Source organism: Bacteroides sp. FSHCM14E1 (genome assembly GCF_019633785.1).
GTDB classification, from domain to species: Bacteria; Bacteroidota; Bacteroidia; order Bacteroidales; family Bacteroidaceae; genus Bacteroides; species Bacteroides hominis.
This window is the reverse complement of sequence record NZ_JADKYL010000001.1, coordinates 288,357-346,027: the sequence shown is the minus strand read 5'-3', so window position 1 is coordinate 346,027 and position 57,671 is coordinate 288,357. Positions and strand designations below refer to the sequence as shown.

Sequence of the window (57,671 nt, the reverse complement as noted above, 5' to 3'; positions counted from 1 at the left end):
ATCACCGGTTTCGATATAAATATCGGACTCGATGTTACGATTTGCCAGAATTCCATTACGCTGCAAGGCTTTACGTACCATGGCATATTTCTGTCCGTGCCCTACCAGACGTATTCGTGATGTATATTCATTATCTACCCGGAACAAACCGGTCTCCAGATCGAATACAATACCTTTACGAGCGAAGAAACTACTCAATTTACCACTTAGGGAAAGATCCTCGGGAGTGCCGATAGTCACTCCATTCATCTTATCCATCAGCCATATTTTATCGGCAATCTGTAAAGCCAACTCTAAGTCGTGGGTAGAAAGAAAAATCGTTTTGTTGGTCTGCCGGCTCAGTTGGTGGAGCAATTGCATCATCTCCACTTTACTGGGAAAGTCGAGAAAGGCTGTCGGTTCATCCAGAAAAATCACCGGGGTTTCTTGTGCCAGTGCTTTGGCAATCATTGCTTTCTGGCGCTCACCATCACTCAGGGTATGTACCATGCGGTGCGCCAGATTCTCAATCTTTACCAGAGCAATAGAACGTTCAACCACCTCTTTGTCTTTTCCACGGAGTGTTCCCCAAAAACCGGTATACGGACTCCGGCCTAAACCTACAAGCTCGTGTACCGTCATATTGCGTATGTCACATTTCTCGGTGAGCACCACACTAATCACAGTCGACAACTCCTTGTCGGTATACGCATCGATTTCCTTACCCACAATTTCTATCTTGCCTCCCAGTTTAGGCTGAAAAGCCGAAAGCGTACGCAACAAAGTAGACTTCCCCACTCCATTGGCGCCCAGTAAGCAAGTCAATTCTCCACAGTTAATGCCGGCATTGATGCGGTCGGCCACCACTTTGACATCGGTCTTACCCAGATAGCCTATCGAAAGATTCTCTATATGAATGGTCTTCTGCTTCATATCTTTATTCACTTAATTCACTTAATTCACTTTTACGTTTACGGAACAACACAGATGCCACGACCGGCGCACCGACCAATGCTGTCACGGAGTTGACAGGAAGTGCCCCCTCGAACCCCGGCATACGGGCCACCAGATTACACACCAAAGCCAGTGACGCCCCCGCCAGCAAAGTAGCCGGCATCAGGATGCGGTGATCCGAAGTGTGAAAGATGGCACGGCAAAGGTGGGGAACCGCCAAACCGATAAACATGATCGGACCACAATAAGCCGTCACAATGGCGACAAGCACTCCCGAACAAGAGATTACCAACAGCCGGGCACGCTTTATGTTCAATCCCAGGTTACGGGCATATCCATCGCCAAGCAACATCAGGTTCATGGTTTTAATCAACAAGAAAGAGAGCGGAATCAGTACGACCATAATGCAGACAAACAAAGTCATCTGATCTCCGGAGACACGGGCAAAACTTCCCAGTCCCCAGATCACATAGGCACGGATATCTTCTTCCACACTAAAATATTTGAGTACACCGATGATAGCACTTGCCACATACCCAATCATCACACCGATTATCAACAGTGTGACGTTCCCTTTCACTTTTTGCGACACATATACAATAAGTGCCATAACCGACAAGGCTCCGATAACAGCCGCTAACGAAAGTGCCACTTCACCCATATATCCCAGTTTGCTAAGTGCCACACCTCCCAACGCACCGGACAGCAATACGACAAAAGCTACCCCCAGACTGGCACCGGAACTGATTCCAAGTACGGAAGGTCCCGCCAGCGGATTACGGAATACGGTTTGCATCTGCAAACCACTGATGGAAAGCCCGGCACCGGCCACTAAAGCTGTCAGGGCCTGTGGCACACGTGATTTCCAGATTATATTCTGCCAGATAATGGACTCATCTGTCCCTCCCCAAAGTATGTTCCATACCGAACCGATAGGGATGGAAACCGAACCCAAAAGAAGGTTCAACAGGAAAAAGATAAAAATAGATGCCGCTATAAGCAACATAAGAGGTACTGTCGGTCGTTTCATCAGGCAGATCAATTGAGGCGTTCGTAATAAACAGGAGTATAATCGGGCAACAAATCTGGATGAAAAGCTTTAATCAAATCCTCCAGTACAACTTCCGGCTGGGTAGGCATACTTTCATAAAACGGCTTCTCCCGCATATTGCAATAGATCACCCCTTTATCACGGAAAGCCCGGAAATCGGCATATCTCGGATCTTCGCTTTTCAGTGCATCATAAGAAAAGGCTCCGTCGAAACTATTGACGATGCGCCAATAATCGGCATTCTCTGCCTGGCTATACACCGTTTCAAAATCGAGCGTGACACCTCCCGAACGGGGATCGTCTTTCAAGAAATAGTCGGCTCCTGCGTCACGGAAAAGTTGTGCCAGAAAGCTCTTACCTCCTACAGCATACCAGTTGCCTCCCCGGATTTCTCCACTGAAAACTACCGGACGCTTTTCTACATGGGCAACCCGCTCTTTCAGTTCGTTATAATGCTTTTCAATAGCCGCAAACTTCCGGTTGGCCGTTTCTTCTTCACCTATAAAAAGTCCGATAAACTTAATCCACTCGGCCTGCCCCAACGGAGTCATCTCTTTGTAACCCAGATGCGGAACCAGCGGAATACCTACTTCACGCATGGCATCGTATCCGCCTCGTTTGAATGGTGAGATGAAAATGACATCGGGATTTACACTCATGATTACTTCGTTATCGAAATTCCCCTCAATACCTATCTTAGCTGTTTTCCCTTGCTTCAGACGTTCGTTCATCTCTTTGTTGAAAAGATGGCGGGTGCTCGTAATACCTACCACATGACTTAAAGCATCCAGTTTAATGAAATTTGATAACTGCAAGGAGGTCATACAGATAACACTTTTAACAGGCGTTTCTATGACCGTATAGTCAGCAGGAATATTTTCGGGTTTCACGCCTCTGGGTACAAGCGCATAATGAAAAGACTCGCCGCCTTCCTTCTGAGGATCACTGATATCGACCAAACGGCACGTAGGTGTATAAGTCACTCTGAATCCTTTGGCATAAACAGGTGTGATACGGATGGAAGAAGTATCGGCCGCCTCACAGGTTACAGTTGTTACGTTCTGGTTGTTCTTCGGACGGCAACCGGCAAAAGAAATACAGGCCAGCAGTGCGCATCCAATCAGGAATTGTTTCATCGGTATTCGTCTTTTAATTCAGATTATAGCGGTCAAAGATACTTAATAATTCTTGTTTCATAGGGATATTTTCCTCACTTTTGCAGAACATTAAGATGATAAACCGATAGCAAATGACAACATCACACCCCATACGTTTCGTATCTTTAGGACCGGGTGAACCGGACCTGATAACGCTGAAAGGATTCAAAGCCCTGCAAACGGCCGACTGTATCTTTTGTCCTGCCACCATGACCCGCGACGGGAAATCTTCGTCACGGGCACTTTCCATTCTGGATACTCTCGGATTCTCGGACACCATACAATGTTTCCGGCTTCCAATGGACAAAGATCGGACACAAGCTCTAAAAGCCTACGAAGCTGTATACGAAAGCAGCAAAACACTCCGTGCGGAAGGGAAAAACATTGTAATTGTGGCGGAAGGAGATGCAGGTCTCTACTCTTCCATCCATTATATTTACGACAAGCTGCGGGAAGACGGTATCCCTGTAGAACAGATTGCAGGTATTCCCGCTTTTATAGCTTCCGGAGCAATGGCAGGCATGCACATCGTCAGCCAGGAAGAACGGCTGATTATACTACCCGGACTTGTCACAACCAAAGAGCTGGAAGATTACCTGAAGCAACAAACCGTAGTGGTCATTATGAAGCTCTCGCAATGTGTAGAAGAAGTACACCAATGCATAAACAGCCATCCGGAATATCAGTATCACTATTTTGAGAATGTAGGAACAGAGAAGGAATACTACTCTTGCTCCAACGAAGAACTCCGTGAGAAGAGATTCCCCTATTTTTCAGTAATGATTATCAGGTTCTGACCGGACTTTATCCGGTGAAGGTCTTGAACTACCTATAGACGAGTTGTGTACCCCGGCATATACCGGTTGTACAACTCGTCATGGACCAGTTGTGTAACTCGCACGAATCTTTCATTTACCCTGCCTTCCTCTCATACAAAAACGCGTTTCGATCTTCCATCTTCCACCTTTTAGAGTGCATATCGTTGATTGTGAGATGTATAGATTGGTGGAAGATGCGGTTTTTATGCCATTTATCTTCCACCCCCATCTTCCATCTTCCACCCGCTGTTTTAGGGGATATTTCAGTAGTAACGGTTTGGAAAACAAATGGATATGTCCAATTTCTTATCCGTTTATCTCTCTAAAAGCATTTCATTTCCCTTACTCTCTTTAGTGCAAATGGTCGGATCCTTATCTCGGCCCGGGCATGCGGGCTCATCGGCCCGGGCATGCGGGCTCATCGGCCCGGGTATGCGGGCTCATCAGCCCGGGTATGCGGGCTCGTCAGCCCAGGTACGCGGGCTTGGATAAAGAGTTGTATGACAATGGTTAATCTACTACACTTCTCCGGTAATAGTCGGCCGGATTCTTTCTTAAAAAAGAAACAACGAAGCGCTGTTTCCACATCGCTGTGTGCGAATGGAAGGTTTTGTGGGGAGGGACAAGGGAGGAAGACGGTTGTTAGATGAAAGAGCCGTGTGTAACTCGTCTATTATTGGTCAGGACGATTGCATATTTGAGAGGGAATGATTACCTTTGCATGCCCCTAATACGATGATGATTATGAAAACAACCAAACTCCAACTTTCCCTTTTAGCCCTTTTCCTGGGATGTGTTTCTCTACAAGCACAATACAAATGGGCAAATCCATTAAACCAAGATATCCATGTGGTGCGTGGACAAGCATGGCAGAGCGAATTAAAAGATTCATATGCCCGACTGCCTCTACGGGCCCAGGATAAAGTGCGCAAGCCTTTATGGGATTTGGCGCAGCAAAGTGCAGGACTGTCTGTTGCGTTCCGTTCCAATGCACCGGAAATAAAGGTTCGTTATGTGGTGAAAGGCGGACTCTCTATGCCACACATGCCGGCAACCGGAGTTTCGGGTGTAGACTTATACGCTACGGACAACAACGGGCGGGAACGATGGTGTGCCGGACGATACTCCATGGGTGACACGATAACCTACAGTTTCAGCGGACTTTCATATGCAGCCAAATCCGGTAACGGATTCGAATATCAATTATTTTTGCCGTTATACAATAAAGTATCGTGGATGGAAATAGGAGTTCCTGCCGATGCCTCTTTCCGTTTTCTACCGGCCTCACAGGAAAAGCCACTGGTTATATACGGTACTTCTATTGCACAAGGAGCTTGCGCTTCCCGCCCGGGCATGGCATGGGGAAATATTTTAAACCGGAAATTGGGACATCCGGTCATCAATCTTGGTTTCTCCGGCAATGGAAAGCTGGAAGAAGCGCTCTTTGATCTGTTGTCTGAAATCGATGCGCAATTGTATATCATCGATTGCATGCCCAATCTGTCGGGAAAGAAAGAATCCGCCGTTGTATACGAGCGCACTCTGAAAGGAGTGAAAAAGCTGCGTGAAAAGAGCCGGACCCCTATCTTGCTGGTAGAACACGACGGTTATAGTAACGAATATAGTTCCGAAAGTGCGGAAGAATCTTATCGTGTAGCCAATGCAGAACTGCGCAAGGCATATGAAACGTTACAAAAAGAGCAGGTTCCGGCTGTATACTATCTGACCAAGGAAGAGATCGGTATCCCGATGGATGCCATGGTAGATGGTGTTCACTCCACCGACCTGGGTATGCAACAATACGCTGACAGCTACCAGAAGAAAATACGTGAAATTTTGCGTGAAGACAATCAAGGACCTGCTTCGTGCATCCCATGCAAGCAACAAAGAGATCCGTATGATTGGTACGGCCGTCACGAAGAAATCTTGAAACTGAACAAACAAAGTGCTCCTGAAATAGTGATGATCGGCAACTCGATAACACACTTCTGGGGAGGCGAACCCATCGCGCATAACCAGTTTGGCAAAGAATCCTGGGAGAAATTATTCAAAGGGAGAAGTGTACGCAACCTCGGATTCGGCTGGGACAAAACAGAGAATGTACTATGGCGCATCTATCACGGAGAACTGGACGGTTTCCAGGCTCGCAATATATTTCTGCTGATAGGTACCAATAATCTGTCATTCAACAGTGATGAAGAAATTATAGAAGGTATCTGCCGGATCGCAAAAGCCATTCATGAACGTCAGCCGCAGGCAAAACTCTGCATCATGGGCATCCTGCCAAGAAAAGGGATGGAAGCCCGCATTGCCGGAATCGATGCGGAATTACAAAAACAACTGGCAGGCAAAGACTGTACTTACATTGACCTTGCTCCGCAACTGACGCAAAAAGACGGATCGATAGACTCTTCTCTGTTCCGTGACGGACTGCATCCGAATGCAGAAGGATACAAGCGGATCGCAAAGGTGCTGAAAGAGTATCTATAAGCAGAGATCCGGTTGCTGATAAATACATATCAACCTTTCATCATTACAAGATATTCAGATGAAAGATCTGAGATATACCTGTTACCGAAATCTGTATGCCGATGCAAAATGTAAAAAAGGCTACGAGCTTATTTATAATCTGATTGCCTACAGGCCCGAGTTTCTGAATAATCCTCTGCCCCTGTGAGAGGAAAACATACAGTATTGCAGCCATACAGATGATGACAAGTGCAATAACAAAATAGTTGATTCCGGTCTGCAGTAGTTTCCCTTTGACACTGGCAGAGGCCATCAAAGTGAATATGACAGATATACTGCCGGGACCGATGCTGATGGGGAATGTGATGGGGTAAAATATCTTCTGTTCTATATTCTTCCATTTAAAGCTATCCAGATTCTGGTTAGACTCTCCCTTATCAGAAGAACCGGAATCGGCAAGCAATTCCATTGCCGTTTTACAAATCAGTATGCCGCCTCCAAGCTGAATCACAGGAATGGCCAGACCGAAAATCAACAAAAACAGATGCCCTATCACCAAAGTACCGACACCGATCATTATAAAGTTGAAAATCAGCTTCTGAATGGCAGTCTTTCGCTGTTTTGGGTCCAAGTCTGTAAAAAAGCCATTTACGACAAAACCGTTTCCCAAAGGGTTTACTACGGGAAACAAAGCCATAAAGGAGGATGAAAATATGATTAGCAGATTACTCAACGACATAGTTCTTGCTTTTTAAAACACTTTATTAAGAATGCAACACTCATCTACAAACACAGATTGCCTCTTATTGATGTTATAAATGCAAGAAACATCTTCTTATTGTGATATTTTAACAGGCCGTCATATACGTGCCAAAGCATATGCTAACGTACGTACCCCACTTAGAAATCCGGATGATGCGTCACCCGAAAATGACCTTCACTTCCGTCCCCTTCCCTTCCTCGGAAGCAATCTCTATTTTTCCTCCGTAAACAGAAAATATTTTCGCTGAAAGGCTGAGTCCAACCCCCTGCCCTGTATATTCTCTCGTATTACTTCCCCGGTAGAACGACTGGAAGATATGTTCTATCTCGTCCTTGGGAATTCCGATTCCGGAGTCCCCGACCGCTATTCCCCATCGTTCCCCCTCTTTGTAAAGCCGCACAATCACCTCTTCTTGCGAATACTTGCAGGCATTGTCTATAATGTTCTGCAAGGCTATCTTAAACAAATAGGGATTTGCATCGACCACAGCACTCTTTACGCCGTCCTCCGGATATTGCAACCGGAGGCGGGGAACAGCAGTACTCATCTCCTGTAATAAGTCTGCCAGATAAATCTTTTCGACGTTGTTTTTCCGGATATCCTCTTCCTGCCTCGACAAAAACATCAAATGCCTGATCAAGTTAGAGAGACGTTTGCTTTCCCCGGCAATTCGTTGAAGGGCTTCGACATATTCCTCCGTGCTACGCTCCTTTAACAAACTGATTTCACACTCACCCTGAATGGCGGTAATGGGATTATTCAATTCGTGGGAAGCATGGCTGACAAACGATTTTTCTGCTTTGAACGCAGTGTCGATACGGTCGAGCATACTGTTTAATGCTTTTATCAAATGATCCAGTTCATCTTTATTGCCGGTAGTCTTCAGTCGGCGGTTCAGGCTATTGCCCCGTATCCGCTGCAGCTGCAATAAAATATGTTGTAAGGGGATTAGTATTCTCGTAGAATAAAGTTGTCCCATGAAGAAGATCAATACTGAACTGCTGAGTATCAGGAAGGTAGATAATACCAGCAAATGTTCCTGTATTTTAACCCCATAGCCATTATGCGACATTACGATTACGATAAAGTTTCCCTCATTGTCAGGATAGTACAAAGCAGCTCCCAACATATCTTTATGGACAAAAGATACCGATGACATCTCCTTTGAATCAAGGAGCAGTTTTTGTTGCCCGGCAGAAAGATATTTATTCAACGTATCACGTACCACGACGTCACTGTCCATATTCAGCAAAATCTCTTTGGCCTCCGGCAACAGTTCATCATACTTCCGTTGAATGGCCAGATAGCTTTGTTCGTCCACCTCATCCCGTTCCCAATGTTTCTGGGCAGTCAGAAAAGCTTTTTCCCGAAGATACGACTGATACAATCCGTCGATATACCTCGAACTGAAGAGATAAAACACTCCAATGACGATCATGGTGGTCAACACTGTTATCAACGTATAAAAGAGGGCAATCTTACGTCCGATTTTCATAGTCAGGTGTTTTTTAGTCAGGCATACATGATATATCCGGAACCAACTACAGTATGAATCAGTTTCTTACTAAAGTCTTTATCAATCTTACCACGAAGGTAGTTTACGTATACATCCACTACATTGGTATTCGTATCAAAATTCTTATCCCATACATCTCTCAATAATGTCAGGCGCGAAAGTACCAATCCCTGATGGGTCATAAAATATTCCAGTAAACGGTATTCCTTGACGGTGAGGTCTATCTCCGCTTCTCCACGTCTGGCACGGCGGCTGTTACAGTTAAGCACCAAATCATCACATACCAACTGCCGGGCGGAATCTTCTCTTCCTCTACGCAGGATGGCCTTGATCCGGGCTTCCAGCTCCTGAAAGCTGAAAGGCTTCACCAAGTAGTCGTCAGCTCCCGCATCCAATCCTTTTACGATATCCTCCGTCGTACCCAGCGCAGTCAACATAATCACCGGAACCAGATAACCATACTGACGGCGATAGAGACGGCAAAGCTCCAAGCCATTCATTCCGGGCATAATAATATCTATGATCAGCAGATCGAATACTTCCTGCCGGATCAGTTCCCATCCGGAATTACCGTCATTGGCAACTGACACTGTATGTCCGAACTCCTTCAGTCCCCGTTCTATGAACGAAGCTATATTCACTTCATCTTCTACCAATAATATCTTTGCCATAACTTTTGAGTTTTAAAGTGACAAATATACGGTTTACACTCGTCTTTGCCGCAGCTTTCCATCTTTATCAAACAAAGTTTTACCATAAATGGCCTCTACAATCAGCGGAAAAATAAAAAGCGTAAAGAAAGTATCACACAATACGCCACCGATAATAACAATGGCAAGCGGACGCTGCGACTCGGAGCCGATACCATGGCTCATGGCTGCCGGCATCAGTCCGATAGCAGCCATAGCAGCCGTCATCACAACCGGCCGGACCCGAGAATGAACCGTACTCTTCACTGCTTCGGCCAAAGACATGTGCGAATGCACATTCGACTTAATACCCGAAATCATAATCACTCCGTTCTGAATGCAAATGCCGAACAAGGCTATAAAACCGATCCCGGCAGAAATTGAGAAGTTGAAGTGAGTGATCAACAGGGCAATGATACCGCCGGCCGCCGCAAATGGGACATTCAACAATACCAGTCCTGCATCCCGGGCATTGGAAAACAGGATGAAGAGGATAACGAATATAATGGCAATACTGACGGGAACAACCTGTGCAAGGCGTTTGCTGGCACGTTGCTGATTCTCAAAATCTCCGGTCCATTTCAGTGTATATCCGTCCGGAAGATGTACCGAAGCTTCCACTTTCTTTTGTGCTTCGGCAACGGCAGACCCCATGGCACGACCACGTACAGAGAACTTAACAGCACAAAAACGGGTATGGCTGTCACGGAATATAAGCAATGGTCCTGTAATGGTCCGGATATCTGCCAATTCCTTGATCGGGATCATCGCACCATCCATCGCTGGTACCAGAATCTTACCTATCTGCTCTTCGTTCTGGCGGAACTCTTCATTATAACGAACCATGATATTGAACTTACGCTCGTCTTCATAGAGCAATGAAGCAGATTTACCTCCGATGGCCATCTCAATAATAGATTGTACATTTTCTTTCGATACACCATAACGGGCAAGCTGTTTTTCGTTCAACTCGATGCGAAGTTCCGGCTGACCTATATTCCGGATCACTCCCAGATCTTCAATACCTGCTACGGTTCCCAACACTTTGTTTATCTGTACAGCCAGTTTCTCTGCCTCATATAAATCCTTCCCGAAAACCTTAACGGCAATAGAACCTTTTACACCCGAAGCGGCTTCCTCCACGTTGTCAGTAATCGGTTGTGAGAAATTGAAATCGGTACCGGGATAGAGAGCAAGGACAGATTGCATTTTTTCAATCAACTGTTCTTTACTGAGTCCGCTCTCCCACTCTTTCTCCGGATAAATATCAACATGAAATTCCACATTGTAAAAACCGGTAGCATCAGTCCCATCATTCGGGCGCCCGGTTTGCGAGAGCACCTGCTTTACTTCGGGAAAAACCAACAGCTCTCTACGCATTCTGTTGGCAAGTGAAACAGACTCATCCAGAGAAATGCTTTGCGGAAGGGTGGCACGAATATAGATGGCTCCTTCATTCAACTGCGGCAGAAACTCCATCCCCAGAAAAGAGTAAAGAAACAGCCCGGCTCCTCCGACCAAAGAAGCTAATCCGATGGACAGCTTACGATGAGCATGAAAAATGGCAAATAAAGCCGAACTTTTCTCTCTAATAAAACTCACCAGAAAATTACTTTTCTCACTCACATTTTTCCTTAACAGGATGGATGACATGACCGGAACCAGGGTCAAAGTAAAAATCAAGGCCCCCAGTAAAGCAAACCCCAATGTATAAGCCAAAGGAGAAAACATTTTCCCTTCCACCTTTTGAAACGAGAATATGGGGATTAACGCCGTAATAATAATCAGCTTGGAGAAAAAGACCGCTTTGGCCTTTTCTTTGGCAGTATTCCGGATCAGCCTCATCTTCGACATCCGGTTGAAAACGGGCATCCTCACTTCTCTCGCTTTCCGATCGAGAGCAACGAATATACCTTCTACCATCACTACGGCCCCGTCTATTATGATCCCAAAGTCAATGGCTCCCATAGAAAGCAGATTGGCGGACATCCCCATTACATGCAAGCAGATAAAAGCAAACAACAGGGATAAAGGGATAATGACAGCTACCACTACCGTTGTCCGCCAGTCCGCCATAAAGATGAATACAATGAAAGTTACCAATAGTATGCCTTCCACCAGATTGTGCGTTACAGTATGTACAGCAAGATCCACCAGATCCTCCCGATCATAAAAAGGTACAATCTTTACATCCGTCGGTAAGATGCTTTCGTTCAATTCATCTATTTTCATCTTCAGCCCGGATATCACTTCACCCGGGTTCTCTCCCTTGCGCATCACTACAATACCTTCCACGACATCATCCTCGTCCATTCGCCCTACCTGTCCCAGACGAGGTAAACAAGATTCACGGACATCAGCCAGATTCCTCACCAGAATGGGAGTACCATTGATATTTTTCACTACAATGTTCCGCAACTCCTCCAAATCGTTAATCAGCCCTATACCTCTTACGACATAAGCCTGGGAGCTTTTGGTTATTACATCTCCGCCCACATTAATATTACTCTTCGAAATGGCATCATAAAGTTCCAGCGAGGTGATGCCGTAATTGATTAACTGGTTTGGGTTGACACTTACTTCACAGGTTTTTACTTCACCACCGAAACTGACAATATCCGCCACACCCGATACGGCACGCAGATTGCGATCGATCACCCAATCCTGAATCGTTTTCAGTTCGCGTACACTCCGTTTGTCACTTCGCAGGGTATAGCGGTAAATCTCTCCTGTAGGTCCGTAGAGAGGCTGCACCTCAGGAGTTACTCCTTCCGGCAGATCGGCATCATTCAATAAATTATATACCTGTTGACGAGCAACAAAATCATCCACATGATCCTCAAACAGCACATTGATGACTGACAACCCAAACAAGGTTGTCGAACGGATATCTGTCTTCTTCTGTACCGAATTCATGGCTATCTCCACCGGAATCGTAATAAACTTCTCTACCTCTTCGGCACTGCGTCCCGGCCACTGGGTAATGATGGTCACTTTCGTATTCGTCACATCGGGAAATGCATCGATCGGAGTGTGTCTGAATGAAACCACACCGGCGATGATGGCAATCACCGTACAAAAAAAGACGAAAAACTTATTCTTCAACGAAAAAGCCACAATATTGTCTATAAACTTATGCATAGTTTTTTTCGCTTTTAGTCTGCATTCAAAGCATTGTAGACCAATAATACATTTTGATTCAACACTCTGTCACCTTCTGAAAGTCCGGAACGGACATAACATTCCTTACTCAGCTGTTTGTAAACATCAATCTCCTTAATCGATAAACGGTGGTCCGTAGCCACTGCCACAACATAGTTTTTCCCTCCTTCGAATATCAGGGCATGTGCATCGATCCGGGGCATTTGTTTCCCGGACGACTTACACTCCACACCGACATTGGTAAACATACCCGGCTTCAGCAAGTAATCTTCATTACACAATTTAATGCGCACATTCATCGTCTTACTTTCGGTATCCAGCATGTGATAGACTTTATCGATACTTCCGGAAAAGACCTTATCGGGATAAGCCAAGGTAGTGATATGTACGGGTGCTCCTTCAACTACTCTGCTAATATCACTTTCATAAACATCTGCCATCACCCATACATTTTCCAGGCCGGAAACAGTGAATATCTCCTCACTCTGATCGGAGCGGAGTTGCATGTCTTTACTCACCTTTTTGTCTACAATAAAACCGGAAACCGGAGATTTGATTTCGTAAAATGATCGACCGCTGAAATGGTTGATGGAAAAGATTTCTTTGATGCGGTTCTCTTCCGCCTCTGCATTAGCCAATTCCTGTCGCACCTGCAATACGTCTTTATCAGACGCCAAGCCTGAATCGAACATATCCTGAGTGGCATCCATATTTCTACGGGCAATGATAACCTGCTGGTTTGCTTCCTTCATTTGTTTCTCGTAGTCAGCCACTTCACCGCTACGGATCACCGCAAGTATATCTCCTTTTCGTACGTAATCCCCTACTTCGGCATGAAGCTCCGCCACAGTACCGCCAAACATAGGATAAATGTGCGCTACCTGCTCCTGATTGAAAGTCACACGCCCGTTTAGAACCAGTTCATCCGTCACATCATGCAGACGTACCGTATCGACAGAGACTATTTTCAGTAAACTATCTGTCAGACATAAGTTTGTATGCACCTCAGATTGCTTCATCTTTGATGAACAACCTCCCAACCCCAGAATCAATATACATGGAAAGTATTTTGTCCAATTCATAAATTATATGGATTTAATTATTAAAGACATGTTGCCCGACTACTGCATTCAGATTCTCAATGCCGAGAAATACGTTTTTCTTTATATCATAAAGCTGAATGCAGGTCTCTTTATAGCTATCGTAAAAATCGATAAACTCTAAAAGACTGATATTACGTTTGATAAAGTTTTCATTGGCTCCGGCTATCAGTTTCTCAAAGTTATGTTCCAATCTCCCATCCACTGACCGATAAAGCTTGAACGCTTTATCTAAGGCAGTATAGGCAGCATACAGTTCTGTCTCAGCTTTACTGCGAATATATTCCTGCTCCCGGCCTGCCTTCAGGAGATTGAAGCGTGCCATCTTGATATTCCCTTGGTTACGGTTAAAGATAGGAACAGACATACTAAACCCGATAGCGAAATAATTATTAATAAAATTACCTTGACGATCATAGTTACCTTTCACTGAAAATTCGGGAAAGGCCAACGATTTCTGTAATTTCAGATCGGCTTGCGAAGCAATGATATTACTACGTGCCATCTTTTGGTCAGGCCTCACGGATACCATCTCTTGTAAACCGGCATAAGACAATCCATTTATGGTCAAACGTTCAAGCGAACCTTCATCTACTATTGGCTCAGTGCGAAAATCAATGGGCAAGTTCAATAATAAATTCAACTCTCCCCGCCGTGATAGATAATGGCTCTCACATTCGCTCATATCCTTTTTCAAGGAGAACAGCATTGACTCGAGACGGGTCATCTCCATTAAAGAAACATTCCCCTTCACATGCTGTTCCTTAATGCCTGCCAACAAATGTTCAAGCGAACTGACCTCTTTATCATAAACCGATAATGACTTTGACAGATAGTAAACTTCGATAAAAGCTTCCCCAAGCTCCTGACGTAAAGTCCGCATTACCTCCTCAAACTGATAGCCGGCAATTTCCCGGTTTATTTTCTCCAACCGTATTTGCTTATTCCGTTGTCCGGCAAGACGGATCACCTGTTCTATCTCTACAACAGATTCACCGCTCTTACCAAAATCAAAATAAGTGCCATTAAGCCGGTTGTAAACATTTTGTTCGAATGAGATCACCGGGTTATCAAATAATCGAGCTTGAAGCAACCTGGCTTGTGCCATATCTATATTGTAGCGTTCGGCCAATAGGGATAAATTACATTTCAGGAAACGTTGCTCGGCCTCTTTCAGCGTCAAGCTCCCGGAGGGTTGCTGTGCTCCGGCAATTCCGAAAAATCCAAGAAAAAAGAGAATAAAAAACTTTCTGGTCATAGTCCTTGTTATTTTGATGACAAAAGTACAATTCACACTTCACGCAGACCGTTTGAAAGCAATTATAAGATACTCAGATGAGATTAGAAAGTTATTAGAAAGCGGAAAAAGCAGGACAAGGAAGAATTGCTAATACAATAGGAGAAATAGCTATCTGCCAATAACTCCGATCTTCCTATCTTTGCAACATCAAAGAAACAAACAAGTAGTAACCCTTTAAAAAATAGAAATATGAAAGTCATCGATTTAACCAAAGAAAGTTTTGTAGAAAAGGTTGCAGATTATCAAGGATATCCGAAAGAATGGAAGTTTAAAGGCAACAAGCCCTGCCTGGTAGATTTTCATGCTCCCTGGTGTGTATATTGCAAAGCACTGTCACCCATACTGGATCAACTGGCTGTAGAATATAATGGTAAAATAGATATTTATAAAGTGGATGTAGATCAGGAACCGGAATTGGAAGCGGCTTTTGCCATTCGTACAATCCCTAATCTGCTGCTTTGTCCTGTTGGAGGAGAACCGACCATGAAATTAGGAACCATGAATAAAACGCAACTAAAAGCGTTAATAGAAGAGGCACTATTATAATTTACCTGACTAAGCATTGGGTACGTCAGTCAACCACGGTAAAACGTAAGCTGACTGACGTACAAATCTTATGATTCTTTTTTTTCGGTAGCAAGTACCAGCCTTATATCTGCATATGAAACCTCATCACCCAAAGCAGCTTTAATTGCCGTAAGTCCTTTGTCACTTCCATTAGCTTGCACATAACGGGTAATTTTCATAATCTTTTCTTTCGGAACGAGCTGCTCTATCTTAACTGCTCCCAAGCGTACATAATGCTCCAGATGTCCGGCTACAGTCCCTGAAACCAACTCACGTTCCTTGGCTATCTCTTCGATATTTTTCCCCTGCCTGAAAAGACGATAGGTTATCTCTTTGGTGTCAAGTTTTGGCTCCTTCACGGGTTTAGTTTCTTTTAGAGGCTTTGGCTCTTTCGGTTCCTTAGTTTCTTTTTTGAGGGTCAATGTTATTGCAGGCATTGGTGGACGTTCTATTCCCTGTTCCTTTACATATCGGCTCACCATTTCAAGCAAAACATCGCCGTACTTTTCGGCACCACGCTTCCCAAAATATGGAATACGCACTAACGAAGCCGTATCACAGGGCAATAAATTCACAATGCCCAGTATTGCTTTCTGTTGTATAACAGTGTAAACAGGAAGATTAGCTTTCGAAGCTTCTGAATTTCTCCATGCAATCAACTGTTTATACAGTTCCGGATGTAGGATATCGGTAGGAACTTCTATTTTTTCAGCAGTTCGGGGTTTACGTTCTGATCTTCCGGACGAGGATGTACTTTCTCCTCCGGAAACGGATAAGGTCAGGACAGCCTTATGTTTTAGAAAAGCTGATACGGTAAAACCTTCTTTTTCGGTATAATAGAGTGTTCCCAGCTTCACATGGAGTGTCGTCTTCAATGTATCTAACGCTTCGGAAAATTTCTTTTTCAGTTCTTTATTATCCGTTTCTACCTTTGTAGAAACCATCAGTGGGTTTAACAAATCCTCCAGGTGTTTACGGAAATAATGGGCACCGGCCACAATTCGTTCATTCAGTTTCGGATTTGCGTCATAGTCCTCCACCTCCATCAACAGAGTCGAATATTGCAACTTGAAAGTATCGGCAACCTTCATTATCTGAGCTTTATACAGATCGATCGTTTCTTTATACCGTTCCAGCAACTTTGGATAGAGTCGGTATAAGTGTTCATCGAGCAGACGCAGAACACGTGCGAAATGTTGCTCAAGAGGATGAAAATCGAATTGTTCACATAGCAACTCGTAGAAATAATGTTGACGCAGCAGAGCCAGCTTATGCTTATCAGGGGTCAGTTCTCCGGCATTACGGGTGAATTCGTCAATCGTGTCGTCACTGATAATAGACTCTCTCCTTAAAGGAGAACTGAGTACCAGTCCCTGAAGAGATTTACAACGACTCAGCGCAACATAAACCTGCCCATGAGCAAAAGAAGCGTTTGCATCAATGATGGCACGTTCAAAAGTCAAACCCTGACTTTTATGGATCGTTATAGCCCATGCCAAACGAATAGGATACTGCCGGAAAGTACCTTCAACCTCTTCCGTTATCTCTTTCGTCTGCGGATTCAGACTGTATTTACTATTTGTCCATTCTTCCGTTTCAAGTAAAAAGTCCTGCGATTCTCCATTTCCTTTCACCCGGATGCCATCTTTACCAACAGCCGTAACCAAACCGATCATTCCATTATAATATCGATGTTCCCCGGAAGAGTCGTTTTTAATAAACATAATCTGAGCCCCTTCCTTGACAGTGAGCATTTCATCCGCCGGATAAGCCGATTCCGGGAAAGTACCTTCTACCCTCGCCTGAAAGCTGAAAGCTCTGCCGGAAAGAGAAAGCAGCTGTCTGTCATTATATTGCTGGGCCTGATAATTATGTGTCGTCAGCCGGATGTACCCTTCTTCTTCTCTCGGACGAAACTCCGGAAGATAACGTTTATTCAATTCTTCCAGCACAGATTCGTCGGCCTCTTTGTCTCTGATTTTATTTAATAATCCGACAAAAGCCGTATCGCTCTGTCGATAGACTTTCTTCAACTCTATAGTGATATATTCAGTCTCTTTCAGTGAATGACTGCCAAAGAAAAATGCCGTGTCATAATAAGAGGTCAACAAGTTCCAGTCTTCTTCCTTTACTACCGGAGCCAACTGCTGTAAATCGCCTATCATCAGAAGTTGAACACCTCCAAAAGGTTTCGAACGATCCCGATAACGACGCAACACTGCATCCACCGCATCAAGTTGATCGGCACGTACCATACTGATTTCATCGATCACCAACAGGTCCATGCTACGGATAATATTGATTTTTTCTTTCCCGAATTTATGGAAGCTTTGTTGGGCAGAATTGAATGTACTCTCCGGAATATATGGCGCAAAGTTTAATTGGAAAAAAGAGTGTATGGTGACACCTCCGGCATTAATGGCAGCAATCCCCGTAGGAGCGACCACTACCATGCGTTTGGGAGTTAATTCCTTTAACCGACGAAGGAAGGTTGTTTTTCCGGTTCCGGCTTTTCCTGTCAGAAACAGATGGGTACCGGTATTTTCAATGACTTGCCAGGCTAATTCTAATTCGTGATTTTCTTCCATGAAATAATACTTTGCTACAAAGTTATAGCAAAAGAAAGAAGAAACCAATATAATAATAAGTTATTTTGCCACAGAAGATACAAAGGCTACGGACGATGATTGGTTGTCAGTTTCTTCATTGATAACAACTCCGCAACCTTTGTGCCCCCTGTGGAAAGTTTAAGCCATACTACCGCCCACAATATCAAGCAACTCGTTTGTAATGGCTTGCTGGCGGGTCTTATTATACTGCTTTGTCAGTTCCTGAATCAGTTCATTGGCATTATCCGTTGCTATTTGCATAGCTAAAGTACGTGCGGCATGTTCGGATGCATTAGAATCGAGAGCAGCCGTAAAGATCTTTTGACTCAAAACCTGCGGAATCAGATCCGCTATCAACTGGGCTGCGGAAGGTTCTATGATATAGTCATTTACCATTCCGGTTTTCCCGTCTTCATTCTGAACGGCAGACAGATCAATCGGCAAGTATCTTTCACGCAACAGCTCCTGTATTCCCATCGATCTGAAATGATGATAAATCAACTCCACCCGGTCGATGTTCTTCTCCAGAAAAAGTTCCATCAACAATCTGGCCAACGCAGCAGCTTCATCGTACGAAGGCTTATCTGCCAGTCTCTGATAGCTCCCTTGAGAAAAAAATCCTAATTTTTTCACAGCTTCCTCTATTTTCTTGCCAACCGGATAGATCAGGATATTATCCTGCCCCAGCTCACGATATTCTCCAACCGTCTGCAAAAACATCTTTAGTACGTTCGCATTGAAAGCACCACATAAAGAGCTGTTGGAAGAGAAAGCTACAATAGCAATACGCTTGACAGGGCGTTCCGCACAGAATGGAGACTCTACCGGAAGGTCAGCACTTAGAAAGTTGGTCAATATCTTATTCAGTTTCCTCTGATAAGGCAGCATGTTTTCAATGGCTCCCTGTGCCTTGTGTAACTTGGCAGAAGCCACCATCTTCATTGCTGAAGTGATTTTTCGGGTACTCTGTACCGAATTTATTCTGGTTTTTACTTCTTTTAGTGAAGCCATAGTCTTTATGGTTTATAATTAACTAAACTGTTTCGCAACCATCGTTGCTGTTTCCTCAATCGCTTTCGTTACTTCATCATTGATTACTCCTGTCTTCAATACGTCCAGTACATCCGACTGATGATCGAGAGCGAGTGTATTGAGAAATGCCGCCTCAAAGTCTTCTACCTTATCCAGTGGAACATTTCTCAGCAATCCGTTGATACCACAATAGAGAATCGCAATCTGCTTCTCTACCGGCATCGGAGAATATTGAGGTTGAACCAATAAACGGGCATTCTTTTGTCCTTTGTCAATGGTCAGTGCGGTAACCGGATCCATGTCTCCGCTAAATTTGGAGAATGCTTCCAGTTCACGATATTGCGCCTGGTCTATTTTTAACGTACCGGCCACTTTTTTCATAGCCTTAATCTGAGCATTACCTCCCACACGGGAAACTGAGATACCGACATTGATAGCCGGACGGTTACCTTGATTGAATAAATCCGTATCAAGGAATATCTGACCGTCTGTAATGGAAATCACATTAGTCGGAATATAGGCAGAAACGTCTCCGGCCTGTGTTTCGATAATAGGCAATGCTGTCAGTGAACCTCCGCCTTTCACTTTTCCTTTCAGACTCTCGGGCAAGTCGTTCATTTCACGAGCCACCTCTTCCTGATTGATAATCTTGGCTGCACGTTCCAGCAAACGGGAATGCAAATAGAAGATATCACCCGGATAAGCTTCACGACCGGAAGGACGACGGAGAATCAAAGATACTTCACGATAAGATACCGCCTGTTTGGACAAGTCATCATAAACCACCAACGCATGACGACCGGTATCACGGAAATACTCACCGATAGCAGCCCCTGCAAACGGAGCGAAATATTGAAGTGCAGCAGGATCTCCGGCTGTGGCAGCTACTACAATAGTGTAATCCATCGCACCATATTGGCGTAAAGTATTCACAATAGAAGCCACTGTAGATCCTTTCTGTCCGATAGCTACATAAATGCAATATACCGGATCGCCCGCTTCGTAATTACTACGCTGGTTTATTATCGTATCAATAGCTATCGATGTTTTTCCCGTCTGCCGGTCACCGATAATCAACTCACGCTGTCCACGACCGATAGGAATCATTGCATCAACTGCTTTCAGACCTGTTTGCAACGGCTGATTTACCGGCTGACGATAGATTACCCCCGGAGCTTTACGCTCCAAAGGCATTTCATAGAGTTCACCGCCGATCAATCCTTTTCCGTCCAACGGTTCTCCCAACGGATCGATAACGCGTCCCAACATACTTTCTCCCACACGGATAGAAGCGATTCGTTTGGTACGTTTCACTGTGAAACCTTCCTTGATCTTATCCGTAGGTCCGAGCAAGACGGCACCCACATTATCTTCTTCCAGGTTCATAACAATGGCCTTGATACCATTATCAAACTCAAGCAGTTCGTTGGCCTCGGCATTGCGCAGACCGTAAATACGTACCACACCATCACTCACCTGCAGCACCGTACCGATTTCATCAAGCTGCACCTTGGTCTCGATTCCTTCAAGCTGTTGGCGCAGAATCTCAGATACTTCGCTTACTCTTATATTTTCAGACATAATTTTTCACTAATTATACAATTCTTCGATTCTTATCAATGAACTGTTGTTTCACTTTCTTCAACTGTGTAGCGATACTGGCATCAAGTCGGTAATCGTTAATATCGAAAACAAAGCCACCTTCTATAGAAGGGTCGATCACTGTTTCCAACTCCATATACGCATGCAAAATATGTGCAGCAGTTTGTCGGATACGCTCTTCAGTAGCCTTATCTACCGGGACAGCAGTGATCAGTTTACCTACACCAATATGCTTCTTCTTCCGGTAAAGATCCAGATACATCAGACTCATGAACTGCAGATAAGTCTCCCTTCTCTCCTTGAGTACCAGACGGACAAAACGAATAAACTCTTCACTCGGTTTATTGTCTCCATCGGCTGCCGTACAGATCAGACTGAACTTTTCGTCAACAGAAACAATGGGATTATCAAGTACGGCACAAAATCCCTTCACTGTACGGAAACTGTGTGCCAGCGTGACAAGTTCATGATATAGCCTGTCTTCCGCTCCTCTCTCTTCCGCATAAGCCATCAGAGCTTTCGCATACCGCATTGAAATTATTCCGACTTCCATTTTCTCTTAGTTCTTCGTTAATACTTCATCAAGCATACGGTCTATCATTCCCATCTGCTCTTGTTTATCAGCCAGATTCTTACGAATAACTTTCTCAGCTATATCCACAGATAGAAGAGCTACCTGACGACGAATATCGCGTATGGCTTCTTCCTTTTCAATCTGAATCTGTCGTTTCACTTCGTCCAGTTCTTTCTGGGCAGCTATTTCAGCTTGTTTGCGGGCCTCGTAAATAATTTTCTCACGTTCCTGCATAGCCTCTTTCATGATACGTCCCTGTTCCTTATTAGCGGCAGCCACAATAGCTTCGCCCTCCTCTTTCAGTCGTGACAACTGGGCGTTTGCTTCTCTGGCTACCTCCAATGATTCGTCGATATAGGTTTTACGGCCTTCCACCATCTTAATGATGACGGGGAAGCCGTATTTAGCCAATACCGCGAATACAATTCCAAAAGAAAGGAGCATCCAGAATATCAGGCCACTATCGGGTAGTAACAATGACATAATCTTCTTTGTTTATTATAAGAAAAGTACTAACAGACAAACAACCAATGCCAACAATGCCACACCTTCTACCAAAGCAGCAGCAATAATCATATTCATACGAATATCTCCCGATGCCTCCGGTTGACGTGCAATACCTTCCATGGCCGAGCCACCAATCTTACCAATACCGATACCTGCTCCGATAACAGCTAAACCAGCTCCGAGGGCAGCTCCCAATTTACTCAATCCTACTCCTGCAGCAGCAGCTTGCAATAATACTGATAGTAACATAATTTTCAGTTTTAAAATGGTTTATATTATTCTTTTACTTCTTCTTTTTTACCGCCTTCCTGAGCCAGTCCGATAAATACAGCCGATAACATTGTAAACACATAGGCCTGAATAAAGGCAACCAACACTTCGAGCAAATTCATAAAGATGTTGAACAGCACCGAAGCCACCGTAAGCGAACCGTTAATGGCAGGCCCCATACTTGCCGATATAAATATCAAACAGGTAAGAACCAACATAGCCATGTGTCCGGACAACATATTGGCAAACAAACGGATCATCAATGCGAACGGTTTCGTAAATACACCGAAAAATTCGATAAATGGCATCATGGGTATAGGCACTTTCAGCCACCAGGGAACATCGGGCCAGAAAACATCTTTCCAGTAGTGTTTCGTCCCGAATATATTAACGATGACAAATGTAAATAAAGCCAATACCAGCGTTATAGCGATATTTCCGGTCACATTCGCTCCTCCCGGGAAAATCGGTATCAGTCCCATGATGTTATTGATGAAAATAAAGAAAAAGGCTGTCAACAAATAAGGAGCGAACTTTTTATAGTTAGGCCCTACACAACTCTTAATCACATCATCATGGATCATCATAATAAACATCTCCATAAAACCAACAAATCCGCCAGGGGCATAAGCTCCCTGTTCACGCTTACGATACCAATGCGCCACACTAAGGATGATTATTAATAAGATAGCACTATTGATAAAAAGAGATAAAGTAACCTTAGTAATAGAAATATCCCATGGTCGAACCTCTTCTCCCGCCGCATTACGTTCTACAATTTTGCCTTCGTACCTGCTTCCGGCAGGAGCGATATAGAATCCTTCGTATTTACCGTCATTCTCTTCAAGGCGCGATGACAAAAAAGCATGCCAACCTGAAGTTTCGCTATATACGATAATCGGCAATGGAATACAGATAGAGGTTTTTCCTATATTTGTGATGTGCCATTCGTAGGAGTCGCCGATATGACCGAATACAATGCCTTTTACATCTACCTGATTTGCCTCCTGATTGATTGTGTCTTTCCCCACAATAATCTCTTGCTGTAAAGCAGTGGCGGTATCGCCCTCCACAGGCTCTTGTGCAGAGACCATAACAGGCAACAGACCTCCTATCAGGATCAACATTCCGGTAACTATGTTACGCAACTGTTTCATATTTTTTTGATTTCTTTTTTAGTTTCTGATTCCATTCGAAAACGAAGAAAAACCAGCTTTCATATATAAGGTAGCCCAGATAGAATGCCAGAAATGTCAGCAGAAATTCCACAGCAGAATCGGGCACAGCCACACAGTAGATTATCAACAGAAAGACTGATATAATCATCTTCAGAACCTTTGCTACCAAAAAAAGCATCACCATCTTGTCCGGTGCATGACGCCTGCAGGCATCAAACATATAAATGTAAAATACACCGAATATATAAAAGTATACCGGTATCAACGGATAACCTCCGAAATAGTGTCCGGGCTCAAGATAATGCAAAACCAAAGCTCCCAACCCACCTCCGACAAGAGTCAAAATGGTAAGATAACTCAGGAAATTGCGTTTTGTAATGCTCATATTCATAGTAAAAACAGGTTCTTGTGTGGATCAAGGTCAGGATACACAAACGGAAGCTTCTCCGTTACTTAGCTCCACAAAACCGCTGTGAATATCCAACGTATGCTCTTCGCCATCCGTTGTCGTGTAACTGACTGTTCCTTCTTGCAGAGAAGAGACAATCGGCGCATGCTGCGCCAAAATGGAAAATACCCCACTGGTTCCCGGAAGAGTAACACTCTTCACTTCACCATCAAATACCTCCTTTTCCGGCGATACAATATTCAAATGCAGTTCTTTCATGATTCCTTATTTTATTTATTGGCTTGCTCAAGCAACTTCTTACCCTTTTCAATAGCTTCTTCTATCGTACCTACATTTAAGAATGCCGGTTCGGGCAGATAATCCACTTCACCGTCCAAAATCATCTTAAACCCTTTGATGGTGTCTTCAATAGAGACCATTGCTCCCGGCACACCGGTAAACTGTTCGGCTACAGTAAACGGCTGAGACAGGAAACGTTGTACCCTGCGCGCACGGTTCACAACCAAACGATCGGCATCGGACAGCTCCTCCATACCCAAGATGGAAATGATATCCTGCAATTCCTTGTTTCGTTGCAGAATCTGCTTCACACGCTGAGCCACATCATAATGCTCTTGCCCCACAATATGTGGGTCAAGGATACGAGAAGTAGATTCCAACGGGTCTACAGCCGGATAAATTCCGAGTTCAGTGATTTTTCGGCTCAATACAGTTGTTGCATCCAAGTGAGTAAAAGTGGTTGCCGGTGCAGGGTCGGTCAAGTCGTCAGCCGGCACATATACAGCCTGCACCGAAGTGATGGAGCCCGTCTTGGTTGAAGTGATTCGCTCTTGCATAGCACCCATTTCCGTAGCTAATGTAGGTTGATAACCTACGGCAGAAGGCATACGTCCTAACAAAGCTGAGACCTCGGATCCTGCCTGAGTAAAACGGAAAATATTATCAATGAAAAACAAGATATCCCTGGCACCCGACTTGGCCCCCATATCCCGGAAAGATTCGGCAACAGTCAGTCCCGACAGCGCAACCGAAGCACGTGCACCGGGAGGTTCATTCATTTGTCCGAACACCAATGTAGCCTGCGATTTCTCTACTTCGTTATAATCTACTTTCGAAAGGTCCCAGTGTCCTTTTTCCATACTTTCTTTAAAAGCCTCTCCATAACGGATTACACCCGATTCAATCATTTCACGAAGCAAGTCATTACCTTCACGGGTACGTTCTCCTACCCCGGCAAATACGGAAAAACCATTATGCTTCTTTGCAATGTTATTGATGAGTTCCATAATAAGTACCGTCTTACCTACTCCGGCACCACCAAACAGACCAATTTTACCTCCTTTTGAATAAGGTTCAAGCAGGTCGATCACCTTTATTCCGGTGAACAACACTTCCTGTACGGTGGTTAAATCTTCAAATTTTGGGGGATCACGGTGAATGGAATAGGCACCCTCACGATTGAGTTCTTTCATTCCGTCAATAGAATCGCCGACTACGTTCATCAAACGTCCTTTGATTTGTTCACCTACCGGCATTGTGATAGGACCTCCTGTAGGAAATACCTTCATCCCGCGTTGTAAGCCGTCGGTACTATCCATGGCCACGGTACGAACAGTATTTTCACCAATGTGTTGTTGTACTTCTACAATCAGCTTTTTGCCGTTGTGCCTTTTTATCTCCAATGCGTCGTGGATACTTGGCAATATCAAGTCCGATTCTGTACCTTCAAAATACACATCGACCACAGGGCCAATTACCTGAGAGATATGTCCTATAATCTGTGACATAAGCAATCTTTTTATATATTATTCTTCTAATACTCTAAAGCGTTATAGCATGGTAAGTCGCGTTTTTACCAGTTTCACTATTAACATAACGTTCGATATTCGGTTTTGTTCACACAGATAGTTAAACAAACAACTTCGCAAATGTAGAAACTTTTTTTTCCCGTTGTACCATTTTTCTATATTTTCTCTTTAGATAACATTCATTAAACTTACAGCAGCGTGAAAATGAACATTATTAGTGCCCTTTTTACTGTTATACAAAGTATGTTCAGGCAAATAGGCACTGTTCTCAATCTAACAAGGCGACCTATCGAGTTTTCAAGTACCTATAGTGTTTTCAGTCAATTAGTCAAATGTTAGATAGTACAACATGCAACGAGTTTTATATTGATAAAAGAGAGTTGTGTTTGAGGGTCATTTTTCGGTCTCTGCAGACTTAACCGGGCAGAGTATTAACAATTGCAAAAGAGCAGAAAAAGACAGAGGCATAGACTAATAAAAAGACAGGTCTCTGCCACCTCTTAAGCGACAAAGACCTGTTATTGGATTTTCAGAAAGAAACCTCCGTATTTAATATACCTCTACTTTATCAGCTATTCGTTTTGCCTTATCACGCAAAGCATCCAGATCAGAACCGTTCGGAGCATAACAGAGTACTACCCCCATACGGCGATTCACACGTGTATATGGCTTACCAAATATACGCAGATAGGTGTCCTCTTCTATGGTAACTTCCTCCATGCCTCTATACTGCGGACGTTCCTGGCTGGCAATCGGTGAAAGAATAACAGCACTCGCTCCTATTCTCTCCTGCTTTATACCCGGAATGGGTAATCCTAATACGGCACGTAAGTGAAGTTCAAATTCATTCAGGTTTTGTGTTCCCGCCAATGTTACCATTCCTGTATCGTGCGGACGCGGAGACAGTTCTGAGAAGTAAACCCCATTTTCATGACTCAGGAAGAATTCAACTCCCCATAATCCGGCACCGGTCAATGCGCGGGTTACTTTTTCAGCCATCTCTTCCGCTTCCTTCAGATGTGCCAGGTCAATGTGTGCGGGCTGAAAACTTTCACGATAGTCTCCTCCCTTCTGTACATGTCCGATAGGCGGACAAAATAGTGTCGGACCATTCTTCTGAGTTACCGTGAGCAAAGTTATTTCACTATCGAATTTGATAAACTCTTCAATAATCAGTTCACGAATATCTCCGCGGCTGCCGCTACAACCATACTCCCAGGCATGCTCCAACTCAGCAGCACTTTTTACCAGCGACTGCCCTTTGCCCGATGATGACATTAAAGGCTTCACAACACAGGGAAAACCTATCTTCGCAGCAGCTTCCTTCAATTCCTCCAACGATTTGGCATAATAGTATTTCGCAGTTTTCAGCCCCAATTCCTTAGCGGCCAAATCACGGATGGCTTTGCGGTTCATGGTATAATTCACTGCACGGGCACTCGGCACTACCTGAATGCCTTCCTTCTCGAAATCGTATAAACGTTCCGTACGGATGGCTTCAATTTCGGGGACGATAATATCCGGCCGGTGTTTCTTTACAATACGCTCCAGTTCTTCACCGTTCAGCATATCGAAAACTTCATATTCATCGGCTACCTGCATAGCAGGTGCTCCGGCATACGAATCACAAGCAATGGTGTATTGACCTTTACGTTGAGCAGAAATTACAAACTCCTTTCCCAGTTCGCCCGATCCGAGTAAAAGTATTTTCTTCATGATTGAATATTTTAAGATATAATGACGCAAAAATACTACTTTTCTTCCAATAAATCCCGAACGAGCTACTAAATGATTGCAATAAAGGAAAGAAAAAGGGAACAGTATAAAAAATGATTAACAAGTAAAAGGTCTGCAAAACATATTCAAGAGAAAACTCTCCTCCTAAAAGAAGAATGGAGTATTTCCACTTCATAGAACATCGCTGATTTTCAACCACTTAAAGCACACATAGAAAGGGATTATACGAAGTTAATATCGTATTTGCAGGAAGTTAACTTCTCGACTTTACGATATTAACTTCGTATAATTACGTTATTAACATCGTATACAACAGGATGTTAACTTCATAAACGGCATAAAATAATTTCTAATATAGAGACAAATACAAGAATGGGTGGCCAAAACAAAGTGTTAATTATTGGTCTAATTACACAAAAAAGAATATTTAAAAGGATGAAAAGAACCGAATATAGCATATTATCCGGAATTAATGCCTTACTTTGCAAAACCAAACAATAAGAGGTTTTTATTGGTCTAACTCTCACATGTATTTCCTCAATGTTCGCATTGAGAACTTTCATTTCTGATTTACACTTCCTAAAGCTTTATTGTTATTTTATTAATTTTTTATTTTTGTATATTTATGAATATGTACATTGGAAATCTTAGCTATAATGTTAAGGAGTCAGATTTGAGACAAGTTATGGAAGAGTATGGAACAGTAGAATCAGTAAAACTGATCACAGATCGCGAAACAAGAAGATCTAAAGGTTTTGCTTTTGTTGAAATGCCGGAATCTTCAGAAGCCAGCAATGCCATTAAAGAATTGAACGGAGCAGAATATGCCGGTCGTCCGATGGTAGTAAAAGAAGCTTTACCAAGAAACTGATCTGATAAGCAATAGAATAAGAGAAAAGGGATGTCAATTGACATCCCTTTTTATTTCCCCCTCAACTATTGGTGTTGTTCACGCAACAGATCATTTACCGTCTTCACCGGATTAAATGTAGAAAGTGGTACTTCCACAAATACCGTACTCCAATCACTCATGGCACCATTCCACAGGCCGGGAAGCTCAAGAGCTTTCAAGTCTTTACCACTCTTCGACTTATAAGATATGAAGCCTGTGGCTTTATCCACGTATCTTACCAGATCATACTTATGTCCTTTGTAATCACGTACCGCACAAACCAAATCTACCGGATTGAAGTGGGTACCTTTCTCAAACATTTCTTTAGCTTCCGGATTATTCATATCGATCTGTGAACTTTCAAGGATTTGCAATGAAATCGTTCCGTCACTGTTATAAGCAAGGAACGGACCGCCACCCGGTTCACCCACATTCTTCACCATACCACAAACACGCATCGGGCGGTTCAATTTATTCTTCAGATAGATGACCAATTCAGCATCTTCCAGATCCTTCGTTTCTGGATTCTTGCAGAAAAGTTTCTTCTGCACAAATTGCAGAATATCCATTACCTGTTCGTGTGTGTAACGACCGCTATCCAAAAGTTCCAGATATTCAAAAGCCTGCTTCTGGAGGGATACCAGTACACCGGCAATCAATTTCTTATAAAGCACCGTATCACCTTTTAATCTGTCCGGAACGACATTGTCTATATTCTTAATAAAAATCACATCCGCATCCAAATCGTTCAGGTTCTCAATCAGTGCTCCATGACCACCGGGGCGGAACAAAAGCTTGCCATTATCGCGGAAAGGCTGGTTTTCCATATCAGCCGCAATCGTATCGGTACTTGGTTTCTGCTCGGAAAAACTAATATTATAATCTACTCCATAACGTTTGGCAAAGGCATCGGCTTTCTCGGCTACCAATGATTTAAAGAGTTCACGATGTTCGGTTGAAACAGTAAAGTGGACATTCACCTTTCCGCTTTTACCGGCAGCGTACATAGCACCCTCCGCCAAATGCTCTTCAAGCGGAGTACGTGAGCCTTCTTCGTACTTATGGAACTTGAGCAAACCTTTCGGAAGTGCACCATAGTTTAATCCCGCTATGTTCAGCAATCCTGAAACAACTGCCTTGTAGTCGCCATCTGCAATCAAACCGGGAATGTCTTTACCTTCTATCCTCATACAAGCAGTATTCAGATCATCATAGAAAGCAAATTTCTCAATTGAGGCAAAGAACGTTTGTTCGAACTTTGTAGTCGGCTCAGCATAGTCAGCATCCAGGAATTCAAAAAGATTTTTGAACATACGGCTGGCAGCACCCGAAGCGGGTACAAACTTTACAATCGTTTTGTCAGAATTGGTATAAGCATCCCAGGCTGCGAGATAAGCTTTCTGTTCTTCGGCATCGGGAACCAAAATACCTTTTTCTACAGATGCGGCAGCATCTAATTTCAAATAAGGAAAGCCTTTTTGGAAACAAGTCAACTGTTCAGCGATTTGTACTTCCGAAATGCCTTTTTGGGCAAGCAATTCTTTGTCTTCAGGTGTTATCATACTATCTAATTTTATTAATTCATGCCCAAAAATACAAAAAAAGGAAGAGGACACCCTACAAAACCCGGAAAAAAACTATCTTTACCGACGATAAATTTGAGCTGCTTATGGAAAGAGATGAATTCTTTACGAAAGAAGAGAGAGAATTATTGTTCTCACTATACAAAAAACTACTGCGCCTCACCGGAGAAACCTTACAAAAAGGAGACTGCAGAAAGCTGAAAAAGCACCTTATCGACTCCACACAGAACAATGCGATGCAAAGGGACAGTTTCGGTCTGAATCCTGTCATCAAAGATATGCAGACTGCTGTAATCGTGGCCGAAGAAATCGGTATGAAACGGGCATCTATTCTGGGTATCATGTTACACACACCGGTGCGTTGTCACTCGTATACAATAGAATATATTCAACAGGAGTATGGTGAAGATGTAGCCGGAATTATCCGGGGACTCATTAAGATTAATGACCTTTACGATAAGAGTCCGACTATCGAATCGGAAAATTTCCGTAACCTGTTGTTGTCTTTTGCCGAAGACATGCGTGTGATCCTGATCATGATTGCCGACCGTGTAAACGTGATGCGGCAAATAAAGGATGCCGAGAATGACGAGGCCCGCAGACGAGTGGCTAATGAAGCCGCCTATCTGTACGCTCCGTTGGCTCACAAACTGGGATTGTATAAACTGAAATCGGAGCTGGAAGATTTGTCATTGAAGTACACCGAACATGACATTTATTACCACATCAAAGAGAAACTGAACGAAACGAAAAAGTCACGTGACCGTTATATTGCCAACTTCATCGCTCCGATACAACGGAAACTGGAGGAAGCGGGACTGCATTTTCACATGAAAGGACGCACCAAATCCATTCATTCCATCTATCAGAAAATGAAGAAACAGAAATGCCAGTTCGAAAACGTGTATGACTTGTTTGCCATACGTATCATTCTGGAATCCCAGTTCGAAAAAGAAAAGCAGGAATGCTGGCAGGCTTACTCCATTGTGACGGATATGTATCAACCTAATCCGAAACGTCTGCGTGACTGGCTGTCGGTTCCCAAAAGCAATGGTTACGAATCATTGCACATCACTGTAATGGGGCCGGAAGGAAAATGGGTCGAAGTGCAAATCCGTACGGAACGTATGGACGAGATAGCCGAGCGCGGACTGGCCGCACATTGGAGATACAAAGGCGTGAAAGGTGAAAGCGGGCTGGACGAATGGCTGACTTCAATACGCGAAGCATTGGAGAATACAGAAAACGACCTGGAAATGATGGATCAGTTTAAACTGGATCTGTATGAAGACGAGGTATTTGTGTTTACGCCGAAAGGAGACCTCTTCAAACTGGCAAAAGGAGCTACGGTACTCGATTTCGCTTTCCACATTCACAGCAAATTGGGGTGTAAGTGCATCGGTGCAAAGGTGAACGGTAAAAATGTACAGCTGAGACAAAAGTTGAATAGCGGAGACCAGGTAGAGATTATGACATCGAACACACAGACTCCGAAACAGGACTGGCTGAACATTGTCACTACCTCAAAAGCCCGTACGAAGATCCGCCAGGCCCTGAAGGAAATGGTGGCACGCCAGCACGATTTCGCCAAAGAAACATTGGAACGGAAATTCAAAAACCGGAAGATGGAATATGACGAAGCAGTAATGATGCGTCTGATCAAACGCCTGGGATTCAAGAATGTGACAGAGTTTTATCAGAATATTGCCGACGAAGTGCTTGACGTGAACGACATTCTGGATAAATACATCGAACAACAGAAACGGGACGGTGAACGTGATGAAGTGATCTACCGCAGTGCCGAAGAATACAACCTGCAAAACCAGATAGACGAAACCACTGTCACTAAAGAGGATGTACTCGTCATTGACCAAAACCTGAAAGGACTGGACTTCAAGTTGGCCAAATGTTGCAACCCCATATATGGAGACGACGTATTCGGATTTGTCACTGTATCCGGAGGTATCAAGATTCACCGCAACGACTGCCCCAATGCGGGACAGATGCGCGAACGTTTCGGATACCGTATTGTCAAAGCACGCTGGGCCGGAAAATCGGAAGGTACTCAATATCCGATCACACTCCGTGTAGTGGGTCATGATGACATCGGTATTGTGACCAATATCACCTCTATCATATCAAAAGAGAATGGCATCTCACTGCGTTCCATTGGAATTGATTCGAACGACGGACTCTTCTCGGGCACACTGACCATTATGGTGAGTGACACCGGACGACTGGAGGCACTGATTAAAAAGCTACGCACAGTGAAAGGTGTAAAACAGGTTAGCAGAAACTGAGAATGGAAAAATTCAGTATAAAAAAAAGGATACAAAGCTTCGGATATGCCTGGAAAGGCATTCGGAGTTTTGTAAGCAAAGAGCATAATGCCTGGATACACTGTGTGGCAATCATCACAGTAACAATTGCCGGATTTTACTTCGGTATCACCCGGAACGAATGGATAGCCATCATACTTTGTTTCGGAATGGTACTGGCAGCGGAGGGATTCAATACAGCTATAGAAAGATTAGTCAACCTCGTATCCCCGGAACACAATCCGATTGCAGGTGATGTGAAAGATATTGCGGCAGGTGCAGTGCTGATATGTGCCATAGTTGCCGCCATCATAGGAGTCATTATCTTCATGCCTTATGTGCTTGCGGTTTTATTGTGCAACATGGGATAGACAATAAAAACGAACTCCGTAGTTTTGCGACAATTCATCACCAAACTACGGAGTCTGTTTTTCAGATATACATATATCGTTTATCTCACCTTCTTCCTTTTAAAATAAGGATATGTAATCAGGACAAAGAAAGCCAGAGCCACGATTGCCGCCAACAATCCTACCCGACAAACCACATGTTCATTAGCTGTGAGATGTAAGTGACAGGCAGATGCAATACCTAAGCCGACTCCAAGTTCCCATGCAAGTAAATGAGTCGTATTGGCCGTGCCACGCTGGCAATGTTGAGACAGCTTGACAAACATCATCAAGAATTCCGGAGTAACCAATCCAAGTCCTAATCCCATCAATATTGCTGCCGGGACATTCCAACCGGTTTCAGGAGAAAACAACAAAGCCATCGCTCCGATCATTGTTATCAACCCGGTGACTATCTGCAGCCATATCTTGTTATCATAACGGAAAAACAGTCTCACCACCATTACTGACAAGAGAAAACCGACTCCGGCCAAAGCAAAGAAAGGTATCAGTTCACCTCCTACCGGCACATCACTTGGCGCACCGGCAAGCACAGGAAGCAACAATCCGGGCACAAAAGCGATCAACATCAGGTTAAATGCCGGAATAAATCCACGGGGAAGCAGAAAACGGTCCATCGAACAAACTTTCATCCCTATTGGTGCACGGAAAGGCACATATACCCTCGACACAAACAGCATTCCCAAGGCTCCCGATGCGACAGAAACATATAACAGAGTTTCAAAGCCATGTGTCCGGAATAAAAACACTCCCAACGCTGTCCCTATAATCATCCCCAGACGTGCTGCCCAAGAAAAGACTACATTGCCGGCACTGCGAAAAGTGGAATTGGTGACATCAATGGCCAATGTAATGCCTGCCGTAGCAGCCATTCCAAAGGAGATTCCCTGTACCAAGCAAAGCAACAACAGATGTGTGGCACTTTGCACAAGTGTGTAACCGGCAGTCGCCGCTACCATTATCCCAAACGAAAGCATACATATATATTTTCGCTTATAGACATCGACCAGATACGCATGAAACGGGCCGATAAAAAACATGGCAAGCGTAAAAAGTATATATATTCCCCCCGTCTGACTGACTGGCACGCCCAAACGTGAAGCCATCACTACCGGAAGCACAGGGTACAACAGGTACAGGGATATGAACAACAATAAATTAGCAAGGCATATCCGCATAAAATGCAATGTCCATAATTTAGTTGCCATACGACAATTAATATTGTTCTTTCTCGTTCGGGAAGTCGCAGTTCTTTACGTCCGAAACATAGTGGCTGATTGCATCAGTCATCACCGTATAGAGGTCGGCATAACGACGAAGGAAACGGGGGCGGAAACCATTGTTCATACCCAACATGTCCTGAATAACCAATACCTGTCCGTCTACATCGCCACCGGCACCAATGCCGATAACCGGAATAGTCAGTTCGCTTGCAACGCGGGCGGCCAATGCTGCGGGAATTTTCTCAAGCACAAGCCCGAAACATCCGGCTTCTTCAAGCAGATGTGCATCACGAATCAGCTTCTCTGCTTCTGCATCATCTTTGGCACGAACGGTATATGTACCGTATTTATTGATAGATTGCGGCATCAGTCCGAGATGTCCCATCACCGGAATACCGGCACTCAGGATACGCTTCACAGTGTCGAGAATCTCTTCGCCGCCTTCCAGTTTCAAAGCATCAGCGTGGCTCTCTTTCATAATACGGATAGCCGAAGCAAGCCCTTCCATCTCATTTCCCTGATAAGAACCAAAAGGCATGTCAACTACTACCATTGCACGCTTCACACCGCGCACAACCGATTTACCATGATAAATCATTTGATCGAGAGTAATAGGAAGTGTAGTTACATTACCTGCCATCACATTTGATGCAGAATCGCCTACAAGGATAACATCGATACCGGCACCGTCTACAATCTGCGCCATAGTATAGTCATACGAAGTAAGCATAGATATTTTTTCGCCTCTTTGCTTCATTTCGATCAGGCGATGAGTCGTCACTTTTCTTGTGTCATCTGATATATAACCAGCCATATCCAATCTTTTTAAATTAAAAATCGGGCGCAAAGGTATAACTTTTAATTCATACCATACAAGTAAAAGCGAATAAATTAGCGCGTCCGCATTAAAAGGTCAGCAACCATTTTTGCAGTTCATCAGTCCATAACTTCTTATATATGAAGCTATCACGAAATCCGAAGCTATGTCCGCCTTCCGGATAAATATGCAGTCCGGCAGAAACCCCATGTTTCAATAATGCTGTATAATAGACAATACTGTTGAGAGGAGATACCGCCTGATCATCCTCAGCCAAAACAATGAATGTACGAGGAGTATCGGCTGTGACATGAAGTTCAAGAGATAATGTCTCTTTCAGACTTTCCGGAATAGTTTCTCCCAACATACGTCCGCGTGAAGGCAAATGGGTCAGTCGGTCGTTCATGCTGATAACAGGATAAAGCAATACCTGAAAGTCGGGCCGGTCGGTCCCGGTATAAAGAGTTGCGGCAGTAGCAGCAATATAGCCTCCGATAGAAGCTCCCATAACACCCAGTTGATGGATTCCCCACTCTGCCGACTGGCGGCGGATCAGGCGAATCGCTTCATGAATATCTTCACGAATCACTTCAACATCACCATGAGGCATGCGATAATTCAGTACGGCATATGTGATACCCAGATTATTAAACCATACGGCAAAATCGCGACCTTCATGATCTGAAGCTACTTGATTGAATCCGCCACCGGGACACATAATAATGGCTTTACCTCCTGGCTTACGAGCCGGATAAACCCAAAGAGTAGCCGAAAAAGCATCTTTTCCTAATGAATATTCAATAAAACTCTGTTCCATAACTTTATTCCTTATTATTTAATTTCCTGAATCATCTTTTTCACTATGCCCGGCCCTTCGTAAATAAACGAAGAATAGATTTGTATCAGATTGGCCCCCGCATCCAACATTCGACGGGCATCGGGGGGAGTAATAATTCCGCCTGCCCCTACTATCAAAAGGCTTTTTCCGGCATGGGCACGCAAATAGCCGACGGCTTTTAATGACTTCTCCCCTATCCCGCGTCCACTGACTCCACCGGCTCCGATCTTCTGCAATTGTGCAGGCGAATAACCTTTTAAACAAGTACGCTCCATGGTAGGTCCGGTAGCTATCACCCCATCTACCCGGTACAGACGAGTACAGTCGATCACATCATCCATTCCTTCTTCTGTTATATCGGCAGGAAGTTTGAGAAGTACCGGAACATGTATATTCTGTTCCAGACGAAAAGCAGCCAGCGTTTTGAGTACCCGCTTCATCAGAGTAATCTCCACCGATCCCCAATTAAGCGTGAAATAGCCGGCATAAGGATATAACTCTTTGTATAAATGCAAAAAGTCTGCCACAGCTTGTTCGCCTTCCGAAGAGGGATTCTTATTGATATTTACACCTAAAACATATGAACCGTGTTTCTGTTCAAGACGGCGTTTAATAATATCCAATCCGGGATTATTGAAACCTGTACGGGAAATTAAAGATTCACACTGAGGTAAGCGAAAAATACGGGGACGGGGATTTCCATCCTGGGCATCGGGAGTGACAGTACCGACTTCAATAAATCCGAAACCATAATCGGCCAATTCATCAAAAACCTCGGCACCTTTATCGAAACCGGCCGACAGGCCGATACGGTTTCGGAAAGTAAGATGGTTCCATATCAACTGTTTGTCGGAACAAGTATAGAGATGACGCATCCAGCATTTGCACCATGGCAAATGCCGGTAACATTTGAGGAAGGAAACCAACAAGGTGTGTACCTTTTCGGGTTCCATCAGAAATAAAACAGGGCGAATCGTTTGCTTATACATGATTTTCTCTCTTTTTTTAATACCATGCAAAGCTAAGGGATTCTTCCCTGAGATACTATTCAATCTTTCTTATCAGATATAACGTGAAGTTATAGTCAGCAGCTTTTCGTAAGTCATTCCTTTGAAATCGTCTATCACATAGTCTGCCTTATCAGTAATAGCTTCGCGTGGATTTGTAGTTGCCAATCCGACAACAGTGGCACCGGATGCTCTGCCGGCCTGTAAACCATGAAATGAATCTTCGAACACATAGGAATCTTTTGAATCGGAACCGAAAATCGTCATTCCCAATAAGAAACATTCCGGATCGGGTTTAGAACGTTTAAAACGCTCAGCAGTCAATATTTCATCAAAAAGGGATTTAAACTCGGGATGTGCACGATAAACATTCTCCATTTTAGCTGTATTGGAACTGGTGACCAAGGCTATTTTTACACCATGCTGACGCAGATCTGCTATAAACTCAACTATTCCGGGAACATAGTCATAACTCATTTCTATTTCAAAACGATTCAATGCCTCGGTTATGTCCCTTTGTTTCTCCGGTTCTCCTGCAAAGTATTTATCATAAATCTGTACCAGCGTCTGACCTTTAACCTTGGAACCGAAGTTTTCATCGTTTACGTACTTTTGTCCCATTTCATTCCAGAAAACAGTATATTGTCCTTCTGTATCGACAATTACACCATCACAATCGAATAATGCGGTAATCTTCTTTGTTGTATCCATAAACATTCTTTTACCTGTTTGTTAAACTCTGTGGGCAAAGTTCAGAATAATCATCGAATCAGGCAAATTATTTGTACCTTTGCCGCACTTAAAAATATGTAACGCTTCACTATATGGCACAACAAACCGATCCTCGTATACTGGGCACAGAACCTATTGGCAAACTTCTGTTACAATACTCCATCCCGGCCATCATCGGAATGACTATTACGTCACTTTATAATATCATCGACAGCATTTTCATCGGGCACGGTGTCGGTCCCATGGCTATCTCCGGACTGGCTATCACTTTTCCGCTAATGAATCTGGTCGTGGCCTTCTGCGTGCTGATCTCTGCAGGTGGCGCCACCATCTCATCCATACGCCTGGGGCAAAAAGACATCAAAGGAGCAACCGATGTCCTGGGAAATACATTAATGCTTTGCCTGACGAATGCAGTGCTGTTCGGCGGACTGGCTTATCTGTTTCTGGACCCGATATTGTTTTTCTTCGGTGCCAGTAGCGGCACACTTCCCTATGCCCGCGATTTTATGCAGGTAATTCTTCTGGGAACTCCCATCACCTATACCATGATCGGACTTAACAACGTGATGCGTGCCACCGGATATCCGAGAAAGGCAATGCTGACATCATTGGTGACGGTTATAGCGAATGTTATCATCGCCCCTGTCTTCATTTTCCATTTCGGTTGGGGAATTCGGGGAGCTGCCATGGCCACAGTCCTGTCACAGTTTATCGGAATGATATGGGTAGTAAGCCACTTCCGTAACAAAGAGAGTTTCGTTCACTTTATGCCGGGCTTCTGGAAGATGAAGAAACGCATCATCGGCAGCATTTTCTCTATAGGAATGTCTCCCTTCGCCATGAATGTCACGGCATGTATCATCGTCATCCTCATTAATAATAGTTTGCAAAAATACGGTGGTGATATGGCTATCGGTGCCTACGGTATCATTAACCGACTACTGATGCTGTATGTGATGGTAGTTATGGGATTAACAATGGGAATGCAACCCATCGTCGGATACAATTATGGTGCACAGAAGATTGACCGCGTGAAACATACGCTCCGTCTGGGTATCATCGTCGGTGTATTGATTACGAGCAGCGGCTTCGTTATCTGTGAACTTTTTCCGCATACAGTTTCGGCTATCTTTACCGACAGCGATGAACTGATTGACATGGCATCGTCCGGACTACGCATTTGCACGCTGATGTTCCCGTTCGTAGGTGCACAAATCGTTATATCAAACTTCTTCCAGAGTATAGGGATGGCTAAGATCAGTATCTTCCTGTCACTCTCACGCCAGTTAGTATATCTGCTTCCGGGATTACTTTTGCTTCCCCCTTTATACGGTGTAAAGGGAGTATGGATCAGCATGCCTGTCTCTGACGGATTAGCTTTCATAACAGCGGTAGTGATTTTGATGGTATATATTAAAAAGGTAAAAGAGAAAGCATCCGGACAGAGCCTCTAACCCTATGAAACAGAGGCTTGGTATAGATACGACAGAGGCTCAGTTTCAGTGAAACCGAGCCTCTGTCGTATAGTCTTGAAGCGTTACTCAGATTTAATGCTGTTCACCGGATTTTCGTTGGCCACTTTCCATGCCCGCAGCATTACGCTGACAACAATCAACAGCAACACAACCAATGCTATGCTGAGGTATAACCAGGCACTGGGAACAATGGCATCACTAAACTGCTCAAGCCATTTGCCACCGACAAACCAGGCTACTGCTGCACCCAATAGTACAGCAGGCAAGGCTGTCCAGAAAATATCTCTTGAAAGAAGTTGCAAAACATCTCCGGCCTCAGCCCCATTCACTTTACGGATCGCAATCTCTTTACAACGACGACTGACTTCATCGTTAGTATAGCCGAAAAGTCCCATCAAGGTAATCAGCAGGATGGAAATAGAAGCAATGATTACCGAATCGCGGAAACGACGAATCGCTTCGTATTGCTGATCGATTATTTCCTGCAAAGGGATAAACACAATATCCTTCGTAGTAAACAGCTCTCCCATCTTTTGATTGAGAGCTTTCAAATTTTGATCGAATGGTTCCTTCAAACGTACATGGGGAGCTCCGGAAGCAAAGGGACTGCTGATATACATCACTATATCCTGAGGAGTATATGCACTTCGTATCGGAAAATCCTTTGCGACTCCCACAACAGGAAGAGAAGTTCCGATATTGACTTGTTTACCTACCGCACTGTCTTCCCAATGCATCTTCCGCACAAATTCTTCATTTACAATAGCCTGTTTGGGAGAATCAAAATTTTTACCATCAATAAGCTGAACTCCCATCATTGACAAAAAGTGGTAATCGCACATTGAAGTATGTGCATCGAAAAGCAACTTTCCTGTACTGTTGTAGACACTGAAACCACTATAGTAATCGGAAATAGGAAACCAGGCAAAAGCAACATCTTCTACCATCGGCAAACGACGCATATCAGAACGGACATTATCAACTTCGTCATCGCTGAAGTAACACCTTGCAACAGCTATCCGTTCAGGATTATAATTCAACTCACGATTCATCACACTATAGTATTGAAGCAATACAACTGCCAATAAACCAAAGACAAAAGGTACTCCGGCAAACTGAACAAAAAGTAACGGGCGCTTCCAGGTTGTCTTCCGTTCGGTATAACGACGAAAAACCTGACTCACCGGAATAGACGAAAACATATATCCGGGTATCACTCCTGCCACGAAAAAAACAACTGCTATCACAAGCAAAGGCACCCATAAGGTCTCCCAAGTGAAAAGTGCACCGACCGAGGCGTTCAGCGTATCCTGAATCAGTTCCCTAAGATTTAGAATCAATAGCCCGACCAATACGAGTGCAGACAATATAATAAACATGGTTTCCCATAAAAACATACCGAATATGTTACCATCACTGGCCCCACTGCATTTATGGACTCCCACTGCTTTTGCACGACGTGCCAATGACGATACGGAAATCAATACATAGTTCAAAGCAGCTATCAATAAAATGGCAAAAGCAAGAACCGACATGATAAGCACCATTTTTCTTACATCCGGCTGACTACTGTGGTACTCAGATATAGGTTGAAAAGAATACTCCTCAGAAAAACCATCCTTCCCCTGCGGAAGATACTTTTTCTGCATTTCCGGTAACCGTCCGGCAACTCTCTTAGGAGCTTCCGTATCATTATGGAAACGAACCACCCCCATGTAACTGATATCATATCCCCAACCGGCACGATCCTCTCCCATCCGCTTATACAAAGTGGCAAACGATACGATTACATCATATTTCAGGTCTGTATTCTCCGGCTGATCGGCAAATACTCCCCGTACAGTGACCGGATAGTTCTTTTCCCATAACATGGTTTGCCCGATAGGGTCTGCATCACCAAAGACACGTCGTGCCAATGATTCATTAATGAAAATAGCGTCGGGAGCCACTAAATCAGCTTTGTTCCCTTTCAGCACTTCTACCCCCATAGTTGGGAGGAAGTGATCGTCTGCATAAATAGTCTGCTGTTGATCAAAACGTTCGTTTCCTTTAAAAAATATTTGCTGACCAACATTACGCAGCACAGTAGCCTCTTCCACCTCATCAGGAAAGTTCTCCCGGATAGCAGCAGGCATTGCACCATAAATATAAGGACTTGGCTTCTCCTGCTTTCCTTCATAGGAGTAAGAAGCCTGTATCAGAAACAGGTTTCTTGACTCCGGATAAAAATGGTCATAACTCAGTTCAAACGCGACCCGGGCAAACAGTAGAAGTCCGACAAACAGTCCCAAAGTTAACGAAATAATCTTAATGACATTTGAACTGCGTCCACGGACTAAGGTCCGAATGGTATAATATATGTGTCTTAGCATATTGATCTTTATTAAGCCTTTACACTTGCCACCACGCTACCGTCAAACAGATGCACCGTGCGATGGGCAAATGAAGCATCATGTTGGGAGTGGGTCACCATAATAATTGTTGTTCCCTCTTTATTCAATTCGGTCAACAGATTCATTACCTCCGCACCATTCTTGGAATCAAGGTTACCCGTCGGTTCGTCAGCAAGAATCAATTTCGGGTTAGTCACAACTGCACGGGCTATAGCCACGCGTTGTTGTTGTCCACCGGAGAGTTGCTGTGGGAAATGCTTGGCACGATGACTAATATTCATCCGGCGCAGCATATCTTCTACCATCTGACGCCGTTCAGAAGATTTTATACCCAAATAAGTGAGAGGAAGTTCCACATTTTCGTAAACATTCAGTTCATCTATCAAATTGAAACTCTGGAAGACAAAGCCCAGTTTACCCTTACGTACCCGCGTACGCTCCTTCTCCTGAAGAGTAGCTACCTCCTGCCCCATCAACTGATAAGAACCTTCTGTCGGGTTATCAAGTAATCCCAAAATATTGAGCAACGTAGACTTGCCGCAACCGGAAGGTCCCATAATGGCAACAAACTCGCCCTCCTCTATATCCAGGCTCACATGGTTTAACGCTACGGTTTCTACTTCAGAAGTACGAAAGACTTTACTAATGTCATTAATCTGTATCATAATTTATTTTATTTGTTATTCACTCTTAATACTATTCACCGGATTTTCATTGGCGATGTGCCAGGATTTCCAAATAATGCATATAATGATAAAAGCCAGTAGGCAAATAGCTATTGCTACATACCAGCCTATACTTATACATACCGTATCCCGAAATTGGCTTATCCATATTTGACTTACCAAGTAAGCTCCATATGTACCGATAGCAATTGAAGGAATAGCTACCCAGAAGATATCTTTAGATAACAAAAGCAAAACAGAACTTACTTCGGCGCCATTTATCTTACGAATAGCTATCTCTTTACCACGTCTGCGAACTTCATCATTCGTATACCCGATCAATCCCATCAAAGTGATAAACAGAATCGTTATAAAAGCCAATATAGTAGTATCACGAAATATCATTGTAGGACGATAGCCCCTTTCCAAATCCCGCTCCAAAGAGGTGAACTCTATTTCTTCTTGTGGATATATCTTTTTCATTTCATTATTCAACATACGCAGATTATCTGCAAAAGGTTCTTTAAGACGTACATGCATATTTACTAAATTAGTCCCCCATTCAATTTCTATGGGTTCATAGTCAGGTGGAAGCGTACCAAAACAGCAAGGAGCGAGTATTCCTACCACTGTTCCTCGATTAGGGATTATTTCACCAACGCCACTACCTGTCCAACCCATCTTTTCTACATAGGGTTGATTGACCAGAAACTGCCTTTCGCCAGTGAGGTTTTTCCCGGCCTTAAGCCGAAGCCCCATAAGTGGGACAAAATCTTTGTCAAATATACCACAACGGGGAGTAAAAAGAGCATTCCCGTTCTCATCAGTCACCTGTCGGTTCCCAAGCCACATCATACCTCCCTCAGCAGTGGCTACCCCTTCTACATAAGGCAACGATTTCAAATTATTACGTGCATTATCCGGCTCAGCAAACTTATGCCAACAAGATGCTATACGTTCCGGTCGATACCCCATATCTCTATTTGTAATATAATGGAACTGAAAAAAAGTCACACACATCAATCCAAAAATAAAAGCTACTCCTGCAAATTCTATAAATAGAAGTGTCCGCTTCCAACCCATATTCCCTTTAGTGTAATGATGGAAAACCTGCGTTACCGGAATTGAAGAGAAAACTTTTCCCGGCAATACACCTCCAATAATAAACAAAAAGGCAACTACCGACAATGGAGCCCATAGATTGTGCCAAGTGAAAAGAGATGATAACGACACTCCCGCCAATTCTTCAATTTTTTCCTGGAACTGGAATAAAAGTACTACCATGAAAAGCAGAGAGATCCCTATAATCAAAGCTGTTTCATATATAAACATCGAAAGTATAGCCCTATCAGACGCACCATTACACTTGTGAACACCGATTCCTTTTGCCCGCTGAGAAAGTGAAGAAATAGAAATAAGTACATAGTTCATAGTGGCGGCAAAAAGAATGGCAAATCCTAATAAAGACATTATTAAAATTGTCTTCCGCACATTAGATTGCTCCAAATGAATAGTACGTAAAGGTACTACAAACATATGTAAATGCAGATTCATTTCAGGAGGAATGTGCTTTGCAATCACCTTATCAATACCGGCATTGATAGCATCAGCGCTTCTTTCTCCGTCTTTTAAGCGGATAAAAGCATTATAATTACCACCACTCGTCCAACCCGAACGTCCCCAACCATATTTATTATGGCTGGCAAAAGAAAGAACCATTTCGTGACGTTCCAGCGATACATTATCCGGAAGATCGGCATAAACTCCTCTCACCAAAGCTTCAACTTGAGTGCCCCAAACCATCAGATGTAAGGTTTTTCCTATAGGATCCTCTTCACCAAATACTTCTCGTGCAACAGACTGTGACAAAAAAACCACATCTGGGTTGGTCAAATCATTCGGATTGCCATTAATAACTTCTATCCCCATGGTACGAAAATAAAGAGAGTCAGATAAAATGAAAGACCGATTCAACTTTCGGTTGCCTATCTTTAAAGTAGTTCCGAAAGACAAACTCGAAAAAGCTGCACTTTCTACCTCTTCCGGAAATTCCTCAGCAATGGTAGAGGCTACCGGAATCAATGTATATACTCCGGCATTCCCTTTAATCACTCCATTCTCAACCCACTCCGTTTTTACGATGTAAAGATCATCCACACCCTGAAAAAAGTTATCATAACTAAGCTCAAAAGCAACTCGAGAGAATAAAATAATAGAAACTAATAACCCCAATGTCAGAGATATTACTTTAATGACATTACTTCCGCGTCCGCGAATCAATGTCAGAATGGTATAATAGAATTGTTTCATCGTATGATCCTTTTAATTTATTAAGCAGTTACACTCGCCACGATACTGCCATCGAACAGATGTACTGTACGATGGGCAAACGAGGCATCATGTTGGGAGTGGGTCACCATAATAATCGTAGTACCTTCTTTATTCAACTCTGTCAGCAGATTCATGACTTCAGCACCATTCTTAGAATCGAGATTTCCCGTAGGTTCGTCAGCAAGGATCAATTTCGGATTAGTTACTACCGCACGGGCTATAGCCACACGTTGTTGTTGTCCACCGGAGAGTTGCTGTGGGAAATGCTTGGCACGATGACTAATATTCATCCGGCGCAGCATATTCTCTACCATTTTTCTCCGGTCGGAAGCCTTATACCCCAGATAAGTGAGAGGAAGTTCCACATTCTCGTAAACATTCAGTTCATCAATCAGGTTGAAACTCTGGAAGACAAAGCCCAGTTTACCCTTACGTACCCGCGTACGCTCCTTCTCCTGAAGACCGGCTACCTCCTGCCCCATCAACTGATAAGAACCTTCTGTCGGGTTATCAAGTAATCCCAAAATATTGAGCAACGTAGACTTGCCGCAACCGGAAGGTCCCATAATGGCAACAAACTCACCTTCCTCTATATCCAGGCTCACATGGTTTAACGCTACGGTTTCTACTTCAGAAGTACGAAAAACTTTACTAAGATCATTAATTTGTATCATAATCCTTTTTATTTTAATCGGTTTATTTTTGTTTATTCATTCTTTATACTCTTTACAGGATTCTCGTTGGCTATGTGCCAGGATTTTATCATCACACTAATCACAATTACAGCCATTATAGCCAAAGCAATCAGTACAAACCAATACACCTTCAAATGAATCTGTTCGGTAAATTGTCCCAACCAATGAATACCCATAAAATAGGCTCCTGTAGCACCTAACAATACGGCTGGCAGAGCTACCCAAACGACCTCCTTGGAAAGTAATTTTAATATATGGGAAGCTTCGGCACCATTAACCTTACGAATAGCTATTTCTTTGCTATGACGACGTACTTCATCATTAGTATATCCTATCAGTCCCATCAGTGAAATCAGCAAGATAACAATAAAAGCCAATATCACGGCATTGCGAAAGCGAAGTACGCTTAAATATTGGTTATCAATGGTTTTCTGTAATGATATAAATACAAAATCTTCAGTAGGATACATTTCTCTTATTGTTTTATTAAGCAGACGAAGATTTTCCTCGTAAGGTGCCTTGAGCCGGACGTGATAACAATCATTCACATCCTGTTGCCCCATAAATACCACCGGTTTTAATTCATTATAATAACTGCTTACCGGAAAGTCTTCCATCACTCCCACAACTGTAAAATCCTCATATCTCATGCCCACAGCCCCATCAGTCCAATGGATAGACTTTACAAACTTTTCATTTACCAGAACCTGATTGGGACCATCCAAATTCTTCCCTTCTTTAATACGAATCCCCATAAACGGAGCATAATTATATGAACAAACATTCAGACGGGCTGTGAATACAATCGTTCCGTTATCATCAGCAACAGGCTGACCGCTATAACCGGAAGTTATGTTTGACCAACAGACTGCAACATCTTTTACCATTGATAAACGACGGAGATTATCCAAAGCAGATTCCGGATCATCAAAGCTGTGATAAGTGAAAGCCACTCCGTCAGCATTATACCCTAAAGGTTTGGTTGTAATCCGATTGTACTGTATAAGAACCACGCACAATACACCAAAAATAAAAGTCATCCCGGTAAACTGTACAAAAAGCAGAGACCGTTTCCAACCTCTCCTCCCTTCAGTATAACGTCGGAACACCTGAGTGACAGGAATAGAGGAAAATAGATATCCGGGAATGATACCGGCAAATAAAAACAGAACCAGAATAACACAAACAGGTACCCAGAGAGTTCTCCATGCAAAAAGAGAACTTAAAGAAGCGGAAGCAATATCCTCTATTTGCTCATCAAAATTTAAAACCAAGCTACCGACCAATATCAAAGATACCAAAATGATAATGCTTGTCTCCCAAAGAAACATCGAAAAGATGTTTTTGCTACTGGCTCCACTGCATTTATGTACACCTATCGCTTTGGCACGACTTGCGAGTGACGAAACAGAAATCAAAACATAATTCATTGCAGCTATAAAAAGGATAACAAATCCCAATAAGGACATAATCATTATCATTTTATGTACAACGGGAGTCTCTGCGTAAACTTCACGGATCGGTTGAAGTGAATAGCGCATTCCAAAGCCGTCATTTTCAAGATCGAACGGCAAGTACTTTTCAATCACCTTATCTATCCGAGAGTTCACTTTCTCCAAACTTCCGGTCTCTTTCAGGCGAATATACCCTTCGAAACTATCGCCACAAGTCCAGCTGACACATTCCCACTCATATTTTATGATGGTAGCAAAAGATATTACCACATCATGGCGTAAAGAACTATTCTCCGGAATATCCGCATAGACACCTTTAACAGTCATGGGAAAGGAACGCTTATAAAGTAGTACTTTCCCTATCGGATCTTCATTGCCAAATGCTTTTCGTGCAAAACTCTCGGAAATGAACATGGTTTCCGGATTACCCAGCTCATGCGGGTTACCTTTTAGGACCTCAATACCCATCGTCCGAAAAAAAAGAGAATCGGCAAGAATGACCTTAGGCTCCAAACGAGTATTTCCATTGAACAAAGTATTACTACGACTTTGCACACGCACCACTGTAGCCGACTCAATATCTTCGGGAAAGTTTTCACTAATAGCAGCCGGAACAGGAGCCATCACTGTCGGGTAAGGACCTTTCTTTTCACCATCCTTATAATGCACTGTAACATTGACGGCACATAATTTATCAGCCTCGTAATAATGGTTGTCAAAACTCAATTCAAAAGTAACACGTGCAAAAAGCAGTATCCCCATAAATAATCCCAAGGTCAACGAAATAATTTTAGCCAAATTTAAGCCCCGCCTATTAAGAAGAGTCCGGAAAGTATAGTAAAGTTGTCTCATATCTCTGTCTGTATATTATTATTTTAGAAAAACAGAAGTAACTCAATAATTATAAAGTTATTTATCTATTATAAAGCAGAAAGCGTGCCAAGAGGATTTATCTATTGACAATCAAACCATTGCATTTCACCATCTTCATTCTACCTGTCTAATTCTTAGACACTGCTGTCTATTTATTAGACAACAATATTTGCTTATCGAGAAGAAAACTCTATCTTTGCATCGAGTTTTCAATTCAAAAAAATAGTTTATGGATAAGAAAAAAGGAATAATCGGAATCTTTCTCTCTTGCCTGTTACTTACCGGTTGCGACATGATAGACTACCATCCCTACGATGTCAAAATCAAAGGCGAAAGAGATATTAATAACAAAAATATCGAGAAGATAGAAGCCAAATGTCTGAATAAGACCACTATCCGCTTTATAGCTATGGGTGACTCGCAACGATGGTATGACGAGACAGTAGACTTCGTAAATGCCGTAAATAAACGAAACGACATCGACTTTGTAGTGCATGGAGGAGATCTGAGCGATTTCGGACTAACAGACGAATTTCTATGGCAAAGAGATATCATGAACAAACTAAATGTGCCGTATGTCGCTTTGATTGGTAATCATGACTGTTTGGGAACAGGAGAAGAAGCATTCAGGAAGATATTTGGAGATACTAATTTTTCATTTATCGCAGGAAGAGTAAAGTTTGTATGCCTCAATACGAATGCAATGGAATATGATTACTCGGATCCGATTCCGGATTTCAATTTTATCGAAGCGGAATTGACAGAACGTTCGGACGAGTTTGACAAGACGGTATTTTGCATGCATGCCCGCCCTTTGTGCGATCAGTTTAATAACAATGTAGCCAAGATCTTTCAAATGTATATACGTCAATTTCCAGCCCTGCAATTCTGTACTGTAGCCCATGAGCATCGTATCAGTGCTTCGGATGTATTTGAGGACGGAGTAATGTATTACGGCAGCAATTGTATGAAAAACCGCAGTTATTTAGTATTCACCATAAAACCTGAAGGATATGATTATGAAGTGGTTGAATTTTAAATCTACTCTTTATACTGTATTGGCACTGTTCTTGTTTTGTCCGGAAGACGCTTTGGCACAGGCAGACAAAAGTGATGAAGAAGAAACCAAAGATACTGTTCTGGTCTCCAAATCGGAGCCCAGCAAATATGATAAACGCATCCACCGTTTCCGGAAAGGATGGAACTCTTTGATACCGACTCACAATAAAATACAGTTTGCCGGAAATATGGGCATGTTCTCTTTCGGAACCGGATGGGATTACGGACGGAGGGATCAGTGGGAAACCGACCTTTTTCTGGGATTTATTCCCAAACATGACTCACATCGCACGAAACTGACTATGACCCTCAAGCAAAACTATATGCCTTGGAGTCTTGAGTTGGGGAAAGGCTTTTCTACGGAGCCTTTGTCATGTGGGCTCTACTTTAATACGGTATTCGGACACGAGTTCTGGGTAAAAGAACCCAGCCGCTATCCGGAAGGATACTATGGCTTCTCTTCCAAAATCCGTACCCACATCTTTCTGGGACAACGGTTAACCTATAACATAGATAAAGACCGTCGTTTCTTTACCAAGTCTGTCACACTCTTTTATGAATTGAGTACTTGCGACTTGCTGCTGATAAGCCGTGCCACAAACCGTTACTTACGGGCACGTGACTATTTAAGCCTATCTTTCGGATTAAAATTCCAGTGGCTATAACGACATAAACAAAAGATGAAATCTTATCTCCCCTCTTTCTCCTGTCAGGAGGGGAGATAATAAGATATTTCCCGGATTTAGATTCATTTTGATCCTCTGTAATAGAGAATTGTTATTAACTTTGCCGCTAACAATTAAATTTCAATCTTCTAAATGGGAACCATTATCATTGTCGACGATAACAAAGGAGTACTGACAGCAGTGCAGCTATTACTGAAAAATCATTTTTCGAAAGCCATCACCCTCTCTTCACCAGTCAGCTTGTCATCTGTTCTGAGAGAAGAAAATCCGGAAGTCGTCTTATTGGACATGAATTTCACTTCCGGCATCAACAACGGCAACGAGGGCCTATTCTGGTTGCACGAAATCAAACGCCAATACCCCAATCTCCCGGTAGTACTTTTCACCGCATACGCCGATATTGATTTAGCTGTACGAGGTATCAAAGAAGGCGCTACCGACTTTATCGTAAAGCCATGGGATAACCAAAAGTTAGTCGAGACTCTGCTAAACGCTGCTTCACAGGCCAAAGAAGGCAAAAAAAAGAACCGAAAGAAAGAAAATCCTTCTATAGCTGCCATGTACTGGGGTGAAAGCAGTGCTATGCAACAACTTCGCATGCTGGTAGAAAAAGTAGCTACAACCAATGCCAACATATTGATTACGGGAGAAAACGGCACTGGAAAAGAAATGCTCGCCCGGGAGATTCACGCCCTGTCATCCCGTTATAAAGAAACGATGGTCTCCGTAGACATGGGGGCAATTACCGAGTCTTTATTCGAAAGCGAGCTTTTCGGACATGTGAAAGGTTCTTTTACCGATGCACATGCCGACCGCACGGGTAAATTTGAAGCAGCCAACCATAGTTCTCTCTTTCTTGACGAAATCGGGAACCTCCCCTACCATCTGCAAGCCAAACTGTTGACAGCCATCCAACAAAGAAGTATCGTACGGGTAGGTAGTAACGAACCTGTTCCTGTAGATATCCGGCTGATTTGTGCTACCAACCGGAATCTACAGGGAATGGTTGATAAAGGAGAGTTCCGCGAAGACTTACTTTACCGTATCAACACCATTCATGTAGAGATTCCACCTCTGCGTAATCGCAGAGAAGATATTGTCCCACTGGCCGAACGCTTCATTACACGTTTCTGTAAACAATACGACAAAGCTCCCATCAGCCTGACTGCATCTGCTTGTGAAAGGCTGACCGCACACTCCTGGTACGGTAACATCCGGGAACTGGAACATGCTATCGAAAAAGCAGTCATCATCTGTGACGGCAATTCGATACCTGCCGAAATGTTTCAATTGGTACAAAAAACAGAAATACAGCAAATCGAAGCTTCCACACTTGAGGAGATGGAAAAAGCCATGATCCGGAAGGCATTGGATAAATGCGGAGGCAACCTTTCGGCAGTAGCTTCCCAATTGGGAATCACCCGCCAGACACTATACAATAAGATGAAAAAGTTCGGCTTATGAAGACTCACATCAGACTACTTACCGAACGATATTGGTTCCGCCTCGGAGTGAGCCTCTGTTTTGCCATAACAGCGGCTCTGTTTTACTCAAACAGAGACTTCGTTTGGATGATATTGAGCCTCTGTTTTTTAATCTTCAGCATCTGGTGGCAATTATCTCTATACCGCATCCATACCAAGCGGGTTCTTTTCATGATCGATGCGCTTGAGAACAACGACAATGCCATTCACTTCCCGGAAGAAAAAACCACACCCGAAACCCGGGACATCAATCGTGCACTGAACCGGGTGGGACACATATTATATAATGTAAAATCGGAAACGGCACAACAAGAGAAGTACTATGAACTTATTCTTGACTGTATAAACACAGGAGTATTAGTGCTCAACGATAATGGAGCCATCTATCAAAAAAATAACGAAGCACTCCGTCTGTTAGGATTGAATGTACTCACTCACATCCGCCAACTGAGTAAAGTAGATGTGACATTGATGCAAAAGGTGGAATTCTGCCGTACCGGAGAAAAACTACAGATTACTTTTAATAATGAACGGGGCACAGTCAATCTTTCCATTCGCGTATCGGATATTACAATACGCAAAGAACATTTACGCATCCTCGCCCTCAGCGACATCAACAGCGAATTGGACGAAAAGGAAATTGATTCGTGGATACGCCTGACGCGTGTATTGACTCACGAAATAATGAATTCGGTAACTCCCATCACTTCACTGAGCGATACCCTGCTCTCACTTTCCGATGCCCATGACGAAGAAATACGCAGTGGTCTCCAGACCATCAGCACTACAGGGAAAGGGTTATTAGCTTTTGTAGAGTCTTATCGACGTTTTACCCGTATCCCCACTCCCGAACCATCTTTGTTTTATGTAAAAGCCTTCATCGATCGCATGGTAGAACTGGCACGGCATCAGAACACTTGCAAAAACATCACGTTTCATACAGATATTTCTCCTGCCGACTTAATTGTTTATGCCGATGAAAATCTAATCTCACAGGTTGTCATCAATCTGCTCAAAAATGCAATTCAAGCTATTGGTACACAAGCTGACGGAAAAATAGAAATCAGTGCCCGCTGTAACGATTCGGAAGAGGTACTGATAGAAATCAAGAACAATGGTCCCGTCATTCCCCCGGAAATAGCAGACCATATCTTCATCCCATTCTTTACGACCAAAGAGGGAGGTAGCGGCATCGGACTTAGTATCTCTCGCCAGATCATGCGTCTGTCCGGAGGAAGCATCACCTTATTACCGGGTAAAGAAACTAAATTTGTGCTGAAATTTAAGTAAAACCATTGTTTCCAAAATGCGATATCAGTATTATTAGCAACGCAATAGCAACAGTTACCGGCAAACAATGAGAAAAGATTCCTGTTATTAATAATATATCAATTCAATCTTTAAAGCCATGACCTATCTTGCTAACAACCCTTTATTCCACGGAATTTCGCCCGAAACGCTATCCCGTGATTTTGACGGAATCGTTTCTCACCTCCGTATGTTCCGCAAAGGTGACATTCTTGCCAGACAAGGTGACGTATGCAACCGGCTGATGATATTGCTAAAGGGCAGTGTCCGGGGAGAAATGATCGATTATTCGGGCAGACTGATTAAAGTAGAGGATATTACTGCCCCTCGTGCGATAGCCCCACTTTTCTTGTTTGGTGCCGACAATCGTTACCCGGTAGAGGTCACAGCAAACGAAGCTACTGAGATTTTTGAAATTCCTAAAGAAAGTGTACTGAAGCTATTCCGGAGAAATGAGAGATTCTTAGAAAACTATATGAACCTTTCGGCCAATTATGCCCGGACACTTGCCGACAAACTATTTTTTATGTCTTTCAAGACGATCCGGCAAAAACTGGCCTCGTACCTGCTCCGGATTTCAAAACAGCAGGAGGGAAATCCTATACTACTCGATCGCTCACAGCAAGAATTGGCCGATTATTTCGGAGTGTCACGCCCCTCACTGGCACGCGAACTGGCACACATGCAGGATGATGGCCTGATCAGAACAGACCGGAAATTAGTGCACATCCTGAGAAAAGAAGATTTAATGCAGTTGATACAATAAAATCTCCAATCTTTTTTCTATTGTTTGTAACATTGGTTACAGAACTACCTCAAATCCTCCACCTATCTTTGCCTTCAATTAAGAAACCAATTAATACGTAAGAATTATGAGTATGTTCTGTTATCAGTGTCAGGAAACCGCAAAAGGTACAGGCTGTATCCTTAGCGGAGTATGCGGGAAAACTCCCGAAGTAGCCAATATGCAAGACCTCTTGCTTTTTGTTGTACGCGGAATCGCAGTCTACAACGAGGCATTACGCAAAGAAGGACGTTCTTCTGCCCAGGCAGATAAGTTCATCTTCGATGCCTTGTTTGTCACTATTACAAACGCCAATTTTGACAAACGGGCCATTATTGAAAAAATAAAGAAGGGCCTCGAACTTAAAAAAGATTTAGGTAGTCAGGTTACTATCGAGTCCGTCCCCGATGAATGTACCTGGTATGGCGATGAATCAGAGTTTGAAGAAAAAGCCCAAACTGTAGGCGTACTTCGCACTCCGAACGAAGACATCCGTTCACTGAAAGAACTGGTTCACTATGGCATTAAAGGTATGGCGGCATATGTAGAACATGCCTATAACTTAGGATACGAAAACCCGGAAATATTTGCTTTTATGCAACACGCACTGGCAGAACTGACCCGCGAAGATATTACGGTAGATGAACTGATAGCCCTCACACTCACTACCGGAAATTATGGGGTACAGGCAATGGCCCAGCTTGATACTGCCAACACCAATCATTACGGAAATCCGGAAATATCTGAAGTGAATATTGGCGTCCGGAACAATCCGGGTATCCTTGTCAGCGGGCATGACCTAAAAGATATAGAAGAATTGCTACAGCAAACAGAAGGTACCGGTATAGACATTTATACCCACAGTGAAATGCTGCCGGCACATTATTATCCCCGGCTGAAGCAATACAAGCATTTAGTAGGAAATTACGGCAATGCCTGGTGGAAGCAAAAAGAGGAATTTGAGAGTTTCAACGGTCCCATCCTCTTCACTACCAATTGCATCGTTCCACCACGCCCGAATGCCACTTATAAAGATCGGATTTACACAACGGGAGCCACCGGTTTGGAAGGTGCTATCCACATCCCCGAACGTAAAAACGGAAAGCCCAAAGACTTCTCTATCATCATTGAACATGCACGACGTTGCCAACCACCGGTAGCAATAGAAAACGGTACGATTGTAGGCGGATTCGCCCATGCCCAAGTAATCGCATTGGCCGATAAGGTGGTAGAAGCAGTAAAAAGCGGTGCTATCCGTAAGTTCTTCGTCATGGCCGGATGTGACGGCCGAATGAAAAGTCGCAGTTATTACACAGAGTTTGCAGAGAAACTTCCGGCAGATACAGTGATCCTGACAGCAGGATGTGCCAAGTATCGATATAATAAGCTGCCTTTAGGAGACATCAACGGCATTCCCCGAGTACTGGATGCCGGACAGTGTAATGACAGTTATTCGCTCGCTATCATCGCCATGAAATTGCAGGAAGTATTCGGACTAAAAGATATCAATGATCTGCCAATCGTTTATAACATTGCGTGGTATGAACAAAAAGCCGTTATTGTTCTGCTGGCTTTGTTAGCACTTGGAGTGAAAAAGATTCATTTGGGACCGACACTTCCTGCATTCTTATCACCTAACGTAAAACAGGTACTGATCGATAACTTCGGAATCGGAGGTATCAGCACAGCGGATGAAGATATTGCAAAGTTCCTGGCATGATATGAACGGTAAATGATGAACAGTAAACGATAAACGGAGGACTCTTGCCTATGGCACACAACCGGTTTATCGTTTACCCTTCATCGTTTATCACTCTTCTCTCGGGAGCACCAGGTTCAACCCTACTCCTACCAATGCAGCGAGACCGATTCCTGACAATGAAAACTCACCCCATGTCAACACGGCTCCACCTATGCCTATTGTCAAGGTCAGAGAAACAATTATGATATTGCGCGTCCGGCTCAAGTCAATGCAATTATTGACAAGATTGGCAATTCCCGCACAAGCAATCGTACCGAAAAGAAGCAGCATGATTCCTCCCAATACAGCCGAAGGGATAGACTTTAGCAAAGCACTGACTTTGCCGATCACTGAAAACAGGATTGCCGTGACCGCCGCAATTCGTATTACCTGAGGATTTGTCACCTTGGTAAGTGACATCGCTCCGGTTACTTCCGAATATGTAGTCACAGGAGGACCTCCCAACAAGCCTGCACAAAGACAGGCCAAACCATCTCCCAAGAGCGTTCGATGCAATCCGGGATCTTTCACATAGTCCTTTCCGGTTACAGTATTTACTACATACACATCACCGATATGTTCTATCACCGGAGCAATCGCTACCGGCATCATAAACAAAACAGGCTCCCAGGAGAACTTAGGAAATACAAACTGCGGAAAGCCCAACCATGCTGCATCTCTCACTCCCGACAGGTCGACATCATAAAAGACCAATGCGGCAACATACCCCACGATAATTCCGCAAAAGATAGGTATTAGCTTCAATAGTCCTTTAGCACGGATAGATACAACCACGGCAGTCAGTAATGAAAGTAATGCAAGAGTCCAGTTTTCTTTTGCCATATTGACTCCGGTTCCGGCAAGTGAAAGCCCGATCAAGATAATTACCGGACCAATAACTACCGGAGGGAACAGGCGTTCAATCAGTCTGATTCCTTGCCATTTGACCAAAGCACTCATGACAAAGTATACCAATGCAACCCCCACCATTCCAGAAAGCGTGCCGGCGAGTCCGTATAATTCGGTTGCTTTAATAATGGGAGCAATAAACGCAAAGCTGCTGCCCAGGAAGATAGGAACTTTCCCCTTTGTTACCAAATGAAAAAGAAGTGTACCGATACCGGCCGTAAATAAGGCTGTAGAGGGGTCAAGTCCGACCAATAAAGGTACGAGAACAGTAGCGCCAAAAGCCACAAAAAGAAACTGTACTCCTACCACGCCCTTACGTAAAGGAGAAAGATGATTTGAATCCATATAGATATAGAATGATATTATTTTGGCTGCAAAAATAACATTTTTAAACTATTTTACGGCAATTTGGGACATAAATACATCCAAAGAGGATTTCTATTTGTTACATAATTTAAGTAACTTCGCACAGTGAAATGTAAAATAACAAATTAATAACCTTCAGCACTTATTGCTTATGATATTTACCGCAGAAAACATTCTACTCATTGGTTCTATCTTACTATTCGTTAGCATTGTTGTCGGAAAAACCGGCTATCGTTTCGGAGTACCCGCTTTATTATTATTTCTTCTCGTAGGCATGTTTTTCGGAAGCGACGGTCTGGGACTGCAGTTCCACAACGCTAAAGTCGCTCAATTTATAGGTATGGTAGCCCTTAGCGTCATCTTGTTTTCCGGTGGTATGGATACTAAGTTCAAAGAAATCCGTCCCATCCTGTCACCGGGAATTGTACTCTCTACTGTAGGAGTACTCCTCACAGCTCTTTTCACCGGTTTGTTCATTTGGTATCTTTCCGGAATGGGTTGGACGAATATCCATTTCCCGCTGATTACTTCCCTACTGCTTGCATCGACCATGTCGTCCACCGATTCTGCCTCCGTGTTCGCTATCCTCCGTTCACAGAAGATGAATCTGAAACATAATCTGCGTCCCATGCTTGAACTGGAAAGCGGAAGCAACGACCCGATGGCTTATATGCTGACCATTGTCCTGATACAGTTCATCCAATCGGATGGTATGGGTACAGGCACCATTATCGGCTCATTCATCATCCAGTTCCTGGTAGGCGCAGCCGCCGGATATATACTGGGAAAGCTGGCAATACTGATCCTTAATAAAATAAATATCGATAACCAGTCACTTTATCCCATTCTGTTACTGTCATTTGTATTCTTTACTTTTGCCATCACCGACCTACTCCGCGGTAACGGATATTTGGCTGTATACATTGCCGGTATGATGGTAGGTAACCATAAAATAACCTTTCGGAAAGAAATTGCAACGTTTATGGACGGACTTACATGGTTATTCCAAATCATTATGTTCCTCATGCTGGGACTACTTGTCAATCCGCACGAAATGCTTGAAGTTGCTGTTGTAGCATTACTTATCGGAGTATTCATGATCGTTATCGGGCGTCCTTTAAGTGTATTTCTTTGTCTGTTGCCTTTCCGAAAAATCACTTTGAAATCGCGTTTATTCGTTTCGTGGGTAGGTCTGCGGGGAGCTGTGCCTATCATTTTTGCAACCTATCCGGTAGTAGCCAATGTAGAAGGATCGAATATGATTTTCAATATTGTATTTTTCATCACGATTGTTTCGCTGATTGTGCAAGGAACAAGCGTATCGTTTGTAGCACGCTTATTGCATCTGTCTACTCCTCTTGAAAAGACCGGAAATGAATTTGGTGTCGAACTTCCCGAAGAAATAGATACCGACCTCTCGGACATGACCATCACTTCGGAAATATTGAGTGAAGCCGATACGCTGAAAGATATGAACCTGCCTAAAGGAACTTTGGTAATGATCGTAAAACGCGGAGATGAATTCCTGATTCCTAATGGCACACTAAAACTGCATGTAGGGGACAAATTATTGCTGATCTCAGAAAAAAATAAAAAGGAAATGGCTGAGAGTGAATAAAAGCTCATAACGAAGTACACAGAGAACACGGAGATTATATATCACCCTGATATCATAAGACGTGTCTCTGTGACTTTTATAGGCTTAATAATAGACAAATAAAGCTCTCCCATCCTCCGTTAATTTAACGTAAAACTTTACGAAAGAATTCGGTTTCCGTTAATAGAATATTAATTTTGCGCAGTTTTAAACTGAATGTGCAAAAATTACAAAATGAAACAAGAACAACGGTTCATTGGTTATATTGAACAGAGCATCATAAACAACTGGGATGCAAACGCCCTGACAGACTACAAAGGAATCACCCTTCAATATAAGGATGTAGCCCGGAAAATAGCCAAATTTCACATCATATTAGAAATGGCCGGCATTCAGCCGGGAGATAAAATAGCTGTCTGTGGACGTAATAGTGCCCACTGGGCTGTAACCTTTTTGGCTACTGTGACCTATGGTGCAGTAATTGTTCCTATCTTACACGAATTTAAGGCTGACAATATTCACAATATCGTCAATCACTCCGAAGCAAAATTGCTTTTTGTAGGTGAGCAGGTGTGGGAAAACCTTAATGAGGACCGGATGCCGCTACTTGAAGGCATATCTTCTTTAACTGATTTTGCCCCACTTGTGTCGCGCAACAATAAACTGACGTATGCACATGAACACCGTAATGAAATATACGGGCAACGATATCCCAGAAATTTCCGCCCGGAACATATCTCCTACCGTAAAGAAATGCCGGAAGAACTGGCTGTCATA

Annotated in this window: 47 protein-coding genes (2 of these 47 cut by a window edge); 15 read left to right on the top strand and 32 right to left on the bottom strand. The window is 43.4% G+C overall.

Features of this window, described 5'->3' with window-relative positions:
- The 3 genes in view from ISX59_RS01495 to ISX59_RS01485 are tightly spaced (at most 8 nt apart) and all read right to left on the bottom strand, a layout consistent with a single transcriptional unit that may run on beyond the window.
- Positions 1 to 912, bottom strand: the 5' portion of a protein-coding gene (locus ISX59_RS01495) for an ABC transporter ATP-binding protein (protein WP_022012793.1). The gene continues 93 nt to the left of window position 1, outside the view; only the first 912 of its 1,005 coding nucleotides appear in the window; the start codon lies at positions 910 to 912; its stop codon lies beyond the left edge, outside the window.
- A gap of 4 nt (positions 913 to 916) precedes the next feature.
- Positions 917 to 1,963 (bottom strand): iron ABC transporter permease, encoded by a 1,047-nt coding sequence (locus ISX59_RS01490; protein WP_220575586.1) that lies wholly within the window; start codon positions 1,961 to 1,963, stop codon positions 917 to 919.
- Between the two features lie 8 nt (positions 1,964 to 1,971).
- Complete coding sequence (locus ISX59_RS01485) at positions 1,972 to 3,120, bottom strand: ABC transporter substrate-binding protein (protein WP_044300643.1); 1,149 nt, start codon at positions 3,118 to 3,120, stop codon at positions 1,972 to 1,974.
- Between the two features lie 113 nt (positions 3,121 to 3,233).
- Here ISX59_RS01485 and ISX59_RS01480 point away from each other — a divergent pair, with 113 nt between their 5' ends.
- Together ISX59_RS01480 and ISX59_RS01475 are read left to right on the top strand one after the other, a co-directional pair.
- Positions 3,234 to 3,938 carry a precorrin-2 C(20)-methyltransferase gene (locus tag ISX59_RS01480; protein ID WP_220575585.1) on the top strand — a complete coding sequence of 235 codons (705 nt, stop codon included), beginning with the start codon at positions 3,234 to 3,236 and terminating at the stop codon, positions 3,936 to 3,938.
- 765 nt (positions 3,939 to 4,703) lie between these two features.
- On the top strand, positions 4,704 to 6,449 hold the full coding sequence (locus ISX59_RS01475) for an SGNH/GDSL hydrolase family protein (protein WP_181996495.1): 1,746 nt from the start codon (positions 4,704 to 4,706) through the stop codon (positions 6,447 to 6,449).
- Positions 6,450 to 6,492: 43 nt separating this feature from the next.
- On the opposite strand, the gene ISX59_RS01470 is transcribed toward ISX59_RS01475, so the two are convergent.
- The 6 genes from ISX59_RS01470 to ISX59_RS01445 all read right to left on the bottom strand — a co-directional run bounded on the left by ISX59_RS01470 (position 6,493) and on the right by ISX59_RS01445 (position 14,916).
- Entirely contained in the window at positions 6,493 to 7,167 is a 675-nt protein-coding gene (locus ISX59_RS01470) for a MarC family protein (protein ID WP_005805743.1), read from the bottom strand.
- Between the two features lie 181 nt (positions 7,168 to 7,348).
- Positions 7,349 to 8,686, bottom strand: coding sequence for a HAMP domain-containing sensor histidine kinase (locus ISX59_RS01465; RefSeq protein ID WP_220575584.1), 1,338 nt, complete (start codon positions 8,684 to 8,686; stop codon positions 7,349 to 7,351).
- Positions 8,687 to 8,703: 17 nt separating this feature from the next.
- Positions 8,704 to 9,378 (bottom strand): response regulator transcription factor, encoded by a 675-nt coding sequence (locus ISX59_RS01460; protein WP_005777552.1) that lies wholly within the window; start codon positions 9,376 to 9,378, stop codon positions 8,704 to 8,706.
- 33 nt (positions 9,379 to 9,411) lie between these two features.
- Entirely contained in the window at positions 9,412 to 12,537 is a 3,126-nt protein-coding gene (locus tag ISX59_RS01455) for an efflux RND transporter permease subunit (protein WP_220575583.1), read from the bottom strand.
- A gap of 14 nt (positions 12,538 to 12,551) precedes the next feature.
- On the bottom strand, positions 12,552 to 13,640 hold the full coding sequence (locus ISX59_RS01450; protein WP_005777548.1) for an efflux RND transporter periplasmic adaptor subunit: 1,089 nt from the start codon (positions 13,638 to 13,640) through the stop codon (positions 12,552 to 12,554).
- 13 nt (positions 13,641 to 13,653) lie between these two features.
- On the bottom strand, positions 13,654 to 14,916 hold the full coding sequence (locus ISX59_RS01445) for a TolC family protein (protein WP_005777546.1): 1,263 nt from the start codon (positions 14,914 to 14,916) through the stop codon (positions 13,654 to 13,656).
- A gap of 231 nt (positions 14,917 to 15,147) precedes the next feature.
- Between ISX59_RS01445 and ISX59_RS01440 the strand changes: the two genes are divergently transcribed.
- Positions 15,148 to 15,504 (top strand): co-chaperone YbbN, encoded by a 357-nt coding sequence (locus ISX59_RS01440; protein ID WP_005777545.1) that lies wholly within the window; start codon positions 15,148 to 15,150, stop codon positions 15,502 to 15,504.
- A 68-nt stretch (positions 15,505 to 15,572) separates the two neighbouring features.
- Here the strand turns inward: ISX59_RS01440 and ISX59_RS01435 are convergent, their stop codons facing one another.
- The 11 genes from ISX59_RS01435 to purT form a co-directional block, all read right to left on the bottom strand.
- Positions 15,573 to 18,113, bottom strand: a complete 2,541-nt coding sequence (locus ISX59_RS01435) for a helix-turn-helix domain-containing protein (RefSeq protein ID WP_195341114.1) — start codon at positions 18,111 to 18,113, stop codon at positions 15,573 to 15,575.
- A 159-nt stretch (positions 18,114 to 18,272) separates the two neighbouring features.
- Positions 18,273 to 19,145, bottom strand: coding sequence for a F0F1 ATP synthase subunit gamma (locus ISX59_RS01430; protein WP_005777539.1), 873 nt, complete (start codon positions 19,143 to 19,145; stop codon positions 18,273 to 18,275).
- 18 nt (positions 19,146 to 19,163) lie between these two features.
- Positions 19,164 to 20,747, bottom strand: a complete 1,584-nt coding sequence (gene atpA / locus ISX59_RS01425) for a F0F1 ATP synthase subunit alpha (RefSeq protein WP_005777536.1) — start codon at positions 20,745 to 20,747, stop codon at positions 19,164 to 19,166.
- A 13-nt stretch (positions 20,748 to 20,760) separates the two neighbouring features.
- Positions 20,761 to 21,321: a F0F1 ATP synthase subunit delta gene (locus tag ISX59_RS01420; RefSeq protein ID WP_005777534.1), complete on the bottom strand. Its 561-nt coding sequence runs from the start codon at positions 21,319 to 21,321 to the stop codon at positions 20,761 to 20,763.
- A 6-nt stretch (positions 21,322 to 21,327) separates the two neighbouring features.
- Positions 21,328 to 21,825: a F0F1 ATP synthase subunit B gene (gene atpF, locus ISX59_RS01415; RefSeq protein WP_005777532.1), complete on the bottom strand. Its 498-nt coding sequence runs from the start codon at positions 21,823 to 21,825 to the stop codon at positions 21,328 to 21,330.
- 15 nt (positions 21,826 to 21,840) lie between these two features.
- Positions 21,841 to 22,098, bottom strand: a complete 258-nt coding sequence (atpE, locus tag ISX59_RS01410; protein ID WP_005777530.1) for an ATP synthase F0 subunit C — start codon at positions 22,096 to 22,098, stop codon at positions 21,841 to 21,843.
- A 26-nt stretch (positions 22,099 to 22,124) separates the two neighbouring features.
- Positions 22,125 to 23,276: a F0F1 ATP synthase subunit A gene (gene atpB, locus ISX59_RS01405; protein ID WP_195341115.1), complete on the bottom strand. Its 1,152-nt coding sequence runs from the start codon at positions 23,274 to 23,276 to the stop codon at positions 22,125 to 22,127.
- A complete protein-coding gene (locus ISX59_RS01400; RefSeq protein ID WP_005777520.1) occupies positions 23,260 to 23,688 on the bottom strand; it encodes a hypothetical protein in 429 nt (142 codons plus the stop codon). The genes atpB and ISX59_RS01400 overlap by 17 nt, the downstream gene beginning before the upstream one ends.
- A gap of 30 nt (positions 23,689 to 23,718) precedes the next feature.
- A complete protein-coding gene (gene atpC / locus ISX59_RS01395; RefSeq protein WP_005805723.1) occupies positions 23,719 to 23,964 on the bottom strand; it encodes an ATP synthase F1 subunit epsilon in 246 nt (81 codons plus the stop codon).
- Between the two features lie 11 nt (positions 23,965 to 23,975).
- Positions 23,976 to 25,493: a F0F1 ATP synthase subunit beta gene (gene atpD, locus ISX59_RS01390; RefSeq protein ID WP_005777517.1), complete on the bottom strand. Its 1,518-nt coding sequence runs from the start codon at positions 25,491 to 25,493 to the stop codon at positions 23,976 to 23,978.
- Between the two features lie 570 nt (positions 25,494 to 26,063).
- Positions 26,064 to 27,230 (bottom strand): formate-dependent phosphoribosylglycinamide formyltransferase, encoded by a 1,167-nt coding sequence (gene purT / locus ISX59_RS01385; protein WP_032542312.1) that lies wholly within the window; start codon positions 27,228 to 27,230, stop codon positions 26,064 to 26,066.
- A 646-nt stretch (positions 27,231 to 27,876) separates the two neighbouring features.
- On the opposite strand from purT, the gene ISX59_RS01380 reads away from it, so the two are divergent.
- Complete coding sequence (locus tag ISX59_RS01380) at positions 27,877 to 28,122, top strand: RNA-binding protein (RefSeq protein WP_005805721.1); 246 nt, start codon at positions 27,877 to 27,879, stop codon at positions 28,120 to 28,122.
- Between the two features lie 65 nt (positions 28,123 to 28,187).
- Here the strand turns inward: ISX59_RS01380 and ISX59_RS01375 are convergent, their stop codons facing one another.
- Positions 28,188 to 29,705 (bottom strand): DUF4301 family protein, encoded by a 1,518-nt coding sequence (locus ISX59_RS01375; RefSeq protein ID WP_220575582.1) that lies wholly within the window; start codon positions 29,703 to 29,705, stop codon positions 28,188 to 28,190.
- A 107-nt stretch (positions 29,706 to 29,812) separates the two neighbouring features.
- On the opposite strand from ISX59_RS01375, the gene ISX59_RS01370 reads away from it, so the two are divergent.
- Both ISX59_RS01370 and ISX59_RS01365 read left to right on the top strand, forming a co-directional pair.
- Complete coding sequence (locus tag ISX59_RS01370) at positions 29,813 to 32,026, top strand: bifunctional (p)ppGpp synthetase/guanosine-3',5'-bis(diphosphate) 3'-pyrophosphohydrolase (RefSeq protein WP_005805717.1); 2,214 nt, start codon at positions 29,813 to 29,815, stop codon at positions 32,024 to 32,026.
- A 2-nt stretch (positions 32,027 to 32,028) separates the two neighbouring features.
- Positions 32,029 to 32,415: a diacylglycerol kinase family protein gene (locus ISX59_RS01365; protein WP_022011731.1), complete on the top strand. Its 387-nt coding sequence runs from the start codon at positions 32,029 to 32,031 to the stop codon at positions 32,413 to 32,415.
- 80 nt (positions 32,416 to 32,495) lie between these two features.
- Here ISX59_RS01365 and ISX59_RS01360 read toward each other — a convergent pair whose 3' ends face one another.
- From ISX59_RS01360 to ISX59_RS01340, 5 genes are all read right to left on the bottom strand, one after another.
- On the bottom strand, positions 32,496 to 33,662 hold the full coding sequence (locus tag ISX59_RS01360) for an MFS transporter (RefSeq protein WP_005777500.1): 1,167 nt from the start codon (positions 33,660 to 33,662) through the stop codon (positions 32,496 to 32,498).
- Between the two features lie 7 nt (positions 33,663 to 33,669).
- A complete protein-coding gene (gene panB, locus ISX59_RS01355; RefSeq protein ID WP_005777498.1) occupies positions 33,670 to 34,491 on the bottom strand; it encodes a 3-methyl-2-oxobutanoate hydroxymethyltransferase in 822 nt (273 codons plus the stop codon).
- A gap of 91 nt (positions 34,492 to 34,582) precedes the next feature.
- Positions 34,583 to 35,311 carry an alpha/beta hydrolase gene (locus ISX59_RS01350; protein WP_022011730.1) on the bottom strand — a complete coding sequence of 243 codons (729 nt, stop codon included), beginning with the start codon at positions 35,309 to 35,311 and terminating at the stop codon, positions 34,583 to 34,585.
- Positions 35,312 to 35,325: 14 nt separating this feature from the next.
- A complete protein-coding gene (locus ISX59_RS01345; RefSeq protein WP_022011729.1) occupies positions 35,326 to 36,321 on the bottom strand; it encodes a quinone-dependent dihydroorotate dehydrogenase in 996 nt (331 codons plus the stop codon).
- A 72-nt stretch (positions 36,322 to 36,393) separates the two neighbouring features.
- The gene (locus tag ISX59_RS01340; protein ID WP_005805704.1) at positions 36,394 to 37,050 is read right to left on the bottom strand and encodes an HAD family phosphatase; all 657 of its coding nucleotides are present in this window, start codon (positions 37,048 to 37,050) and stop codon (positions 36,394 to 36,396) included.
- 113 nt (positions 37,051 to 37,163) lie between these two features.
- On the opposite strand from ISX59_RS01340, the gene ISX59_RS01335 reads away from it, so the two are divergent.
- Positions 37,164 to 38,528 carry an MATE family efflux transporter gene (locus ISX59_RS01335; protein WP_022011727.1) on the top strand — a complete coding sequence of 455 codons (1,365 nt, stop codon included), beginning with the start codon at positions 37,164 to 37,166 and terminating at the stop codon, positions 38,526 to 38,528.
- A gap of 83 nt (positions 38,529 to 38,611) precedes the next feature.
- Here the strand turns inward: ISX59_RS01335 and ISX59_RS01330 are convergent, their stop codons facing one another.
- The 5 genes from ISX59_RS01330 to ISX59_RS01310 are packed head-to-tail and all read right to left on the bottom strand — an operon-like array spanning position 38,612 to position 46,939.
- Positions 38,612 to 40,921, bottom strand: a complete 2,310-nt coding sequence (locus ISX59_RS01330; protein WP_220575581.1) for an FtsX-like permease family protein — start codon at positions 40,919 to 40,921, stop codon at positions 38,612 to 38,614.
- A gap of 11 nt (positions 40,922 to 40,932) precedes the next feature.
- A complete protein-coding gene (locus tag ISX59_RS01325) occupies positions 40,933 to 41,607 on the bottom strand; it encodes an ABC transporter ATP-binding protein (RefSeq protein ID WP_005805698.1) in 675 nt (224 codons plus the stop codon).
- A 15-nt stretch (positions 41,608 to 41,622) separates the two neighbouring features.
- A complete protein-coding gene (locus ISX59_RS01320) occupies positions 41,623 to 43,917 on the bottom strand; it encodes an ABC transporter permease (RefSeq protein ID WP_005805695.1) in 2,295 nt (764 codons plus the stop codon).
- Between the two features lie 20 nt (positions 43,918 to 43,937).
- Positions 43,938 to 44,612, bottom strand: a complete 675-nt coding sequence (locus ISX59_RS01315) for an ABC transporter ATP-binding protein (RefSeq protein WP_032529935.1) — start codon at positions 44,610 to 44,612, stop codon at positions 43,938 to 43,940.
- A gap of 32 nt (positions 44,613 to 44,644) precedes the next feature.
- Positions 44,645 to 46,939 (bottom strand): ABC transporter permease, encoded by a 2,295-nt coding sequence (locus ISX59_RS01310; RefSeq protein ID WP_220575580.1) that lies wholly within the window; start codon positions 46,937 to 46,939, stop codon positions 44,645 to 44,647.
- A 250-nt stretch (positions 46,940 to 47,189) separates the two neighbouring features.
- On the opposite strand from ISX59_RS01310, the gene ISX59_RS01305 reads away from it, so the two are divergent.
- From ISX59_RS01305 to hcp, 6 genes are all read left to right on the top strand, one after another.
- Positions 47,190 to 47,999, top strand: a complete 810-nt coding sequence (locus ISX59_RS01305; protein WP_005805687.1) for a metallophosphoesterase — start codon at positions 47,190 to 47,192, stop codon at positions 47,997 to 47,999.
- Entirely contained in the window at positions 47,974 to 48,684 is a 711-nt protein-coding gene (locus ISX59_RS01300; protein ID WP_005805685.1) for a hypothetical protein, read from the top strand. The genes ISX59_RS01305 and ISX59_RS01300 overlap by 26 nt, the downstream gene beginning before the upstream one ends.
- A gap of 153 nt (positions 48,685 to 48,837) precedes the next feature.
- Positions 48,838 to 50,169, top strand: a complete 1,332-nt coding sequence (locus tag ISX59_RS01295) for a sigma-54 dependent transcriptional regulator (protein WP_032539343.1) — start codon at positions 48,838 to 48,840, stop codon at positions 50,167 to 50,169.
- On the top strand, positions 50,166 to 51,479 hold the full coding sequence (locus ISX59_RS01290) for a PAS domain-containing sensor histidine kinase (protein WP_220390058.1): 1,314 nt from the start codon (positions 50,166 to 50,168) through the stop codon (positions 51,477 to 51,479). The genes ISX59_RS01295 and ISX59_RS01290 overlap by 4 nt, the downstream gene beginning before the upstream one ends.
- A gap of 118 nt (positions 51,480 to 51,597) precedes the next feature.
- Positions 51,598 to 52,263 carry a Crp/Fnr family transcriptional regulator gene (locus tag ISX59_RS01285; RefSeq protein WP_005805678.1) on the top strand — a complete coding sequence of 222 codons (666 nt, stop codon included), beginning with the start codon at positions 51,598 to 51,600 and terminating at the stop codon, positions 52,261 to 52,263.
- Between the two features lie 106 nt (positions 52,264 to 52,369).
- A complete protein-coding gene (gene hcp, locus ISX59_RS01280; protein ID WP_032536046.1) occupies positions 52,370 to 54,001 on the top strand; it encodes a hydroxylamine reductase in 1,632 nt (543 codons plus the stop codon).
- A 90-nt stretch (positions 54,002 to 54,091) separates the two neighbouring features.
- On the opposite strand, the gene ISX59_RS01275 is transcribed toward hcp, so the two are convergent.
- Complete coding sequence (locus ISX59_RS01275) at positions 54,092 to 55,276, bottom strand: uracil-xanthine permease family protein (RefSeq protein WP_188520410.1); 1,185 nt, start codon at positions 55,274 to 55,276, stop codon at positions 54,092 to 54,094.
- A 172-nt stretch (positions 55,277 to 55,448) separates the two neighbouring features.
- On the opposite strand from ISX59_RS01275, the gene ISX59_RS01270 reads away from it, so the two are divergent.
- Complete coding sequence (locus tag ISX59_RS01270) at positions 55,449 to 56,915, top strand: potassium/proton antiporter (RefSeq protein WP_005805674.1); 1,467 nt, start codon at positions 55,449 to 55,451, stop codon at positions 56,913 to 56,915.
- 213 nt (positions 56,916 to 57,128) lie between these two features.
- Positions 57,129 to 57,671: the 5' portion of a long-chain fatty acid--CoA ligase gene (locus ISX59_RS01265; RefSeq protein ID WP_220575579.1), read on the top strand. 1,122 nt of this gene lie beyond the right edge of the window; 543 of the gene's 1,665 nt are visible here — the first part of the coding sequence; the start codon lies at positions 57,129 to 57,131; the stop codon falls past the right edge of the window.

Bases quoted from the DNA above. Each gene is read 5' to 3' on its own strand.
- ISX59_RS01455 (WP_220575583.1), bottom strand. From the start codon at position 12,537: ATGCATAAGTTTATAGACAATATTGTGGCTTTTTCGTTGAAGAATAAG.
- ISX59_RS01285 (WP_005805678.1), top strand. From the start codon at position 51,598: ATGACCTATCTTGCTAACAACCCTTTATTCCACGGAATTTCGCCCGAA.
- ISX59_RS01370 (WP_005805717.1), top strand. From the start codon at position 29,813: ATGGAAAGAGATGAATTCTTTACGAAAGAAGAGAGAGAATTATTGTTC.
- purT (WP_032542312.1), bottom strand. From the start codon at position 27,230: ATGAAGAAAATACTTTTACTCGGATCGGGCGAACTGGGAAAGGAGTTT.
- ISX59_RS01375 (WP_220575582.1), bottom strand. From the start codon at position 29,705: ATGATAACACCTGAAGACAAAGAATTGCTTGCCCAAAAAGGCATTTCG.
- ISX59_RS01380 (WP_005805721.1), top strand. From the start codon at position 27,877: ATGAATATGTACATTGGAAATCTTAGCTATAATGTTAAGGAGTCAGAT.
- ISX59_RS01460 (WP_005777552.1), bottom strand. From the start codon at position 9,378: ATGGCAAAGATATTATTGGTAGAAGATGAAGTGAATATAGCTTCGTTC.
- ISX59_RS01360 (WP_005777500.1), bottom strand. From the start codon at position 33,662: ATGGCAACTAAATTATGGACATTGCATTTTATGCGGATATGCCTTGCT.
- ISX59_RS01320 (WP_005805695.1), bottom strand. From the start codon at position 43,917: ATGAAACAATTCTATTATACCATTCTGACATTGATTCGCGGACGCGGA.
- ISX59_RS01400 (WP_005777520.1), bottom strand. From the start codon at position 23,688: ATGAATATGAGCATTACAAAACGCAATTTCCTGAGTTATCTTACCATT.
- atpA (WP_005777536.1), bottom strand. From the start codon at position 20,747: ATGTCTGAAAATATAAGAGTAAGCGAAGTATCTGAGATTCTGCGCCAA.
- ISX59_RS01295 (WP_032539343.1), top strand. From the start codon at position 48,838: ATGGGAACCATTATCATTGTCGACGATAACAAAGGAGTACTGACAGCA.
- ISX59_RS01315 (WP_032529935.1), bottom strand. From the start codon at position 44,612: ATGATACAAATTAATGATCTTAGTAAAGTTTTTCGTACTTCTGAAGTA.
- ISX59_RS01465 (WP_220575584.1), bottom strand. From the start codon at position 8,686: ATGAAAATCGGACGTAAGATTGCCCTCTTTTATACGTTGATAACAGTG.
- ISX59_RS01330 (WP_220575581.1), bottom strand. From the start codon at position 40,921: ATGCTAAGACACATATATTATACCATTCGGACCTTAGTCCGTGGACGC.
- atpB (WP_195341115.1), bottom strand. From the start codon at position 23,276: ATGAAACAGTTGCGTAACATAGTTACCGGAATGTTGATCCTGATAGGA.
- ISX59_RS01335 (WP_022011727.1), top strand. From the start codon at position 37,164: ATGGCACAACAAACCGATCCTCGTATACTGGGCACAGAACCTATTGGC.
- ISX59_RS01270 (WP_005805674.1), top strand. From the start codon at position 55,449: ATGATATTTACCGCAGAAAACATTCTACTCATTGGTTCTATCTTACTA.
- ISX59_RS01475 (WP_181996495.1), top strand. From the start codon at position 4,704: ATGAAAACAACCAAACTCCAACTTTCCCTTTTAGCCCTTTTCCTGGGA.
- ISX59_RS01435 (WP_195341114.1), bottom strand. From the start codon at position 18,113: ATGGAAGAAAATCACGAATTAGAATTAGCCTGGCAAGTCATTGAAAAT.
- atpE (WP_005777530.1), bottom strand. From the start codon at position 22,098: ATGTTACTATCAGTATTATTGCAAGCTGCTGCTGCAGGAGTAGGATTG.
- ISX59_RS01310 (WP_220575580.1), bottom strand. From the start codon at position 46,939: ATGAGACAACTTTACTATACTTTCCGGACTCTTCTTAATAGGCGGGGC.
- ISX59_RS01325 (WP_005805698.1), bottom strand. From the start codon at position 41,607: ATGATACAGATTAATGACATTAGTAAAGTCTTTCGTACTTCTGAAGTA.
- ISX59_RS01470 (WP_005805743.1), bottom strand. From the start codon at position 7,167: ATGTCGTTGAGTAATCTGCTAATCATATTTTCATCCTCCTTTATGGCT.
- ISX59_RS01440 (WP_005777545.1), top strand. From the start codon at position 15,148: ATGAAAGTCATCGATTTAACCAAAGAAAGTTTTGTAGAAAAGGTTGCA.
- ISX59_RS01340 (WP_005805704.1), bottom strand. From the start codon at position 37,050: ATGGATACAACAAAGAAGATTACCGCATTATTCGATTGTGATGGTGTA.
- ISX59_RS01345 (WP_022011729.1), bottom strand. From the start codon at position 36,321: ATGTATAAGCAAACGATTCGCCCTGTTTTATTTCTGATGGAACCCGAA.
- ISX59_RS01305 (WP_005805687.1), top strand. From the start codon at position 47,190: ATGGATAAGAAAAAAGGAATAATCGGAATCTTTCTCTCTTGCCTGTTA.
- atpD (WP_005777517.1), bottom strand. From the start codon at position 25,493: ATGTCACAGATTATAGGACATATCTCTCAGGTAATTGGCCCTGTGGTC.
- ISX59_RS01445 (WP_005777546.1), bottom strand. From the start codon at position 14,916: ATGACCAGAAAGTTTTTTATTCTCTTTTTTCTTGGATTTTTCGGAATT.
- ISX59_RS01430 (WP_005777539.1), bottom strand. From the start codon at position 19,145: ATGGCTTCACTAAAAGAAGTAAAAACCAGAATAAATTCGGTACAGAGT.
- ISX59_RS01490 (WP_220575586.1), bottom strand. From the start codon at position 1,963: ATGAAACGACCGACAGTACCTCTTATGTTGCTTATAGCGGCATCTATT.
- ISX59_RS01290 (WP_220390058.1), top strand. From the start codon at position 50,166: ATGAAGACTCACATCAGACTACTTACCGAACGATATTGGTTCCGCCTC.
- panB (WP_005777498.1), bottom strand. From the start codon at position 34,491: ATGGCTGGTTATATATCAGATGACACAAGAAAAGTGACGACTCATCGC.
- ISX59_RS01420 (WP_005777534.1), bottom strand. From the start codon at position 21,321: ATGGAAGTCGGAATAATTTCAATGCGGTATGCGAAAGCTCTGATGGCT.
- hcp (WP_032536046.1), top strand. From the start codon at position 52,370: ATGAGTATGTTCTGTTATCAGTGTCAGGAAACCGCAAAAGGTACAGGC.
- ISX59_RS01300 (WP_005805685.1), top strand. From the start codon at position 47,974: ATGATTATGAAGTGGTTGAATTTTAAATCTACTCTTTATACTGTATTG.
- ISX59_RS01485 (WP_044300643.1), bottom strand. From the start codon at position 3,120: ATGAAACAATTCCTGATTGGATGCGCACTGCTGGCCTGTATTTCTTTT.
- ISX59_RS01365 (WP_022011731.1), top strand. From the start codon at position 32,029: ATGGAAAAATTCAGTATAAAAAAAAGGATACAAAGCTTCGGATATGCC.
- ISX59_RS01275 (WP_188520410.1), bottom strand. From the start codon at position 55,276: ATGGATTCAAATCATCTTTCTCCTTTACGTAAGGGCGTGGTAGGAGTA.
- ISX59_RS01350 (WP_022011730.1), bottom strand. From the start codon at position 35,311: ATGGAACAGAGTTTTATTGAATATTCATTAGGAAAAGATGCTTTTTCG.
- ISX59_RS01480 (WP_220575585.1), top strand. From the start codon at position 3,234: ATGACAACATCACACCCCATACGTTTCGTATCTTTAGGACCGGGTGAA.
- ISX59_RS01450 (WP_005777548.1), bottom strand. From the start codon at position 13,640: ATGAATTGGACAAAATACTTTCCATGTATATTGATTCTGGGGTTGGGA.
- atpF (WP_005777532.1), bottom strand. From the start codon at position 21,825: ATGTCATTGTTACTACCCGATAGTGGCCTGATATTCTGGATGCTCCTT.
- atpC (WP_005805723.1), bottom strand. From the start codon at position 23,964: ATGAAAGAACTGCATTTGAATATTGTATCGCCGGAAAAGGAGGTATTT.